The sequence below is a fragment of the Roseovarius aestuarii genome (genome assembly GCF_019966515.1).
GTDB classification, from domain to species: domain Bacteria; phylum Pseudomonadota; class Alphaproteobacteria; order Rhodobacterales; family Rhodobacteraceae; genus Roseovarius; species Roseovarius aestuarii.
Map to the genome: position 1 here is coordinate 222,731 of NZ_JAIMIB010000002.1, position 56,698 is coordinate 279,428.

General features: G+C 59.6%; 57 protein-coding genes (2 of these 57 cut by a window edge). 33 read left to right on the top strand and 24 right to left on the bottom strand.

Going from position 1 to position 56,698, the window contains the following annotated elements:
- The 3 genes from LC334_RS04250 to LC334_RS04260 all read left to right on the top strand — a co-directional run.
- Positions 1-311, top strand: the final stretch of a protein-coding gene (locus tag LC334_RS04250; protein WP_139836293.1) for an NAD(P)/FAD-dependent oxidoreductase. Its footprint begins 1,036 nt before the window's first position; 311 of the gene's 1,347 nt are visible here — the last part of the coding sequence; the start codon falls outside the window, past its left edge; the stop codon is at positions 309-311.
- A 66-nt stretch (positions 312-377) separates the two neighbouring features.
- Entirely contained in the window at positions 378-1,538 is a 1,161-nt protein-coding gene (locus LC334_RS04255; RefSeq protein WP_085799001.1) for a M20 aminoacylase family protein, read from the top strand.
- 38 nt (positions 1,539-1,576) lie between these two features.
- On the top strand, positions 1,577-1,930 hold the full coding sequence (locus LC334_RS04260; RefSeq protein WP_085799002.1) for a GFA family protein: 354 nt from the start codon (positions 1,577-1,579) through the stop codon (positions 1,928-1,930).
- A 6-nt stretch (positions 1,931-1,936) separates the two neighbouring features.
- Here the strand turns inward: LC334_RS04260 and LC334_RS04265 are convergent, their stop codons facing one another.
- The 4 genes from LC334_RS04265 to moaA are packed head-to-tail and all read right to left on the bottom strand — an operon-like array spanning position 1,937 to position 5,753.
- Positions 1,937-2,395, bottom strand: a complete 459-nt coding sequence (locus tag LC334_RS04265; protein ID WP_085799003.1) for a GNAT family N-acetyltransferase — start codon at positions 2,393-2,395, stop codon at positions 1,937-1,939.
- Positions 2,396-2,398: 3 nt separating this feature from the next.
- A complete protein-coding gene (locus LC334_RS04270; RefSeq protein ID WP_085799004.1) occupies positions 2,399-3,442 on the bottom strand; it encodes a glycosyltransferase family 4 protein in 1,044 nt (347 codons plus the stop codon).
- Complete coding sequence (locus tag LC334_RS04275) at positions 3,442-4,746, bottom strand: 3-deoxy-D-manno-octulosonic acid transferase (protein ID WP_085799005.1); 1,305 nt, start codon at positions 4,744-4,746, stop codon at positions 3,442-3,444. Before LC334_RS04275 ends, LC334_RS04270 begins: the two co-directional genes overlap by 1 nt.
- Positions 4,746-5,753: a GTP 3',8-cyclase MoaA gene (gene moaA, locus LC334_RS04280; protein WP_085799006.1), complete on the bottom strand. Its 1,008-nt coding sequence runs from the start codon at positions 5,751-5,753 to the stop codon at positions 4,746-4,748. The genes LC334_RS04275 and moaA overlap by 1 nt, the downstream gene beginning before the upstream one ends.
- Before the next feature lie 112 nt (positions 5,754-5,865).
- Between moaA and LC334_RS04285 the strand changes: the two genes are divergently transcribed.
- The 8 genes from LC334_RS04285 to LC334_RS04320 all read left to right on the top strand — a co-directional run bounded on the left by LC334_RS04285 (position 5,866) and on the right by LC334_RS04320 (position 13,039).
- Positions 5,866-6,348: a hypothetical protein gene (locus tag LC334_RS04285; protein WP_223412877.1), complete on the top strand. Its 483-nt coding sequence runs from the start codon at positions 5,866-5,868 to the stop codon at positions 6,346-6,348.
- A gap of 180 nt (positions 6,349-6,528) precedes the next feature.
- On the top strand, positions 6,529-7,299 hold the full coding sequence (locus LC334_RS04290) for a trypsin-like serine peptidase (protein ID WP_085799008.1): 771 nt from the start codon (positions 6,529-6,531) through the stop codon (positions 7,297-7,299).
- Positions 7,296-8,117 (top strand): trypsin-like serine peptidase, encoded by an 822-nt coding sequence (locus LC334_RS04295; RefSeq protein WP_085799009.1) that lies wholly within the window; start codon positions 7,296-7,298, stop codon positions 8,115-8,117. Before LC334_RS04290 ends, LC334_RS04295 begins: the two co-directional genes overlap by 4 nt.
- A 155-nt stretch (positions 8,118-8,272) precedes the next feature.
- Positions 8,273-8,746 (top strand): Hsp20 family protein, encoded by a 474-nt coding sequence (locus LC334_RS04300; RefSeq protein WP_085799010.1) that lies wholly within the window; start codon positions 8,273-8,275, stop codon positions 8,744-8,746.
- 269 nt (positions 8,747-9,015) lie between these two features.
- The gene (locus LC334_RS04305) at positions 9,016-9,981 is read left to right on the top strand and encodes a DUF3179 domain-containing protein (protein ID WP_085799011.1); all 966 of its coding nucleotides are present in this window, start codon (positions 9,016-9,018) and stop codon (positions 9,979-9,981) included.
- A 51-nt stretch (positions 9,982-10,032) separates the two neighbouring features.
- A complete protein-coding gene (locus LC334_RS04310; protein ID WP_085799012.1) occupies positions 10,033-10,803 on the top strand; it encodes a DUF1194 domain-containing protein in 771 nt (256 codons plus the stop codon).
- The gene (locus LC334_RS04315) at positions 10,800-11,933 is read left to right on the top strand and encodes an aromatic ring-hydroxylating oxygenase subunit alpha (protein ID WP_139836294.1); all 1,134 of its coding nucleotides are present in this window, start codon (positions 10,800-10,802) and stop codon (positions 11,931-11,933) included. Before LC334_RS04310 ends, LC334_RS04315 begins: the two co-directional genes overlap by 4 nt.
- A 65-nt stretch (positions 11,934-11,998) precedes the next feature.
- On the top strand, positions 11,999-13,039 hold the full coding sequence (locus LC334_RS04320; RefSeq protein ID WP_085799013.1) for a PLP-dependent cysteine synthase family protein: 1,041 nt from the start codon (positions 11,999-12,001) through the stop codon (positions 13,037-13,039).
- Positions 13,040-13,213: 174 nt separating this feature from the next.
- Here LC334_RS04320 and LC334_RS04325 read toward each other — a convergent pair whose 3' ends face one another.
- The gene (locus LC334_RS04325) at positions 13,214-14,752 is read right to left on the bottom strand and encodes a trimethylamine methyltransferase family protein (protein ID WP_085799014.1); all 1,539 of its coding nucleotides are present in this window, start codon (positions 14,750-14,752) and stop codon (positions 13,214-13,216) included.
- Positions 14,753-15,130: 378 nt separating this feature from the next.
- A complete protein-coding gene (soxR, locus tag LC334_RS04330; RefSeq protein WP_085799015.1) occupies positions 15,131-15,601 on the bottom strand; it encodes a redox-sensitive transcriptional activator SoxR in 471 nt (156 codons plus the stop codon).
- 81 nt (positions 15,602-15,682) lie between these two features.
- Here soxR and LC334_RS04335 point away from each other — a divergent pair, with 81 nt between their 5' ends.
- From LC334_RS04335 to LC334_RS04355, 5 genes are all read left to right on the top strand, one after another.
- Positions 15,683-16,057 carry a VOC family protein gene (locus tag LC334_RS04335; protein ID WP_085799171.1) on the top strand — a complete coding sequence of 125 codons (375 nt, stop codon included), beginning with the start codon at positions 15,683-15,685 and terminating at the stop codon, positions 16,055-16,057.
- On the top strand, positions 16,050-17,042 hold the full coding sequence (locus LC334_RS04340; RefSeq protein WP_085799016.1) for a DMT family transporter: 993 nt from the start codon (positions 16,050-16,052) through the stop codon (positions 17,040-17,042). The genes LC334_RS04335 and LC334_RS04340 overlap by 8 nt, the downstream gene beginning before the upstream one ends.
- Before the next feature lie 173 nt (positions 17,043-17,215).
- Positions 17,216-18,625 (top strand): cysteine--tRNA ligase, encoded by a 1,410-nt coding sequence (cysS, locus tag LC334_RS04345; RefSeq protein WP_085799017.1) that lies wholly within the window; start codon positions 17,216-17,218, stop codon positions 18,623-18,625.
- 169 nt (positions 18,626-18,794) lie between these two features.
- On the top strand, positions 18,795-20,408 hold the full coding sequence (cimA, locus tag LC334_RS04350; protein ID WP_085799018.1) for a citramalate synthase: 1,614 nt from the start codon (positions 18,795-18,797) through the stop codon (positions 20,406-20,408).
- Complete coding sequence (locus LC334_RS04355; protein ID WP_085799019.1) at positions 20,395-21,168, top strand: squalene/phytoene synthase family protein; 774 nt, start codon at positions 20,395-20,397, stop codon at positions 21,166-21,168. Before cimA ends, LC334_RS04355 begins: the two co-directional genes overlap by 14 nt.
- 92 nt (positions 21,169-21,260) lie before the next feature.
- Here the strand turns inward: LC334_RS04355 and LC334_RS04360 are convergent, their stop codons facing one another.
- Complete coding sequence (locus LC334_RS04360; protein WP_085799020.1) at positions 21,261-22,472, bottom strand: MFS transporter; 1,212 nt, start codon at positions 22,470-22,472, stop codon at positions 21,261-21,263.
- Between the two features lie 168 nt (positions 22,473-22,640).
- Here LC334_RS04360 and LC334_RS04365 point away from each other — a divergent pair, with 168 nt between their 5' ends.
- Genes LC334_RS04365 through LC334_RS04375 form a run of 3 tightly spaced genes read left to right on the top strand, consistent with a single transcriptional unit; the run spans position 22,641 to position 24,660 of the window.
- A complete protein-coding gene (locus tag LC334_RS04365; RefSeq protein WP_085799021.1) occupies positions 22,641-23,369 on the top strand; it encodes a cobalt-precorrin-6A reductase in 729 nt (242 codons plus the stop codon).
- The gene (locus LC334_RS04370; RefSeq protein WP_085799022.1) at positions 23,366-23,998 is read left to right on the top strand and encodes a DNA-3-methyladenine glycosylase family protein; all 633 of its coding nucleotides are present in this window, start codon (positions 23,366-23,368) and stop codon (positions 23,996-23,998) included. The genes LC334_RS04365 and LC334_RS04370 overlap by 4 nt, the downstream gene beginning before the upstream one ends.
- The gene (locus LC334_RS04375) at positions 23,995-24,660 is read left to right on the top strand and encodes an alpha/beta hydrolase (RefSeq protein ID WP_085799023.1); all 666 of its coding nucleotides are present in this window, start codon (positions 23,995-23,997) and stop codon (positions 24,658-24,660) included. The genes LC334_RS04370 and LC334_RS04375 overlap by 4 nt, the downstream gene beginning before the upstream one ends.
- Before the next feature lie 140 nt (positions 24,661-24,800).
- Here the strand turns inward: LC334_RS04375 and LC334_RS04380 are convergent, their stop codons facing one another.
- Complete coding sequence (locus LC334_RS04380; protein WP_085799024.1) at positions 24,801-25,232, bottom strand: VOC family protein; 432 nt, start codon at positions 25,230-25,232, stop codon at positions 24,801-24,803.
- 167 nt (positions 25,233-25,399) lie between these two features.
- Here LC334_RS04380 and LC334_RS04385 point away from each other — a divergent pair, with 167 nt between their 5' ends.
- Positions 25,400-25,984, top strand: coding sequence for an HNH endonuclease (locus tag LC334_RS04385; RefSeq protein WP_085799025.1), 585 nt, complete (start codon positions 25,400-25,402; stop codon positions 25,982-25,984).
- Between the two features lie 12 nt (positions 25,985-25,996).
- Here the strand turns inward: LC334_RS04385 and LC334_RS04390 are convergent, their stop codons facing one another.
- From LC334_RS04390 to LC334_RS04415, 6 genes are all read right to left on the bottom strand, one after another.
- A complete protein-coding gene (locus LC334_RS04390) occupies positions 25,997-27,061 on the bottom strand; it encodes an alginate O-acetyltransferase AlgX-related protein (RefSeq protein WP_085799026.1) in 1,065 nt (354 codons plus the stop codon).
- 6 nt (positions 27,062-27,067) lie between these two features.
- Positions 27,068-28,474, bottom strand: a complete 1,407-nt coding sequence (locus LC334_RS04395) for an MBOAT family O-acyltransferase (RefSeq protein ID WP_085799027.1) — start codon at positions 28,472-28,474, stop codon at positions 27,068-27,070.
- Positions 28,475-28,651: 177 nt separating this feature from the next.
- Positions 28,652-29,170: a bactofilin family protein gene (locus LC334_RS04400; RefSeq protein WP_085799028.1), complete on the bottom strand. Its 519-nt coding sequence runs from the start codon at positions 29,168-29,170 to the stop codon at positions 28,652-28,654.
- Positions 29,160-30,482 carry a M23 family metallopeptidase gene (locus LC334_RS04405; RefSeq protein WP_176237617.1) on the bottom strand — a complete coding sequence of 441 codons (1,323 nt, stop codon included), beginning with the start codon at positions 30,480-30,482 and terminating at the stop codon, positions 29,160-29,162. Before LC334_RS04405 ends, LC334_RS04400 begins: the two co-directional genes overlap by 11 nt.
- 277 nt (positions 30,483-30,759) lie before the next feature.
- Positions 30,760-31,563, bottom strand: a complete 804-nt coding sequence (locus LC334_RS04410; RefSeq protein ID WP_085799173.1) for a ferritin-like domain-containing protein — start codon at positions 31,561-31,563, stop codon at positions 30,760-30,762.
- Positions 31,564-31,583: 20 nt separating this feature from the next.
- Entirely contained in the window at positions 31,584-32,045 is a 462-nt protein-coding gene (locus LC334_RS04415) for a peroxiredoxin (protein ID WP_085799029.1), read from the bottom strand.
- Between the two features lie 108 nt (positions 32,046-32,153).
- Here LC334_RS04415 and LC334_RS04420 point away from each other — a divergent pair, with 108 nt between their 5' ends.
- From LC334_RS04420 to uvrA, 7 genes are all read left to right on the top strand, one after another.
- Entirely contained in the window at positions 32,154-35,537 is a 3,384-nt protein-coding gene (locus LC334_RS04420) for a YhdP family protein (protein ID WP_085799030.1), read from the top strand.
- A gap of 9 nt (positions 35,538-35,546) precedes the next feature.
- Positions 35,547-36,596, top strand: a complete 1,050-nt coding sequence (gene queA / locus LC334_RS04425; RefSeq protein WP_085799031.1) for a tRNA preQ1(34) S-adenosylmethionine ribosyltransferase-isomerase QueA — start codon at positions 35,547-35,549, stop codon at positions 36,594-36,596.
- Positions 36,597-36,698: 102 nt separating this feature from the next.
- Positions 36,699-37,961: an MFS transporter gene (locus LC334_RS04430; protein WP_085799032.1), complete on the top strand. Its 1,263-nt coding sequence runs from the start codon at positions 36,699-36,701 to the stop codon at positions 37,959-37,961.
- 103 nt (positions 37,962-38,064) lie between these two features.
- Entirely contained in the window at positions 38,065-38,649 is a 585-nt protein-coding gene (locus LC334_RS04435) for a DUF924 family protein (RefSeq protein WP_085799033.1), read from the top strand.
- Between the two features lie 126 nt (positions 38,650-38,775).
- Positions 38,776-40,170, top strand: coding sequence for a dihydrolipoyl dehydrogenase (gene lpdA / locus LC334_RS04440; protein WP_085799034.1), 1,395 nt, complete (start codon positions 38,776-38,778; stop codon positions 40,168-40,170).
- 351 nt (positions 40,171-40,521) lie between these two features.
- Positions 40,522-41,121, top strand: a complete 600-nt coding sequence (locus tag LC334_RS04445) for an outer membrane protein (RefSeq protein WP_085799035.1) — start codon at positions 40,522-40,524, stop codon at positions 41,119-41,121.
- A 165-nt stretch (positions 41,122-41,286) separates the two neighbouring features.
- Positions 41,287-44,145 (top strand): excinuclease ABC subunit UvrA, encoded by a 2,859-nt coding sequence (uvrA, locus tag LC334_RS04450; protein WP_085799036.1) that lies wholly within the window; start codon positions 41,287-41,289, stop codon positions 44,143-44,145.
- A 57-nt stretch (positions 44,146-44,202) separates the two neighbouring features.
- Here uvrA and infC read toward each other — a convergent pair whose 3' ends face one another.
- Positions 44,203-44,757 (bottom strand): translation initiation factor IF-3, encoded by a 555-nt coding sequence (gene infC, locus LC334_RS04455; protein ID WP_317850390.1) that lies wholly within the window; start codon positions 44,755-44,757, stop codon positions 44,203-44,205.
- A 193-nt stretch (positions 44,758-44,950) separates the two neighbouring features.
- On the opposite strand from infC, the gene LC334_RS04460 reads away from it, so the two are divergent.
- Positions 44,951-45,694 carry a hypothetical protein gene (locus LC334_RS04460; protein ID WP_085799038.1) on the top strand — a complete coding sequence of 248 codons (744 nt, stop codon included), beginning with the start codon at positions 44,951-44,953 and terminating at the stop codon, positions 45,692-45,694.
- A 74-nt stretch (positions 45,695-45,768) separates the two neighbouring features.
- Here the strand turns inward: LC334_RS04460 and LC334_RS04465 are convergent, their stop codons facing one another.
- The 6 genes from LC334_RS04465 to cobA all read right to left on the bottom strand — a co-directional run bounded on the left by LC334_RS04465 (position 45,769) and on the right by cobA (position 50,584).
- A complete protein-coding gene (locus LC334_RS04465) occupies positions 45,769-46,617 on the bottom strand; it encodes a ferredoxin--NADP reductase (RefSeq protein WP_085799039.1) in 849 nt (282 codons plus the stop codon).
- A gap of 68 nt (positions 46,618-46,685) precedes the next feature.
- Positions 46,686-47,090, bottom strand: coding sequence for a DUF934 domain-containing protein (locus LC334_RS04470; protein ID WP_085799040.1), 405 nt, complete (start codon positions 47,088-47,090; stop codon positions 46,686-46,688).
- Positions 47,087-47,821, bottom strand: coding sequence for a phosphoadenylyl-sulfate reductase (locus tag LC334_RS04475; RefSeq protein ID WP_085799041.1), 735 nt, complete (start codon positions 47,819-47,821; stop codon positions 47,087-47,089). Before LC334_RS04475 ends, LC334_RS04470 begins: the two co-directional genes overlap by 4 nt.
- Positions 47,808-49,475, bottom strand: coding sequence for a nitrite/sulfite reductase (locus LC334_RS04480; protein ID WP_085799042.1), 1,668 nt, complete (start codon positions 49,473-49,475; stop codon positions 47,808-47,810). Before LC334_RS04480 ends, LC334_RS04475 begins: the two co-directional genes overlap by 14 nt.
- Positions 49,468-49,776, bottom strand: a complete 309-nt coding sequence (locus LC334_RS04485) for a DUF2849 domain-containing protein (protein ID WP_085799043.1) — start codon at positions 49,774-49,776, stop codon at positions 49,468-49,470. Before LC334_RS04485 ends, LC334_RS04480 begins: the two co-directional genes overlap by 8 nt.
- A 1-nt stretch (position 49,777) precedes the next feature.
- Positions 49,778-50,584, bottom strand: coding sequence for a uroporphyrinogen-III C-methyltransferase (cobA, locus tag LC334_RS04490; RefSeq protein ID WP_085799044.1), 807 nt, complete (start codon positions 50,582-50,584; stop codon positions 49,778-49,780).
- Positions 50,585-50,726: 142 nt separating this feature from the next.
- On the opposite strand from cobA, the gene LC334_RS04495 reads away from it, so the two are divergent.
- A complete protein-coding gene (locus LC334_RS04495; protein WP_085799045.1) occupies positions 50,727-51,188 on the top strand; it encodes an Lrp/AsnC family transcriptional regulator in 462 nt (153 codons plus the stop codon).
- 187 nt (positions 51,189-51,375) lie between these two features.
- Complete coding sequence (locus tag LC334_RS04500; RefSeq protein ID WP_223412879.1) at positions 51,376-52,674, top strand: acyltransferase family protein; 1,299 nt, start codon at positions 51,376-51,378, stop codon at positions 52,672-52,674.
- A 55-nt stretch (positions 52,675-52,729) separates the two neighbouring features.
- Here LC334_RS04500 and tpiA read toward each other — a convergent pair whose 3' ends face one another.
- Positions 52,730-53,482, bottom strand: coding sequence for a triose-phosphate isomerase (tpiA, locus tag LC334_RS04505; RefSeq protein ID WP_085799047.1), 753 nt, complete (start codon positions 53,480-53,482; stop codon positions 52,730-52,732).
- A 124-nt stretch (positions 53,483-53,606) separates the two neighbouring features.
- Here tpiA and LC334_RS04510 point away from each other — a divergent pair, with 124 nt between their 5' ends.
- Positions 53,607-54,527, top strand: a complete 921-nt coding sequence (locus LC334_RS04510; RefSeq protein WP_085799048.1) for an isopenicillin N synthase family dioxygenase — start codon at positions 53,607-53,609, stop codon at positions 54,525-54,527.
- A 12-nt stretch (positions 54,528-54,539) separates the two neighbouring features.
- Here LC334_RS04510 and LC334_RS04515 read toward each other — a convergent pair whose 3' ends face one another.
- Together LC334_RS04515 and LC334_RS04520 are read right to left on the bottom strand one after the other, a co-directional pair.
- A complete protein-coding gene (locus LC334_RS04515) occupies positions 54,540-54,890 on the bottom strand; it encodes a HesB/IscA family protein (protein WP_085799049.1) in 351 nt (116 codons plus the stop codon).
- A 28-nt stretch (positions 54,891-54,918) separates the two neighbouring features.
- Positions 54,919-55,281: an SUF system Fe-S cluster assembly protein gene (locus tag LC334_RS04520; protein ID WP_085799050.1), complete on the bottom strand. Its 363-nt coding sequence runs from the start codon at positions 55,279-55,281 to the stop codon at positions 54,919-54,921.
- Positions 55,282-55,453: 172 nt separating this feature from the next.
- On the opposite strand from LC334_RS04520, the gene LC334_RS04525 reads away from it, so the two are divergent.
- Together LC334_RS04525 and LC334_RS04530 are read left to right on the top strand one after the other, a co-directional pair.
- Entirely contained in the window at positions 55,454-55,735 is a 282-nt protein-coding gene (locus tag LC334_RS04525; protein WP_244900030.1) for an ArsR/SmtB family transcription factor, read from the top strand.
- Positions 55,736-55,844: 109 nt separating this feature from the next.
- Positions 55,845-56,698, top strand: partial view of an oxidoreductase gene (locus LC334_RS04530; RefSeq protein ID WP_223412887.1) — the 5' portion only. Its footprint extends 322 nt past the window's final position; the window shows 854 of its 1,176 coding nt (coding positions 1-854); the start codon lies at positions 55,845-55,847; its stop codon lies beyond the right edge, outside the window.

The following is a 56,698-nucleotide window of genomic DNA, read 5'->3' on the forward strand; positions in this document are numbered from 1 at the left end:
GGCGGATCAAACGGCTTCTCTCAGATTTTCAGACACTTTTCCCGCAGCTTGGGCCGGTCGGCTTGCAGGCGAGCTGGGCGGGGATGATCGACGTGATGCCCGATGTCGTACCGATTGTTGACCGAGTGCCTGACTTGCCGGGGCTTTGGCTCGGGACAGGGATGAGCGGCCACGGCTTTGGGATCGGTCCGGGTTTTGGTCGTATCCTGGCAGACATGATGACCGGGGCGGAGGCCGGGCATGACATGTCCCGCTTCCGCTTTGGCCGGTTTACTGATGGTTCCAGACTTGTGATGGGTCCGGGCATGTAACGGTCTTGCCGGAAACGGTGCTTTGCGTCAGGGTGCGTGCAGTCTTTCCAGTCCGAGGATTCATCCATGCCCGTCAAGAACCGGTTTGCCGAATTGCACGACCAGATCACCGAGTGGCGGCGCGATATGCATGAACATCCCGAGCTGATGTTCGATACCCACCGGACCTCGGCACTGGTCGAGGAGAAACTGAAGGCGTTTGGCTGCGACGAGGTTGTGACCGGCATTGGTCGCACTGGCGTGGTCGGCGTGATCAAGGGGCGTGAGACCGGGTCGGGCCGGGTGATCGGGTTGCGTGCGGATATGGATGCGCTGCCCATTCACGAGGAAACCGGGGTGGATTATGCCAGCAAAACCGATGGCGCGATGCATGCCTGTGGTCATGACGGGCACACCGCGATGCTGCTGGGGGCGGCGCAATACCTGGCCGAGACCCGCAATTTCGACGGCACCTGCGTGGTGATCTTCCAGCCCGCCGAAGAGGGCGGCGGAGGGGGCCGGGAAATGTGCGAAGACGGGTTGATGGAGAGGTTCGGCGTGCAGGAGGTTTACGGTATGCATAACTGGCCCGGCATCCCGGAAGGCAAGTTCGCGATCCGGCCGGGGCCGTTTTTTGCCGCCACGGATGTGTTCAACATCGAGATTGAAGGCCGGGGCGGACATGCCGCCAAGCCTAACGAAACCATTGATCCGGTCGTGATGTCCGGCCAGTTGGTGAACGCCCTGCAGACCATCACGTCGCGCAATGCCGATCCGACCGAGCAGCTTGTGGTGTCGGTGACCTCGATCCAGAGTTCATCGAATGCTTTCAACGTGATACCGCAATCTGTTCATCTTCTGGGAACGGTGCGAACCATGAGTGCCGCGATGCGCGATCTGGCTGAAACCCGGATGCAGGCACTGTGTGATGGGATCGGTGCGGGCTTTGGCGGTACGATCACACTGGATTACAAGCGTAGCTATCCGGTGATGGTGAACCACGATGAGCAGACGGATTTTGCCGCCGATGTTGCGCGATCGGTCAGCGGGCAGTGCGACGAGGCACCGTTGATCATGGGGGGCGAAGATTTCGCCTATATGCTTGAAGAGCGTCCGGGTGCCTATATCCTGATGGGCAACGGAGATACCGCAAAGGTGCACAGCCCGGATTACAATTTCAACGACGACGCGATTCCCGCCGGTTGTAGCTGGTGGGCAGAGATCGTCGAACAACGGATGCCAGCCTGAAACTGGCACCACCGGGGGGAAACTGGGGGACATTTTACATGCTTGAACATCAGGGATCATGCCATTGCGGTGCAGTGGTATTCAGGTTCAACGCGCCGCTGATAACCGAGGCCATGCTGTGCGATTGTTCGATTTGCCGTCGCCGTGGCGGCCCTTTGACGACCTTCACTCTGTCACCTGATGCGCTGAAGATCGAGGCGCGTGAGGGGGCCTTGCGCAGCTACAAGTTCGGCACGGAGATCGCGACTCATCATTTTTGTGACACCTGCGGGATCTTCACTTTCGTCGAGACCCGCCTGACACCGGGGGAATATCGGGTCAATCTGGGGTGTCTGGATGATCTGGATCAGCAGGCACTGGATATTCGGAGCTATGATGCCAGCGCGCTGTAACTGCCCTTAGCCTGCGACGATGGGTTTGCGATAATAAATACGGTGAAAGCCGTTTTCGGTACGGCGAAAATTCTCGAGATAGCCAAGGCGTGGATAGAGCGTCTGATTGGCGGTCATTTTCTCGTTGGTGTAAAGCTCGACCGCGACAAGGCCCAGGCGGTGCGCCTCTGCTTCGCAAAACTCGATCAGTGACCTGCCAAGGCCCTGGCCCGTGGCACGGGTGAAGATCGCGACGTTTTCCAGAAACATGTGATCGCCGTTGGGGAAGAAGATGATGAAGCCATCAACCTCAACCCCGTTGGCCGAGATCACATAGGCTTGTCCGGCGGCGATATCGGCGGCAAAATCTGCCACCATAGGCTGCGGTTTGCGCCCGATCGCCTCGACATATTGCGCATAGGCGTCTTCGGCGCAGGCGCGGATGGCGGGCTCATCATCGGGCGTGGCTTGCCGAATGACGGGCATGAGTCAGCCCTCGTTCCAAAGCTGCTGGTAGACCGCATCAATACCATCCGCCTCGGACCTGATGCTGAAATGGCTTTCAGCCGCGCCGTGGGCGGCTTTGCTCATCCGGGCGTGATGTTTAGGATCGCCTAGGAGGACGCTGAGAGCGTTGGTGGTTGCTTCGATGTCATCGTCCGCCACGATCTGCCCGGCACTGCCCTGACCCGAGAAGCTGCGGTAATAGCCCTGATCGGTGGCCACGAATGGCACGCCCGAGGCCATGCCTTCCAGCGGGGCCATGCCGTAGCCTTCGTAGCGCGGCAGTTGTACCACGGCGGAGAGGCTGCGCATCAGCGCGGGCAGGGCATCGGGGGCGACCTCGCCGGGAAAGAGGATGCGATCCGTTAGGCCCGCGGCGGCGATCCTGGCCTTGAGATCCGCAAGGAAGGTCTGATGCGAGCGACCGGCACGGCCAATGAGCAGCGCGGTGGTGCCGGGATGGTCGGGCAGCAGGCGCAGCATGGTCTCGACAAAGCGGTCGCTGCCCTTCTCGGGCCGGATGCGCCCGATGGTGGCGATACCGCGCCCGCCCGGAAAGCCGCTGGCCGCCCAAGCACTTTCGCGGTTTTCAGCAGGAAAAAACCTTTCTGTATCAACGCCATGCGGCACAACAGCCCGTACATGCGGTACGAATGTTGCGGCGGCGTCGGTGGTGGCGATGACCGCATCCATGCGTGAAATCAACCAGCGCGGAAAGGCCGAGTGCCGCCGGATCGCGGCGGAGGTAAAGACGATCCTGACCGGCAGCCGCAGGATGTCCCGTGCCCAGAGCGCGGCGCGCATCTCGGTGTTGCGGCGCACATGCCAGATGGTGAAGGGGCGTCCCGGCGGCGGTTTGCGTGACAGGCGCGTGGCCTGCGATCTGGTGATTGGATCCGGGCAGCCGGGTAGGGCGACGCCCGCCAGCGCCATGTCATAGCGGTGCATCTGCTGACACACCACGCCTGCGGCGGTGGCCGAGACGCCGGTGAAATTAGGGTTGAAATTGGTCACGATCAGCTCGGGCATCAGGCCGCTCCGGATGTGTCGGACGCAGTGGCGGGCAGGTTCAGCGCATCGGTCAATCTCGTTGCTATCGCCTCAAGCATATCCTCCTGCGCTGCCGCGAAGGCGCGAGACTTGACCCGCATTGCTTCAAGCTCCGCGGGATCGGTCAGAAGCTGATCCACGACTTTCGCAAGCTCCGCTGCATCCGCAACTTGTTGCGCACCGCCCGCGGCATCAAAATCCGCATAGGTCTTGGCAAAATTCGCATAGAGGGCGCCGTGCAACACCACCGATCCGGCATAGGCGGGTTCATAGGGATTGTGGCCGCCTACCGGCACGAAGGATCCGCACAGGCAGGTGATCGGGCTGAGCGCATACCAAAGCCCGGTTTCACCCAGCGTATCGGCCTGATAAACCTGTGTATTCTTGTCGATCTCTTCGCCTTTTGAGCGCTGGGAGGTGATCAGCTTGGTGTTTTTGATCAACCCGGCAATGGCCGTCGCGCGGTCGGGATGGCGCGGCACGAGGATCAAAAGCAGATCAGGATGGGTGCGGAGCAGGATTTTCTGCGCCTCAAGCATCACCTCGTCCTCACCGCCGTGCGTGGAACTGGCGACCCAGATCGGGCGGTCGCCGATCCGGGTTTTCAACCGCTCAAACTCGGCCACGTCAAAGGGCAGGGGGCCCGACACGGATTTGAGGTTCTGGCCGGTAAAGGCATGGCTTTGGCCCAGATCGTGCAGGTGATCGGTGGTGCGGGCATCCTGCGTGTGGATGATGTTGAACTGGCCCATCAGATAGCGCGAGGTTTGCGGGAAACGCTTCCAGTTCCGGGCGGAGCGATCCGAGATACGGGCGTTGAGCAACGCCAGCGGGATGCCAGCGGCCCGGGTCATCTGCAGCATTTGCGGCCACAATTCGCTTTCGACGAAGATTGCGGCGGCAGGCCGCCAATGGTCCAGAAAACGGCGCATGGCGCGGCGCGCATCAAGCGGCGCGAATTGATGGGTGCAGCGCGGCGGCAGGCGTTTGCCAACGATTTCGGCCGAGGTGGCGGTGCCCGAGGTCAGCAGGAAATGCCAATTCGCATGGGTCTCGCCCATATGTTCGATCAGCCGCAGAACCGACAGGCTTTCCCCGACCGAGGCCGCGTGGAACCAGATCAGCGGGCCGTCGGGACGCGAGGCCGAAGCGTGACCCATACGTTCGGAGAAACGCGCCGGATCGGTGCCGTGAGCGCTGAGCTTGGCCGCGACCCGACGATAGGCAAGCGGCGCGATCAGATTGGCCGCGACCGCGTAGAGACGTACCGGAAGAGGGGGCATCAGCCGCCAGTATGGCTCATGTGGCGGGACATTTTGCCGTCCACGACCTGGCGGGAATAGTCGAAATCATGCCCCTTGGGTTTGAGCGCGATGGCCGCGCGAATGGCGTCTTCCAGCGGGGCGTCGTCGCTGGGGTTGTTCCGCAGCGCGCCGCGCAGATCGGCCATGTCCTCTTGTCCGAGGCACATGTACAATTCTCCGGTGCAGGTCAGGCGCACGCGGTTGCAGCTTTCGCAGAAATTATGCGTGAGCGGCGTGATGAAGCCGACCTTCTGGCCGGTTTCTTCCAGCGCGACATAGCGCGCGGGACCGCCAGTGCGTTCCGCGAGATCGCGCAGAGTGTATTCCTTGGCCAGCCGGGCGCGCAGGTCCGAAAGTTTCCAGTACTGATCCAGCCGGTCCTCGTTGCCGATATCGCCCATCGGCATTACTTCGATAAAGGTGATGTCCATGTCGCGGCCGTTGCACCAGTTGATCAGCTCGAACAGCTCATCCTCGTTGAAACCCTTGAGGGCAACGGTATTGATCTTGACCCTGAGACCCGCCTTTTGCGCCGCGTCGATGCCGCGCAATACCTGCGGCAGACGGCCCCAGCGGGTGATATCGGCGAATTTTGTCTCGTCCATCGTGTCGAGTGAGACATTCACCCGGCGCACGCCCGCCGCGTAAAGATCATCGGCGAAACGCTCGAGCTGGCTGCCATTAGTGGTCAGGGTCAGTTCTTTGAGCGCGCCGCTATCCAGATGCCGGGTCATGGATTGGAAAAACGTCATGATGCCCTTGCGCACCAGCGGCTCACCGCCGGTAATCCGCAGCTTTTCAACGCCCAGTCGGATAAAGGTCGAACACATGCGATCCAGCTCTTCCAGGGTCAGCAATTCCTTTTTCGGCAGGAAGGTCATGTTCTCGGACATGCAATAGACGCAGCGGAAGTCGCAGCGGTCGGTGACCGACACACGCAGGTAGGAAATCGCGCGCTGGAAGGGATCTATCAACGGGGCTGTCATGCACCAGAACCTAGGCTGACCTGCGATTGGGGGCAAGGCTGAACTTGCCGTTGAAGCGGCTGACGGGCGTGGTTACATTGTCGCTATGAAGCTGGTTTTTCCGATAATTATCGTGGTTTTGCTCGTCAGCGGCTGTGCGCAGATGAAATGGCCGGGGAAATCCCGCACTGCTACAGCGCCCGAAACCACCAAGACCGGACCGGAAACCGAGGCGCCCGAGACCGAAATCGCACCGGTACCGCCCGCCGCGCGGACCGTCACACAGTTTGATACCACCACCGAGGAACAGAAAGCCGCTGCCGTGGCGGGCGGCGCCTCGGCGGCGGGGGTCGATCTGGGGGTCACGATTGCCTCGCTCGGCGCTCCGTCCGAGCCGGGGTTCTGGCTGAAGACGCCGCTTGTCGATGCGCCGGCCAGAGGCCGGGTAAGTTATGCGCCGACAGGGAAATCAGTGCAGGTAGACCTGATCCCGATAGATGGCCCGAAAACGGCTGGAAGCCGGATGTCGCTCTCGGCCATGCGATTGATCGGCGCGCCCTTTACCGAACTGCCCGAGGTCAGGGTATTCCGGGTGGGCGGTGGATCAAGCAAATAAACCTCAAGGATTTCCTGTTGATGGCCGTGCAGGGCAACCCGACGGTTGGGCTGACACGATCATGAAGAGCGGGAATGAAACGCCCTATTTTCGCCTCAAAACCTCATTAGCCTCGACGCAACTAATTCAGGACCGGGAGACCTCCATTTGCGTGTAATTTCGTTAACGATTGCCTTGGTCATGTCAATTTCCACCGCATTTGCCGAAGATAGCAGGTTGGAGCGGCTGGATACCGGTGATGACGGGCGTCAATGGGAGGCTGTCGGGCGGCTGGATATCGGCGGGCGCGGATTTTGCACCGGCGCGCTGATCGCGCCCGACCTTGTGCTGACAGCCGCCCATTGCCTTTTTGACAAATACAGCAAGACCCGGATTGATCACACGAAAATCGAGTTTCTGGCCGGGTGGCGGAACGGCCGTGCCTCGGCCTATCGCTGGGTGAAGCGGGCCGTGACCCATCCCGAGTTCGAATATACGTCCGACGCGGGCGAAGTGCGCGTGCGTAATGACGTGGCTTTGCTGGAGTTGCAGCGCCCGATCAACAATACCCGGATCGTACCGTTTCAGACCGATCGAAGGCCGCGCAAGGGCCAGGAAATCGGCGTTGTCAGCTATGCCCGCGACCGGTCCGAAGCCCCATCGCTGCAAGAGGTCTGCAACGTAAAGGCGCGGCAATTCGGGGTCTTGGTCATGTCCTGTGACGTTAATTACGGCGCGTCAGGGGCCCCTGTCTTCAGCTTTGAGAACGACGAACCGCGGATCGTCTCGGTCGTGTCGGCGATGGCCGAGGTTGACGGGCAGAAAGTGTCGCTGGGAACTCTGTTGCAGCAACCTCTTGAAGACCTGCGGGCAGCACTGGATGCCGGGCAGGGCGTGTTTCAGGACGAGGCACCAAAAATGTTCAGCAACAGCATCCGCCGCGATACTGGCGCAAAATTCGCCAAGCCATGATCCGTACCTGCCTGCATATCGCGGTCGTTGGGCTAATCGGCTTGACCGGTCTGGCGACGCAGGCCTCGGCAGGCAGCGGGTTGATCCGGCTGACCGATCGTGACGATCTGTTCGGTTGGGAGGCTGTGGGCAGGATCGAGATTGGCGACGAGGGCTATTGCACCGGCGTGCTGATCGCGCCGCATCTGGTGTTGACGGCGGCGCATTGTGTCTACGACCATCGCCAAAACGCGGTCGACGCGGCTGATCTGACTTTTCGTGCCGGGCTGCGTGATGGCACGGCGATTGCCGACCGGTCGGTCGTGCGTGTGGTGGCCCATGATGGGTATGATCCGCATCGCAACTACGGCGCCGAGAACATCCGGCACGATGCGGCGCTATTGGAACTTTCCGAACCGATCCCGACAGCCCTGGCCAGCCCCTTCGTACTGCACAAGCGCACCAGCAATGGCCAGCGCGTCAGCGTTGTGTCTTACGGGCGCGGACGCGACGACGCCTTGTCGTGGCAGCGTGATTGCGGGCAGCTTTGGCAAGGCCGGGGCTTGATCGCCTTTGACTGCAATATCACTTACGGCTCTTCCGGCGCGCCGGTCTTTGTCCGCGAAGGCAGCCGTGCGCGTATTCTGACCCTGGTCAGCGGCGGGAATATGGATGACGGCACGCCAGTGGCCTATGGCATGGATCTGGCACCGCTGGTGGGCGAGCTCAAGCGTGATCTGCGGGCGATGCCGTCGGCACCGACCGCCAGCGCGGGCATTCGCCGGGTGAAAGTCGGGCAGGGCGACGGCGCGTCAGGGGCAAAATTCGCAAAGCCCTGAAAACTCGCGGAAATTCATCAGCCCAAAGGGGCTTGAAACCGAAAAATCCATTCCCACATTATGCATGGTCGGCGCCACTAACTGGGCCGGACGCTCAACCGCCTGTCCCCTTGGGAAGGCATGAAAACAGTTGTCGCTCAAATGGAGGATGACCCATGCGTAACTTTGACCTTGCCCCGCTTTACCGGGCCACCGTTGGCTTTGATCAGATCGCAGACATGATGGACCGTGTTCTGTCCAGCGAGATCAACCATAACACCTATCCCCCTTACAACATTGAAAAAACCGCCGATGATGCTTATCGCATCTCGATTGCCGTTGCTGGTTTCTCGGATGCCGACCTGTCGGTCGACGTGAAGGAAGGCGCGCTTGTCGTGTCGGCCCGTAAATCCGACGAGGACGAAAGCAAGAGCTATCTGCACCGTGGCATCGCCACCCGTGCGTTCGAGCGCAAGTTCCAGCTTGCCGATCATGTCCGTGTGACCGGCGCGGCCCATGCAGATGGCATGCTGCATGTCGATCTGGTGCGCGAAGTGCCCGAAGCGCTGAAACCCCGGCGCATCGAAATCGCAAGCCGCAACGCGATCGAGAAAGAAAAAGACGTGGTTGACGCAAAGGCCGTCAACTAACCCGCGCGACGCGCTTCGTAACACGATCAAGGCCCCGGTGGATGCCGGGGCCTTTTGCGTGCGGCGGCTGGTTGCGAACCGATAGTGGTCGTCACAACGTGCCCGCAATCAATCGCGCCGCGCTAAGTATTGATTGTGTCGGTCGCAGGGTTTTGCCCGTCAACTCCTGGCACGCACATACTCTCACAATCGCGTGCGCAGGGCTAGGAAGACTGTGTGCTTCGGCGCATGATCTGCGTTGTCCTGAACGCACCGGAGGGGAGAAACCGATGCGCCTGACCACGCTCTTTGCTGCCCTGTCGCTGTTGGCCACGCTTGCTCATGCCAATCCGGAGTTCTGGAGGCACGAATGGGACAGGACGAATTTCGATAGGCATATCATTGATAACTGGAAAGAAATTCGCGACGGAGGTCCGCCGAAAGATGGCATCCCCGCGATCCGGAACCCGGCGTTCCGCAAGGCCAGCAGCGAGACCCGGATCAAAGATACCGAACCGGTAATGACGGTTGAGATCGGCAACGCCACACCGCGCGCCTATCCGCTCCGCTATCTGGTATGGCACGAAATCGTCAATGACACCGTCGCCGGCGTGCCCATCGCGGTTACCTACTGCCCGTTGTGCAATTCGGGCATCACCTTTGATCGCCGCACCAAACATGGCGTGCTGAGTTTCGGTGTCTCGGGCAAGCTCAGACACTCTGATATGATCATGTTCGACCGTGAAACCGAAAGCTGGTGGCAACAGGCCATTGGCGAGGCGATCGTCGGTGACCTGACCGGTACCAAGCTCAGAATGTTGCCCGGTTGGATGGAAAGCTGGGCGCAGTTCAAGGCGCGTCATCCGAATGGGTTGGTGATGGATCAGCCTGACTTTTCAAGACATTACGGTCGAAATCCCTATGCGGGGTATGACAGTGGTTCGCGGCCATTCATGTATAACGGCGAAATGCCACCGCATGGTATTTCGCCGCTTGCGCGCGTGGTGAGGGTTGGCAACCGTGCCTGGCCGCTGACGCGCATCCGTAAGCTGGGCGGCGTGAATGAGGCCGGTGTGAATATTACCTGGGAGTCGGGCCAGGCCTCTGCCCTCGATGCCAGCGTGATTGCCAGGGGCCGCGATGTGGGCACGGTACGGGTGCGCGACAAACAGGGGCGAGACATGGTGCATGACGTTATGTTCGCCTTTGCCTTCCACGCCTTCTGGCCCAAGGGTAAATGGATGACCGGCGGATAGGTCAGACGGAATTTCTTGACCGTTGCGGCGATCCGTGGCCCAGATGAACATATGGTTCAATTCGTGCGGTTATTCCTGATCCTGTTCGCCGCTGCTGCCGGTCTGTCCGGTCCGGCACGATCCGGCCAGCCTGTCGCCATTGAGCTGGTGCTGGCGGTCGATACCTCGATCAGTGTCAGCGCGGCAGAATACCAGTTGCAGATGCAGGGCATTGCCCAGGCGCTGCGCCATCCGGATATCCTTGCCGCGATCAGCGACCAGCCCGGCGGCGTGGCAATTACCCTGGTGCATTGGAGCCTGGGGAGCCGGAACCGGCAGGCGGTCGGTTGGCATTGGTTGAAAAGTGATGCTGAGGTATTTGATTTTGCAAGTGAAATTGAACGCGCGCCCCGCATCGGCGCCGGTCGCGGAACCTCGATCAGTGATGCGATTGTCTTTTCAACGCGGTTGCTGGCCGAGAATGAATTTGCCGGGCGGGCGCTCAAGATCGACATATCGGGCGACTCGCGTCACAACTCCGGGCCATCGCCCCATGCCGCACGCGATCTGGCGGTGCTGGCAGGTGTCACCATCAACGGTCTGGTGATCGAAGACGGTGACCGCAACCTTGGTGAATATTATCGACAGCTTGTCATTGGCGGTGAAGGTGCCTTTGTGATGTCCGTCGACCGAAATCGCGACTTCGCCCTGGCGATGCAACGCAAACTGGCGCGCGAGCTGGCCCCGATCGCGGCCTTGCCGACATCTGTATTTTCTCTTGCCGGATGCAAAACCTGCGGGCAACCTGCCGACAAAATTTCCACAGATGGTGCAAGCCCATGAACAAAATTGACGAATTCGATCTTTCAGCCAGCATGGCCCGGGCCGAGACGGCGCTGTCGATCCCGCCAGCCTGCTACCGCGAGCCGGAGGTTTGTGACGCTGAAATCGAACGTATTTTTCGCCGCTCCTGGCTGGGTGTCGGGCGCGCCGATATGCTTGCCGGGCCGGGGAGCTATCGCAGCCTCGACATTGCCGGGCAAAACGTCATTTTGCTGCGCGACAAGGACGGCGCGCCGCGCGCCTACGCCAATACCTGTCGGCACCGCGCCGCGCGGCTGGTGGACGGGGAAGGTACTTGCAAGGGCCTGCGCTGCCCATTTCATTCGTGGTTTTACGGGCTGGACGGGCGGCTGGTGCAGGCGCCACGGATGGACGATGTGCCCGGCTTCGACAAGGCGGATAACGGGCTGATTGCCTACCGCGCCGAAGAACGGCACGGCTTTCTGTTCGTCTGCCTTGACGCCACGGCGCCAGCGCTTGACGATCATCTGGCAGGTTTCGCCGATATCCATGCGCCTTGGCCGCTCGACAGTCTTGTCAGTGTCAGGCGGCAGGAGATCGAGGTCAGCTGCAACTGGAAGGCCTTTATCGAGGTGTTCAACGAATATTACCATCTGCCTATCGTGCATCCCGACACCGTTGACAGCCTTTACTGCCCGCCGGACGCCCCTGATGAGGTCGCGGGTAATTTCGCCACGCAATTCGGTGCGACTGAGGGCACGGGTGGGCTGCTGGAAGACAAACAGGACAGTGCCCTGCCGCCGATCCCCGGCCTGACCGGGCGGGCGGCCAGCGGTGCGCGCTACACCTGGGTTTTCCCGAACATAACCTTCGCCGCCAATACTGACGCGCTTTGGTGTTACGAGGCCTATCCGCTGGGGCCGGAGCGCTGCAAGGTGATCCAGACCGCCTGCTTCCCGCCGGAATCCGTGGCGTTGCCGGGCTTTGACACCAAGGTCGCGGATTATCTTGACCGACTTGATGCCGCACTTGCCGAGGATATCCCCGCACTGGTCAATCAGCAGCGGGGATTGAACTGCCCCGAGGCGCGCCCAGGACGTTTTCAGCCCTTGCTGGAGCCGAATGTCGCCGGTTTTGCGCGATGGTACGCGGCACAGATGACCGGCTGAGAATTCCGCTGGTCAGCACTGGTCGAAGATGTATCCTGTCGTAAGGCTTTCAGCGGGAACGACATATGAATGACTGGGTGACAACGGCCATCAACGCGATTGAGGCGGATAATCAACGGTCTGCAGACACACATCTTTTCAAGCTTGAACTGCCCAAACTGACAGGTATCGACATCTATCTGAAAGATGAAAGCACCCACCCGACGGGCAGTCTCAAGCACCGGCTGGCACGGTCGCTCTTTCTCTATGCGCTATGTAACGGCAAGCTGAGGGAGGGGATGACCGTGATCGAGGCGTCCTCGGGCAGTACCGCCGTGTCCGAGGCCTATTTCGCCCGTATGATCGGCCTGCCGTTCGTGGCGGTGATGCCGCGTAAGACGGCGAAGACCAAGATTGCCCAGATCGAACGCTATGGCGGGCGCTGTCATTTCGTCGATAGCGCGCCCGAGATGCATGACGAGGCGCTGCGGCTGGCCGGGAACGTCGGCGGGTATTTCATGGACCAGTTCATGTATGCCGAGCGTGCCACAGACTGGCGCGGCAACAACAACATTGCTGAAAGCATCTTTCGTCAGATGCAATACGAGCCGCACCCGGTGCCCGCCACCATCGTGATGAGCGCAGGCACCGGCGGCACCTCGGCCACGCTGGGGCGCTATATCCTCTACAAGGGATACGAAACCCGGCTGGTGGTGGTCGACCCCGAGAATTCGGTTTTCTACGAAAGCTTCATGACCGGAGACCGCAGCCTGACACGCAGTTGCTCAAGCTGCATCGAAGGCATCGGGCGTCCGAAGGTCGAGCGTTCGTTTCAGCCCGATGTGATCGACGCAATGATCAAGGTGCCTGACCCTTCAAGCGTTGCCACGATTCATTGGATGGAACGACTGACGGGCCGCAGGGCAGGGCCCTCAACCGGCACCAATCTCTGGGGCGCGCTGCAGATCGCCGAAGAAATGCGGGAGGCTGGGCAGGAAGGTGCCATCGTCACATTGATGTGCGACGGTGGCGAGCGCTATCTGGACACCTATTACAACCCCGACTGGGTGACCGAGAATATCGGTGATGTGCGGCCCGCGCTGGAGCATTTGTCCCGTTGGGCGTGAGAAGCGTGTCGGGGCGACCTGGCATTGAAACGGTTGGTCGGGCCAATCTCAGGTGCGCTGCGGGGCAGGCGGGGCTTTTACTTGTTGGCGCACGGTCACCCAAACGGTCGAAAGCGGCGGAAGCGGTCTGGCGCTGGCTGTTACCGCTGCGCCATACCGAAGGATAATCCGCGTTTACGCTGGCAGGTGGATGTTGAATTTACGGCGGATTTCCGCGTCCAGCAGCGGATCGAACCGCGCGGCGGAACGCTCGGACAGGATACGTTCTTTGCGCGCGATCGTGTTTTCGATCAGATCGGGCTTGTCGTTTTCGCTCCACTCCTTGGGGCTCATCCGGTTGCCGAGCGACGGATAGACATAGTCAGATTGCATCCTCAGCAGGGTCTGGTCGGTTCCCAGATAATGGCCGGGCCCACCCATGCAGACCTCGGCAATCTGATCCAGCGCCAGCGTCACGTCGTTCACCTCAATGCCCCGTACGCAGCGCATGGCGTGACCGATCAGATCGTCGCCCAGAATAAGGGATTCGTGGCAGAATCCCAGCAGCGAGGCGTGCATGCCTGCGGATTCGTAGACCATGTTCAGCCCCGCAAGACCGGCCATCACGTTCGAGCACATCGCCTCCCACCCGGCCTGCATATCGGGCAGTTTGGCGTCGGTGATCCCACCCACGGCACCGCCGGGCAATCCGTAATGTTTGTGCATCTGGGCGCAGCCCGCGCTCAGCAGCGCCTGTTCGCCCGATCCGCCGGTCATCGCACCACTGCGCAGATCAAGACCAAAGGGCCAGGTGCCAAAGATCGCCGGATGGCCGGGCTTGACGGCGTTGACATAGACCAGCCCGGCGAGGCATTCGGCGGTGGCCTGCACGATGGCGCCGGCAATGGTCGACGGGGTCGTGGCCCCGGCCATGCCCGCCGACAAAAGCAGCACCGGCATCCCGCCCTCGATGCAGTTTTCCATCACCTGACAGGCCTCGGTCGCGAATTTCATCGGCGGCACGACAAAGCAGTTGGAGTTCGACACGAAAGGCCGGGCACGCCACGCCTCTTCACCGCCCGCGATCATGTGCAGCATTTCAAGCGCCGGGGGGACGTAGTCAGGTTCGGTAAACGAAGTGCCGATATGTTTTGTGGTGCCCGAGCAGCAGGCGTAGATAGTGTTCAGGTCCATTTCACGGTTGTCGGCGATATCGCGGCACACCATGGGGCGCTGCACGAAGTGGATGTTGTCCAGCTGATCGCAGATGCGCGCGGCATCATGCAGGTCCTGCACCGTGCTGTCGCGGTATTCGCGGCCATTGACGTCGACCATATGCACCGCTGCACCGGCAGTGCCGTAATGCACCCGGCTCCCCCACAGTTCGAGGTCATTCTTGGGGTCACGACCGTGCAGGGTGATTTTCTTGCAGGCTTTGGCAAGCGCGTCTTCGACCACCGAACGAGGGAAGCGGATGCGCCCGTCGTCGCCTTGGGCGGCACCTGCGCCGGTCAGATAGGCAACCCCGCTGTCCGGCGCATCGGCCAGGCCGATGGTTTCCAGCGCCTTGAGGGCGGCTTCGTGGATCTGCTCGACCTGTTCCTGGCTGAGGGGCTTGTAACGGCCCCCTTCCATTCCCGGACGGATCGGGCGAACGTCATCGGTCAGAGGCGCTTCGCGGATGGCTTTACGGGCGGCACGTCCGCCGGAGCGGCGGGAAACTGGAGCTGTCATTGTTTTGGAATCCTTGTGGAAAGCAGTTGTTGGGGATGATGGATCAACCCCAAACCGGCCTTCCACGCGCCGCGCGACCCCGGCTTGCGCCGATGGTGCGGATGATCACTGCAATCTTGCAGTTTGGTTCCATTGTCAGATCCCTCCCTAGTCCTGACGCGAGCAATCCGCATGATTCTTATAGGTAAATCTATTCTATTAACGACCGATGTCGCAAACTGACCTCAAAAACCGACCGGAGGTCATAACAGGTGACGTTACCTGTAGCCGCTGGTTCGAGCTTGCCATGTCGCGCGGAATCGAGGCCGCAGCCTGTGCGTCGATGCCCGTGCAATACCAAGACCCGACTGCGCAGAGTCAGTCTGCCGCCGCCTCGCCCTAATCCGTCTCGACCGGATCGCCCATCAGATATCGGGGTCCAGCACCCCGGCGCGAGATGCGATCGCGTTTGTTGTAAAGTGCGCAGGTCTTGAGCGACAGGCAGCCGCAACCGATACATCCGTCCAGTTTTTCGCGCAGGGCCTGCATCTGGGTGATCCGGTCGTCCAGCACCGCTCCGAATTTGCGCGAGATGCGTGCCCAATCGCCCTTGTTCGGCGTGCGGTGCTCTGGCAGGGTGCGCAATGCTTCGCGGATCTCGGCGATGGAAAAGCCAAGCCCTTGCGAGATCATCACGAAACTCAGCCGCCTTATGTCCGCGCGCGCGTAGCGCCGGTGCCCGCTTTCATTCCGGTCAGGCGTTACCAGACCCTCGTCCTCGTAATAGCGAATTGCCGATTGGGGCAGGCCGGTACGCTCGGAAACATAGCCGATTGTCAGGCCGCGTTTTACCAAGTGTCTGTCATGCATGGATATTTTCCCTATTGAATTCAAGTTAACTTGAAGAATTACGTTTGTTATCGAAAAGAATCAATGATGAAAGGAAAAGCCATGAAGCTTGAACATGTGAACATTACTGTGCCCGACCCCAAGGCAAGTTCGGCCATTCTATGCGAGCTTTTTGACTGGCATATCCGTTGGGAAGGCGCGGCGATCGACAATGGCTACACGGTACATGTGGGCGACGATGACAGCTATCTCGCACTATATGCGCCGGCGAAAGAACTGACACCGCTGGGAAATACCTATTCGCGCGTTGGCGGGCTTAATCACGTGGGCGTGGTCGTGGATGACATCGACGCCATTGAAGAGCGGGTCAGGGCGGCAGGATACGAGCCGCATAATCACGGTGACTACGAGCCGGGCCGGCGGTTCTATTTCGATGGACCTGACGGGATCGAGTTTGAGGTCGTGCATTATGACTGAGGCAGGATCAAACAGGCAGGCGATCTTGTTGCTGCTCTATACCGGCGGGTTGTTCGGGCTGAACTTTCCGCTGGGAAAACTGGCGGCGGGGGCGGGGGTCTCGCCGCTGATCTGGGCCTTGGTTGTGTCACTGGGTGCGGCGGGGTTGCTGTTGCCGGGTCTCGTGTTGCAGGGGCGGTTGCGGTTGCCACGGGGACAGATGCTCCGATACACGGTGATTTCCGGGCTCTTGTCTTTCGCGCTGGTCAATGCGCTGGTGTTCTTCCTGATCCCGCGGGTCGGCGCGGGTTATGCCGGGTTGGTTTTCGCGTTGTCGCCCGTTGCGACACTGGCACTGACAATGCTTGCGGGGTTGAAGATCCCGGGGCGGCTTGGCCTCTATGGCATCGCTTTCGGCATGGTGGGTGCCGCGCTGGTCGCGCTTGGACGTGGCGGTGTCGAAGGTACGGTGATCTGGAGCGTGCTGGCTTTCGCGGTTCCCGTGACGCTGGCGATCGGCAATGTATACCGGACCCTCGACTGGCCCGAGGGGGCACATCCGGCGGCGCTGGCCTTCTGGAGCCATCTCTGGGCGATCCTCGCCTACGTCGCCTTGCAACTGGGGCTCTCGGGTGAATTGCCGCTGGCGCAATTGCGCGAGGTGCCGCTGGCCACCATCACGCAGGCGGTTGCCGCGGGGCTGATGTTCCCGGCCTATTTCCGGCTGCAAAAGGCCGGCGGTCCTGTCCTGCTCAGTCAGATCGGCTATGTGGCGGCAGCCGTCGGGCTTGGCACCGGGACGCTGCTGCTGGGCGAGGTCTACGGGCCTGCCACCTGGGCCGGGGCCGCGATCATCGCCCTTGGCATTGTCCTGACCGTGCGGGCGCAGCTGATGCCGAGCGTCTGCCCGGCCTGTTCAGGGACCGCCGCCCTCATGCGCCCCACCCACCCTCCCTGGCGCATTCGGGCGGCGATTCGAGCAACAGGTGGCCGTTGTGGCGCGTAATTCCGTGCTTGTCAGCTGGTCGGGTGATCGGCTATGCAGCTACGCATGACACGGACCATCTGCATCATTTGCTGCATTACCTGCTGAGATATCTCAGGCGGGCCGTTCTTTCTCATTCAAATCAGTGATCGAAGTTGGTAAGCCCGCCGCAACCGCCTGCGCGTGAGGGAAATATGACGACGATCAGACTGCACAACACCAGGACCCGCAAGAAAGAGGCGTTCACACCCCTCAATCCCGACAATGTGCGAATGTATGTCTGCGGGCCGACGGTCTATGATCGGGCGCATCTGGGCAACGCGCGCCCGGTGGTGGTGTTTGATGTGCTCTACCGGTTGCTGCGCCATGTCTATGGCGCGGATCACGTGACCTACGCGCGCAACTTCACCGACGTGGACGACAAGATCAACGCGCGCGCCGCCGAGAGCGGGCGGGAGATTGGCGATATCACCGCCGAGACGACGCAATGGTTTCTCGACGACATGGGCGCGCTTGGCGCGTTGGAACCCGACGCGATGCCGCGGGCGACGCAATTCATCCCGCAGATGGTCACCATGATCGAAAAGCTGATCGCCGATGGCCATGCCTATGCGGCCGAGGGGCATGTGCTGTTCCGGGTGCGGTCTTACAAGGATTATGGGCGGCTGTCGGGGCGGTCGGTCGACGACATGATCGCCGGAGCGCGGGTCGAGGTCGCGCCCTATAAGGAAGACCCGATGGATTTCGTGTTGTGGAAGCCCTCCACCGACGATCTGCCGGGATGGGACAGCCCCTGGGGCCGGGGCCGTCCGGGCTGGCATATCGAATGCTCGGCCATGGCCTATGAATTGCTGGGGGAAAGCTTCGACATCCACGGCGGCGGCAACGATCTGATGTTCCCGCACCACGAAAACGAGATCGCCCAGAGCCGCTGCGCCCATCCCAAAGGCGATTTCGCGCAGGTCTGGATGCATAACGAGATGCTGCAGGTCGAAGGCAAGAAGATGTCCAAGAGCCTCGGCAATTTCTTCACCGTGCGTGATCTGCTGGAACAGGGAATTCCGGGCGAGGTGATCCGGTTTGTGTTCCTGAGCACGCATTACCGCAAGCCGATGGACTGGACGGCGGAGAAGGCGCGCGAGGCGGAGAAAACGCTGCGTAAATGGCGCGAACTAACCAATGAAGTTACAGCAGGCGAAGTTTCCCCTCTGATTACAAGTGTCTTGGCCGATGATCTGAATACGCCTGGCGCTATCGTAGAGTTACATAAGTTGGCATCACGACCATTTGGTTCGGATTTCAATGCAGGGTTCGACAAATCTGCGCAAGATTTGGCTACTCTGAAAGCTTCAGCGCGAATGTTGGGATTACTCAGTGACGAAATGGGCGAATGGGCAGACGTTTCTCAGGTTGATTTATCCGAATTAGCATCGGCGATGAGTAGTGCTCGCATTGAAGCATTGGCGAGCAAGGATTTCTCGGAAGTCGACCGGCTAAAGGCTGCATTGGTGCAAGCTGGGATCGAGGTCAGGATGAGCAAGGAAGGGGTTGAGCTTATACCCGGTCCGCAATTTGACTCCTCCAAGCTGGAGGCTCTGAAATGAACTTCTGTACAACAGAGGGCAGCGCCCGAGCCTGGGGGCGCGCATGTAACACGGGAGTTTCGCGAGACATTGCAAAGATCGTAACTTTTGTTCCTGTCGAAACGTCGCAAAAGCGCCCTCCCGTGGGGAGGGTCGGGCGCTGCCCGGGCAAGTCGGGCGGGGTGGATGTATGACCAGGGAACGCCTCTATATCTATGACACAACGCTGCGCGACGGGCAGCAGACGCAAGGTGTGCAGTTCTCGACTCCGGAAAAGCACCAGATCGCCCAGACGCTCGACAAGCTGGGCGTGGATTACATCGAAGGCGGTTGGCCGGGGGCGAACCCGACTGACAGCGAATTCTTCGATGAGGTGCCCCAGACGCGGGCGCGCCTGACCGCCTTTGGCATGACCAAACGCGCCGGACGCAGTGCCGAGAACGATGACGTTCTGGCGGCGGTGATGAATGCGGGCACGCGCTCGGTCTGCCTGGTGGGCAAGACCCATGATTTCCATGTCGAGACCGCGCTTGGCATCACTTTGACCGAGAATACCGATAATGTTGCACGGTCGGTCGAGCATATCGTGGGTCAGGATCGCGAGGCGCTGTTTGACGCCGAACATTTCTTTGACGGCTACAAGAGCAATCCGGATTATGCGCTGGAGGTGGTGAAAGCGGCGCACCGCGCGGGCGCGCGGTGGGTTGTGCTTTGCGATACAAATGGCGGTACGCTGCCGCATGATATTCATGAGATTACCAAAGCGGTGATCGAGGCGGGTATTCCCGGTGACCACCTTGGTATTCACACCCACAATGACACCGAAAACGCGGTGGCTGGCAGTCTGGCCGCGATCGACGCGGGCGCGCGGCAGGTTCAGGGGACGCTGAACGGGTTGGGAGAGCGCTGCGGCAACGCCAATCTGACGGCGCTGATCCCGACGCTGCTCTTGAAAGAACCATATGCCAGCCAGTTCGAGACCGGCATTACCCTTGAGGCGCTGCAGGGGCTGACCCAGGCCAGCCGCCAGCTTGATGATATCCTCAACCGTGTGCCGCTGCGGCAGGCGGCCTATGTGGGGGCGTCGGCCTTTGCCCATAAGGCGGGGCTGCATGCCAGTGCCATCCTCAAGGATCCGACGACCTATGAACATATCGATCCCGAATGCGTTGGGAATGCGCGGATCATTCCGATGTCTAATCAGGCCGGTCAGTCGAACCTGCGCCGCCGTCTGGCTGAGGCCGGGCTGGAGGTGGATCGCGACAACCCGGCCTTGCCGCGCATTCTGGAGGCGATCAAGCAGCGCGAGGCCAAGGGTTATACCTATGACAGCGCGCAGGCGTCGTTCGAGCTGTTGGCGCGGGGTGAGCTGGGGGTGTTGCCGGAGTTCTTTGAGGTCAAACGCTACAAGGTCACGGTGGAGCGACGAAAGAACAAGTATAACAAGATGATCTCGCTGTCCGAGGCGGTTGTTGTGGTCAAGGTCGATGGCGAGAAGAAGCTGTCAGTTTCCGAGTCGATGGACGAGGCGGGCAGTGATCGTGGTCCGGTGAACGCGCTGGCCAAGGCGCTTGCCAAGGATCTGGGCCGGTATCAGGATCAAATCGCCGATATGCGGCTGGTGGATTTCAAGGTGCGTATCACACAGGGCGGCACCGAAGCTGTGACCCGCGTTATCATCGACAGTGAGGACGGGCAGGGGCGGCGCTGGTCGACCGTCGGTGTCAGCCCCAACATCGTCGATGCCTCGTTCGAGGCGCTGCTGGATGCGATAAACTGGAAGCTCTTGCGTGGAGACGGCTGACCTCAACGCTTGTGCCGATCTGGTGCGCCGCGCCGATCCCGAGAGGTTCATGGCGACGATGGCCGCGCCGGTGGCGGCACGTCGCGTGCTGTTTCCGATCTATGCCTTTAATGTCGAGGTTGCGCGCGGCCCCTGGGTGACGCAGGAAAGCATGATCGCCGAGATGCGTCTGCAATGGTGGCGCGATGCGCTGGGCGAGATCCGCGAGGGAGGTACTGTGCGTCGCCATGAGGTGGTGACGCCTCTGGCCGGGATACTTGATCATGACAGCGTGGAGTTGCTGGATCAGCTGGTGGCCGCGCGGCGCTGGGATATTTACCGAGACCCGTTCGAAAATGAGGCGCATTTCCGCGACTACCTGGACCGGACCTCGGCCAATCTGATGCTGGCCGCCGCGCGGTCGCTGGGGCCGGTGGACGAGGCCGTGATCCGCGATGCGGGTTTTGCCCTTGGCGTGGCAAACTGGCTGCGCGCCATTCCGGCGTTGGAGCAGGCGGGCCGCGTGCCGCTGCCTGATGGGAGACCTGAGGCCGTCAGGACGCTCGCGTCGGAGGCGCTGGCGCATCTGCGGCGCGCCCGTGCCTCTCGTTGTAGGGTGTCACGCGCGGCGCGCCCGGCCTTGTTGCCGCTTTGGCAGGCGGGGGTGGTCTTGTCCCGCGCGGTGGCAGTTCCGGCCCGTGTTGCCGGGGGTGCACTGGAGCCCGCGCCGATCCGATCCCGCTTGGCGCTTATGTGTCGCGCGGGCAGCGGATTTTGGTGACGCCGTCAAAATGAGTGCGCTGGCGCGCACGCCGGGTATCTCGTCGTCTGCCTTCGGCATCCTCCTCGGACTGGCGCGCGGTGCAGTTGTTGTCATGCCTCTTTCGGCCGCAGGAGCAGCCAGATCAGGGCGCCACCTGCCAGAACGAGAAACGGCGTCATCGCCAGATTGACCGACATCCACCCGGTCTGGGCATCACCGCCAGAGCAATTCATCAGCCCGCCTGAGGAAAGCGAGGCGAGCGTGACACAGCCAAAGACCAGCAGATCGTTCAACCCCTGCATTCGGCCACGTTCATGCGGCGCGTGGGCGGCGGCCAGCATGGTCGTGGCACCGATGAAGCCGAAGTTCCAACCCAGCCCCAAGAGAATAAGTGCGATAAAGAAATTCGACAGATCGACGCCTTGCAGCGCTACCAGCCCGGCAGCGCTGAGGATCACCAGCCCGGCGCCGACGATCTTTTCCACGCCGAAGCGGGCTATCAGGTGGCCGGTGAAGAACGAAGGCGCGAACATCGCCAGCACATGTCCGGTGACAATATCCGCCGCGTTGCCTTCGGTGAAACCGCAGCCGACCACTGCCAGCGGCGTCGAGGTCATCACCAGGTTCATCAAGGCATAGGAGACTGCGGCACAGATCACCGCGACCGCGATACGCGGGGTTTTGAGCAGTTCCAGACGGGTGCGGCCTCGTGGGCTGTCCGGCGCCGGGGCTTTTGGTTTGGGGATATCGAGAAAGAGGAACAGGAGCGATCCGACAATGTTGAGCGCCACGATCGCCAGATAGGTGCCCATGAACGGGATCACCATCGCCTGAGAGGTGACTTTGACAAGTTGCGGGCCGATCACCGCGCTGGCCAGCCCACCTGCCATCACATAAGAGATCGCTTTGGGCCGGAAGTCATCGCTGGCGGTATCGGCAGCGGCAAAGCGGTAGAAGGCCTGCGCCGACATGTAGATGCCACTGATCAAGCTGCCCAGAAGGAAGATGGGAAACGAGGCCAGGTAGAGCCCGTAGGCACCGATTGCGCCGCCCAGGGCGCCAGCTCCGGCGCCGATGAAGAACCCCGCTTTGCGGCCCCATTTCTGCATGATCGAAGAGAGCGGTGTGGCAGCCAGCATCGACCCCAGCACGATCAGCGAGATCGGCAGGGTGGCGAAGCAGATATTGCTGGCGAGGGTTTGCCCGGCCAGCCCGCCGACCACGAACATCATCGCCATTTGCGCGCCCAGAATGGCCTGCGCCGCCACCAGTACAATGACGTTGCGCCGGGCGCGCTGGTCGTCTGCCCTTTCGGCGCGCATGCGACCCGCGAGAGGCGACGGAGATTCGATAGGTGTCGGGGAGGTGCCGGGATTTGTCATGCGCCAAGTGCTAGACCCCGGTTGGCCGGGCTGCAAGCGCTATCGCGGCGCAGCGGGGACCAGATGTGATGGCTTGCAACTCGGCGTCCGAGAGGACAAGAACAGCGCATGAAACTACTCTTGCTTGCAGGCACCGGAGAGGCACGGCAGATTGCCCGCGCGCTGGCAGATCAGCGGGTAAATGCCGTGGTATCGCTTGCCGGTGGATCGCGGGCGCAGATCGGCACGGATTTGCCGGTGCGGATCGGCGGATTTGGCGGCAATGACGGCTTTCGCAGCTATCTATCAGCGCATGGCATCACGGCGGTTCTGGACGCGACCCATCCGTTTGCGGCGGGTATTTCGACCCGGACGGCGGCGATTTGCGCTGAACTGGGCCTCTCTCATTGCCAGGTATTGCGACCTGAATGGCGGCAGCAGGCAGGTGACAGATGGAGCTTTATTGACAGTGAAGAAGAGGCCGTTCGGCATATTCCGTCCGGCGCGACAGTTTTTTTGGCGACGGGCCGCCAGACGCTGGATCGTTTTGCCAATCTGGCGGCGTGTACGTTGATCTGTCGCCAGATTGACCCGCCGGACCGCGAGTTTCCGTTTCCGAACGGGCGGTTTCTGGTCGGTCAGCCGCCATTTTCGGTGCAACAGGAAATGGCATTGTTCACAGATTTAGGCGTCGACTGGCTGGTGGTCAAAAATGCCGGTGGAGCAGCCTCGGCCACGAAGCTGACAGCAGCACGGGAGTTGGGGGTCAATGTCGCCATGATCAATCGTCCGGCACAGCCGCGGGTACGGCGGGTGGAAGTTGTGGAGGAAGCGCTGGCATGGGTGGCGGAGCTATGAATGTTGGCCGGATTATTGTGACCGATCTGTGTGTGACCGAAGGCGCAGAGCATCTGTGTGATCTCTGCCCGCGTCTGGCCCATGCTTACGGGCTGACCGGCAAACTGCCCTTGCGACGGCGACCGGACGGGTTTGCCGAACTGCTGAGCGCGATTGTAAGCCAGCAGGTCAGTGTAGCCTCGGCCAGCGCGATCTGGGGCCGGATGAAGGCCGCGCGGCTGACTGGGCCCCGACTGATTGCCCGGGCCAGCGATGACGATTTGCGGGCGGTGGGGTTGAGCCGTCAGAAGATCCGCTATGCGCGCGAACTGTCCAAAGCCGGGATCAATTTCAAGGCGCTGCGCGAGGTGCCCGACGAGCAAGTTATCGCCACGCTGACCCGTGTGCCGGGGATTGGTGTCTGGACGGCCGAGATCTATGCAATGTTTTCGCTGGGGCGGGCGGATGTCTTTGCGCCCGGTGATCTGGCACTGCAGGAGGCGGCGCGCATCCTTTATGATTTGCACGAAAGGCCAGGCGAGAAAGAGCTACGCCAGATGGCGGAGGCGTGGTCGCCGTGGAGATCGGTTGCCGCCCGGATACTTTGGGCCTACTACCGGGTGGCGAAAAACAGGGAAGGGATCAGATGACGCGCGTATTGAAGTCCGAACGCCGCGAGCCGGTGTCGGGAACGACCCGGTCGGTTGTGGTGTTTCTGCATGGCTATGGCGCCAATGGCGCCGATCTGCTGGGGCTGGCTGACCCGCTGGGTGAACATCTGCCCGATACGCTTTTTGTGGCCCCGGATGCGCCCGAAACTATCCCCGGCATGCCGTCCGGGTTTCAGTGGTTTCCGATCCCCTGGATTGATGGGTCGAGCGAGGAAGAGGCGGAGCGCGGGTTGATGGCGGCGTCTGACGATCTCAATGCCTATCTTGATGCGCTTATGGTGGATGAGGATATGCTGCCCGAGCAGGTGGTGCTGTTTGGCTTCAGCCAGGGCACGATGATGGCGCTGCATGTGGCGCCGCGGCGTGAGGATGCGGTTGCGGGGATCGTTGCCTTTTCCGGACGGTTATTGTCGCCGGATTTGCTGAAGGATGAGGTGGTCAGCCGCCCACCGGTGTTGTTGATCCACGGTGACGCGGATGACGTGGTGCCACCGCAATCGCTGCCTCAGGCCGCAGAGGCCCTGCAGGAGGCAGGCTGGCAGGATGTCTATGCGCATGTGATGAAAGGCACCGCCCACGGGATCGCGCCCGACGGGTTGCAGGTGGCGCTGGCCTTCATGAGCGATAAGCTGGGGCTGTAGATTATTTCTTGGGCGGGGGTTTTCAGAATGAGTGCGCTGGCGCGCACGCAGGATATCTCGTCATCCGCCTTCGGCGTCCTCCTCGGGGCGCTTGTGGCGGGCGTGACATGTCCAACCGGCGTTGGAGTTCGTTGTGATGCTCAATCCCAGAGCCGTGGTTCGGCCATTTCGAGCGAATTACCTGCCGGATCACGGAAATAGATCGAACGCGCGCCACCTGGCCAGTGAAAATCCGCTTCGATGGGGATATCCAAGGCGTTGAGCCTGTCGTGCCAGGCCGATATTTCCGCCGCTTCGCAGGCAAAGCAGAAATGACCATGACCATAGGCTCCATGTCCCGGAACGGGCAGGTCGGGGTTGTCCGATCCGGTTACCGTGGCATGCGGATCGAAGATCAGCAAAACGGTGCCGCCGACGCGATAGAAGATGTGCCGCCCCTCGACATGCACGATCTCTTCCAGGCCCAGGAGCGTGCCGTAGAAATGCCGGGCAGCATCGAGATCATCCACGTAAAGCGCCGCCTCCAGAACGGCAGACGGGGCGGCGGCCGCCGGTAGATTATCTTTGGTCATGGGGCCAGTTTACCCCGTTGGTGCCGGTCAGGTCACCCCTTGCGGATAACTGTCACTCAATCCTCACAATTCCATCTTAGCATGATCTCGATATTTGAGGCTTATCTTGGGCTTGCCAGACTCAAAACACGAGATATAGTGGTCTCAATCTCGGGATGGAGCCTTCAATGGACGGTGATTTCAGAACCGAATTTGTCAGGGAACCGGCGGCGTTGAAACATCATCCGGCGCTGGTACTGAATGCCGACTACCGGCCACTGTCGTATTACCCGCTTTCGCTCTGGACCTGGCAGGATGCGGTCAAGGCCGCCTATCTTGATCGGGTGGATATTGTGGCGGAATATGACCACTATGTGCACAGCCCCAGCACAGTGATCCGAATACCGTCGGTGATCGTCCTGAAAGATTATGTGAAACCTCAAAAGCGCGTGGCCTTCACGCGCTTTAATTTATTTCTGCGCGATGAATTCCAGTGCCAGTATTGTGGTGCAAGGGGCGATCTGACCTTTGACCATGTGGTGCCGCGTGCCGATGGCGGCGTGACCAGCTGGGAAAACGTTGTCGCGGCGTGTAGCCCGTGCAACCTGCGCAAGGGGGCAAAAAGCCTGCGCCGTGCCGGGATGAGCCTGCGTAAACCGCCCCGGGCCCCAGGTGCCGAGCAACTGCGCAATCTGGGCCGCAAGTTCCCACCCAACCTCTTGCATGAAAGCTGGATGGATTTCCTTTATTGGGATGCGGAACTGCAGGCGTGACGCGTGCGCCGTTTAGTTGTGCGCGGCGACGGGCGTGAATGGCCTGCTGAGATAGCGTTCGACCACCTGATAGACCACGACATCATATTTGCCGGGCTCGATCGCAGCGAGATCGGGTTCGCCCGCGCGGTTGTCGATGAAAGTGACCGTGTCAAAGGTGGCTTCGAGATATTTCAGGAAGCGCCCGGCAAAACTATCTCCGATGAAAAGGATCGAGCCAGCTTTTGGACCGATCTTTTCGTCGTCCACGGTCAGGGTCAGGACGGTTTCGGGCGCCCCGTTTTCTTCGCCTAGCAGGCGGTAGAGATCACCCTGGAACGTACTGTCTTTCGTAGGAACGAGCGCGGTGCGGGGGATATCGGGTATGGCCAGCCCGCGTGCGGCGAGGGCGGATCGCAACCGGGTGAACCCCAGGTAGGCGCCCATGTCGGTCCAGTGGCTGTCGGTTTTGAAATACACCTGTTCCGACGACCTGGCGTCGCTTAAGACTTGCGTCAGGTCAATCAGGGGCACCCCGCGTTCCTCGGCTAGTCGCTGGACTTCGCCCAGACGGGTTTCTCCCGCTGCTTGTCGCGGGTAGGCGGTTAGATAGTCGGCATAAATGCTGTGCTTATTGGGGGTGATCATCGCCACGAACTCTGCGCCGGAGGCTTCGGCTGCGTTCTGCACCTGTGTCAGCCCGTCAAGCCAAGTATCAGCCTCGCCGGCGGCGAAGGGAAGCAGGCCCTGATGCAGCGCCAAGGCGCCGTTGAGCGTGTTGAAAAGCCAACCGTCATCCCCCCGCACCGCTTTGAAGGATGCCGAGGAGCGCAGGAAGGTATCAAGGTGGAAGCCAAGCTTGAGATAGGCGCGGCGCAAACCGAAATGGTCGCGCATCCAAGCGTTGGCTAATTCCGGGGCGCCCGTCCAGTTGCTGGCGATGTCCGACAGCATCGGGGCGGGTGACAGGCGCCGGTTCTCGACCGCGCTGTCCGTCGGGCCGCCCTTGGCGAGGTGAAGCACCATTGGCGTGGCTATCAGCACGATGAAGCAAAGTGCCGTGATCAGGTTGCGGAAGGCGTCTATGCGGTAGCCCATGTCCGGTCAGAACCTGAAATAGATGAAAGGGTTATACGAACCGGTCGCCAGATCCGCCGCGCAGAGGATCAGAAGCGCGGCAACCCAGATCGGCTCGAACGCGGTGCGCGGCACTGGATGGCTAAGAGCTGTCGAGCGGGCCGACACCCAGCGGGCTGCCCGGCTTTCGGTGATGAGAGGCCAGATCGCGACCACAAGACCGAGGGGAAACAAAATGGCAAGATCGGCGGAATAGACATCCGCAAAACCGATACCCCCGGATCCCTGACCGGCAAGCGCTGACCAGTAGGTGAGTGCATCGCCCAGATCCTCGGTTCTGAAGGGAACCCAGGCCAGCATGACGACCAACAGCAGGTAGCAATGGCGCAACGGATTGGGCAATCCGGTGATCCATGCGCCCAGGGGGCTACGCTCCAGCACCAGAAAAGCCCCGTGCCAGGCGCCCCAGAAGATAAAGGCCCATTCGGCCCCGTGCCAGAAACCGCAGAGCAGGAACACGATTGTCAGGTTCAGGTAGGTGCGGGTTGGGCCCAGACGATTGCCGCCGAGCGGGATGTAGAGATATTCGCGAAACCAGCGCGAGAGCGACATATGCCAGCGCCGCCAGAATTCGGTCACCGACCGCGCGACATAGGGAAAATTGAAGTTCTCGGGGAAATCAAAGCCCATCATCCGGCCGAGCCCAAGTGCCATGTTCGAATAGCCCGCAAAATCGAAATAGATTTGCAGCGTATAGCACGCCAGCCCCAACCATGCCGCACCAGCACCCAGCTGGGCCAGTTCGGCCCCAAAGGCCGCGTCCGCAGCCGCGCCAAAGGCATTGGCAAGCAGGATTTTCTGCGCCAGCCCACGGGTGAACTGGCGCGCGCCGGAGGCGAAGCGATCCAGGCTGTGGGTACGGCCCCGGATCTGTTCGGCAACGGTGTGGAACCGGACGATCGGTCCCGCAATCAGTTGCGGGAACATCGAGATGAAAAGTGCGGTGTCGAGCCAGCGTTCGGGCGCTTGCGCATCGCGGCGATAAATGTCGACCAGGAAACTGATGGCCTGAAAGGTATAGAAGGAGATGCCAAGCGGTAGGTGCAGATCGAGTGGCGCAACGTCTTCGGTGCCTGTTATGCCCAGTAGGATCTCGGATAGGAAGCCTGCATATTTGAACACGGCCAAAGCCGCCAGATTGACAGCAACCCCGAGGGCGATAAGTCGAATGCCGCCATGCTGGGCCAACGCTCGCGCCAGCACATGGTTCACGGTGATCGACGCCAGAAGCAGCAGGATGAATATCGGTTCACCCCAGGCGTAGAAGATCAGACTGCCCAGCAGAAACACGAGATTTCGAAACGGCAGCATGAAATACAGCGCCAGAAAGCAGGGCAGGAAATAAAACAGAAAAGGAATGGAAGCGAAGGTCACGTGATTAGGCGCCGCATGGAAGCTCTGGGTCGGGAGGTCGCAAGCGCAGTCTTATCCGTGCATATCAAGCCTGACAATCGTCAACTGCGGACGGGCGGGCTGGTTGTCGGGCGACGGGGTATCAAAAAAGCACCGCTGCCGGGGCAGGGTGCTTTTCTGGATTTCAGGCTATCGGGGTCAGGCTTTTTGTGCCGCGCCCGGTGCTTGCTGCTGCGGCTTGGCGCCAGCCTTGGCATTTAGCGGATCGTCCTGACGTTGGACCGATCCTTCGAAATGGGCGCCGGATTCGATAGCGATGGTCTTGTGGATGATGTCGCCTTCGACACGCGCGGTTGACGTCAGGCGGACCTTGAGGCCACGCACGCGACCCACGATGCGACCGTTTATCACCACGTCATCGGCAATGATCTCGCCTCTGACGGTAGCACCTTCACCAACGGTCAGCAGATGCGCACGAATGTCGCCCTCGACCGTGCAGTCGACCTGTACGTCACCGGTGGTCTTGATGTTGCCGGTCATATGCAGATCAGATGACAGCACCGATGCCGGTGGTTTGGCTTTCGGCGTGCTTGGCTTGAAATCGCCGCTTGGGGCGGCGTCGGATTTGTAGGCGTCGGGCTTGCGTTCCGGCGCGGCAGGTTTGCCCGCTTCATCAGGTTTAGCGCCGGGTTCGTTGATTTTGCTCTTAGAAAACATCTCTTGCAGCCTTGATATAGATCATTGGATTGACGGCTTTGCCGCCGACACGGATTTCATAGTGTAGATGCGTGCCGGTGGAACGTCCAGTGTTCCCCATAGCAGCTATCTTCTGCCCGCGCGAGACCCTCTGGCCTTTTTTCACAAACACTTTCGAGTTATGCGCGTAACGTGTCTCGATGCCGAACTCGTGCTGGATTTTGACCATGATGCCGTAACCCGACTGCCAGTCCGCATGAGTCACGACACCATCAGCGGTTGCATAGATCGGAGTGCCGTGCGAGGCGGCGAAATCCGTTCCTTTATGCATCCGTCCCCACCGCATCCCAAATCCCGAGGTGAAGCGGAATGCATTTTTGACCGGAAGGGCGAAAGGCGCCTTTTGAGCCGCGATACGATAGAGGTTCAGATCGTCCATCCGATCAAGCAGTCGGTTGGCGCGCAAGGTATCCTGCGACGGCTCTTCGCCACGGGTTGAAAAAGTCAGCGGGGTCAACGGCCCGCCGCGGCCCGAATAGCCGCGCCGCACCTGCGCCAGCAGCTGGTCGGTGTCCATCCCGGCGGAACGGAACATCTTGTCGAGCGGTTCGACCGAAATTGTCATCGCCTCTTCCAGTTGGCGGAAGATCTGATCGTTCTTGTCCCGCATCAGCTTGATTTCTTCGGCCATCAGATCAGCCTGCACCAGCGCATCCTGTGCATCGGCAATTACCTGATCACGCTCCTGCGCGGTTTCTTCCAAAGCGGTGGTCAGGAACGACAAGGCGCTGTCGTCGGCGCCATCTTCCACCTTGACAGCGGTGGTTTCAGACTGCGCGCTGTCCAGTGTTCCAACAACTTCAGCCAGTTCCTGACGCGCCTCTTCGCGTTCTTTCATCGTGCGGCGCAGGGTGGACTGGATGACATCAATCCCGGTTTCCATTTCCCGGCGGCGGATTTCCGAAGCCAGAAGCTCGGACTGCATCACCGAAATCTGCGCCAGGGCTGAATTGAAACGTTCTTGCGCCGCAAGCGCCTCTTCGGCGCGCTTGTCGCGCTCGGATGACAAGGCATTCAGCCGGGCCTCATATGTTCGCTGATCGCGCTTCGCCTGCTCGCGGAAATTTCCGGATCCGATACTGTCCATCAGCAAAACCGCGGTCGCAATAATTGCCCAGGCAACGATCGCGGACGCACCAAGGAAGGCTATGAGCTGGGATTCTGATCGAAGCCGGATGAACCGTGTATCGGTATCTGACCGCAGGAAAACGCGTCGCTCCGGAAAATGCCGCTCGAGCAGCGCGTGAAATTTAATCGCGATCCTTGTCCGCAAAAACCCGTCCCTTAGATAGTGTCCCAAACCCTTCGACCGCGCACATTATTGGTTGTTTTATTGGCGCGTTGGAAAGTGATTAACCACCGGTTTCCCGTTGGGCAAGATTTTTGACCAGGAGCCTGGGAGAAATGGGCAGATTGTTGCTTTGACGGCAAAAAATCGCCGATTTGCGCGAGGTTGCCCGGGTCGGTTTGCGCAAATTCACCACACCGTTGTCTTGGAATTGCCGAGTTCATCTACGTGTTGCGCCGATTCAGCCCACAGCCTAGCTGGATCAGTTCTTGACGGGGGATGACACGGTCAGCGGCCAGTAGAAATCTGGTGGCAATCCTGCCTCGGCGCGTTTTTCTTCGTTGAAGGGCGGCTTGAGCGGGCCGTGAAAGTAGCGCCTTACCAGATCGTGGAACGCGTCTTTCGGATCGGCATCATGCCGTCCGCAAAGAAAGTGGAACCATTTCGAGCCGTAGGCGACGTGCCCCACTTCTTCGGCGTAGATCACTTTCATCGCGGCTACGGATTTTTCATCTCCGGCGCGCTCAAAGATCTCGATCATGCCCGGTGTCACATCAAGCCCGCGCGCCTCGAGCACCATCGGCACCACGGCAAGCCGGCCCATGAAGTCCTCGGCGGTGTCCTCGGCGGCGCGCCACATTCCCGCATGAGCTGGCAGATCACCGTAGAAGCTGCCATTCGCTTCAAGACAGTCGCATATCAAGTTGAAATGATTGGATTCTTCATCGGCCGCCTTTACCCAGTCATCAAAATAGCCAACCGGCATCGGCACGTTGGCGAAGCGTGCGATGATGTCCCAATGCAGATCGACAGCGTTCAGTTCGATATGCGCCACCGCATGCAAGATCGCGATGCGGCCCTTTTCGCTGCCGGGTCTGCGACGCGGAACATTTCGCGGGTCCAGCAATTCCGGCCTGTCGGGCCGTGCCGGACGATCAGGCGGGATGGCGCGACCGATGGAAATTTCATCACCCGCGGCCCGGGCCGCGAACCAAGCCTTGGCATGGGCGCGCGACAGGGCGGTTTTTGCACGGCCATCAGCGGTGTTCAGCACCTCGACAGCCATCTCGCTGAGACTTTGGGCCGTCATACTGCCTGCGCGGCGTCCAGCACGGCTTCGGCATGGCCGGGTACTTTCACCTTGCGCCAGACTCGTGCGATCTGACCTTCGCCGTCAATCAGGAAGGTCGAGCGTTCAATGCCCATGAATTTCTTGCCGTACATGTTCTTTTCCTTCCAGACGCCGTAGCGTTCGCAGACGTCGCCATCTGCATCCGACAAAAGCGTCACGGTCAAATCATGCTTGTCGCGAAACTTATCATGGCTGGCGATACTGTCCTTGGAGATACCCAGCACCGTCACCCCCGCTTTGGCAAACGTATCCATCATGCCGCTGAAGGCGATCGCCTCTTTGGTGCAGCCCGAGGTGTCATCGCGGGGATAGAAAAACAAAACCACCTTTCCGGGGCGCAGAGAGGACAGTAAGACCTCACCACCGCGATCGCGAGGAAGTGTGAAATCGGGGGCAAGATCTGTGGTATCCGGCATGCTATCTCCTGTAGTGTTGAAAAAGTGAGTTTCATATTAGATCGCGAGCGGCAAGAATAAAGCGATGAGGCAATTAAGACCGGCAATCCGCCGGTCATTCCGGAAAAGATGAGCGCGAAACAAGATCAAGAATCACGCGAAGAGCGCCGAAGGCGTTTCTGGCCCCGGCTGTTGCTGGGGTTGGCGGTGTTGCTGGTTGTAGCGGGCATTGCAGCAATGTCGCTTGTCGGTACGCAGATCACGGCGCCTGTATGGGTAAAACAGAAGATTACCGAGCGGATCAATGACGGTCTTGGCGATCACCAGATCTCGTTCGGGGAAGTTGCTGTGGTGATGCAGGAAGGCTGGAAGCCCCGCCTTTTCCTGCGTGATGTGCGGGTATCCGACGCGCAGGGGGCACCGCTGGTAAATCTTGCCGATGTCGCTGGCACCGTAGCGCTGAAACCGCTGATGCAAGGACAGTTGCAACCCGCGTCGATCCAGTTGAACGGTGCACGGCTGATTCTGCGCCGCGCGGCTGACGGGACTGTCGATCTGGCACTGGGCGACACAGGATCGACACTGGATCAGGCCACAGGATTTGCCGGTCTGGCCGAGGATCTGGAGCTTTTCCTGGCGCGGCCCCAATTTGCGTCGCTTACGCGGATCAGTGCTGAAAACCTGTCGGTGCAGTTTGATGATCAGCGCGCCAAACGGGTATGGGCGGTCGATGGCGGACGGCTCAACCTGTCGCGCAGTGGCGATAGCCTGACCATGCAGGGCGATTTTGCGCTGTTGGGCGGTCGCGATTACGCTACTACCCTGGCACTGAGCTATAGCGGCCACATCGGCAGCCCCGCCGCTGAACTGGGCATCAATTTTCGGGATATGGCGACCGACGATATTGCCGGTCAATCCCCCGCGCTGGCCTGGCTTGGGGCGCTAAAGGCGCCGATTTCGGGCGCGTTACGGGCCTCGGTTGATCCTCAGGGCGCGCTTGGCCCGCTGAATGCGACCCTGAACATAGGCGCGGGTGTGGTGCAGCCAACCGCGGCGACCGACCCGATCGCCTTCACCTCGGCACGCAGTTATTTCACCTACGATCCCGCCAGCCAGACCATGCAGTTCGATGAATTGTCCGTGGTCAGCGATTGGGTCACAGCCCGCGCCGAAGGCCGCGCAACGCTGGTGGGCATCGAAGCTGGCCTGCCGCGCGAAATACTCGGGCAGATGCGGGTCACACAGATCGACGCCAACCCACTGGACCTTTACCCCGAAACGGTTTCGCTGGAAGGGGCAAGTATGGATGTGCGTCTGCAGATCACACCGTTTCTGTTGTCACTGGGCCAGCTCAGCCTGAGCGATCAGGGCAGCACCTTCGTGATTGGCGGGGAGTTCAGGGCCGAACCGGGCGGATGGGGGCTGGCGCTTGATGGTCAGATGGATGCGCTGACGCCCAAGCGCCTGCTTGAGCTTTGGCCGCGATCCCTGGCGGAGGGGACGCGCAGTTGGATTGAGCAGAATGTGACAGAGGCCGATCTGAAGAAAATCCAGGTGGCCCTGCGGGTGCAGCCCGAGCAGAAACCGGAGGTGTTTCTGGGCTTCGATTTCGATGGTCTTGCAACGCGGTTCATGAAAAAAGTGCCCCCGATCAAGGATGCCAGCGGCCATGCGTCGCTCAGGGATAACCGGTTTTCCATCACCACCAACAGCGGCCAGGTAACCGCAGCCGAGGGCGGCAGGATCGACATTTCGGGCACCAGCTTCATAGTGCCGGATGTGCGCGTCAAAAACGGCCCGGCGCGTGTCCGGCTGCATACCTCAAGCACGATTTCCGCAGCACTTTCGCTGTTGGATGAAGAACCGTTTCGCGTGATGCAAAAAGCGAACCAGCCGGTAACGATCGCGGATGGGCGAGCGCGGATTTCCGGCCAGCTTGATTTTCTGCTGAAGAAAAAGCTGAAAACATCGGAAGTAGCGTTTGATGCTACCGCTGTCCTGAACGGCGTACGCAGCGAAACCCTTGTTCCGGGTCGGGTGATCTCGGCGGCGGAACTGATGGTCTCGGCCAATAACGAGGATCTGAAAATTGGTGGCTCGGGGCAGATCAGCGGCGTTCCGTTCACCGGTCAATGGCAATCAGATATCGGTCCAAGTGCGGATGGCACCAGCAGGTTCAGGGGCCAGATCGAATTGTCCGAACGCTTTGTTGATGCGTTTCGGATCGGCCTGCCTCCCGGCGCGATCTCGGGTGGAGGACTTGCGGATATCACAATCGAGCTGGCGCGGGGCGCGCCGGGGCGTTTTTCGCTTTCGTCTGATCTTGCCGGGGTCGGGCTCAGGCTTCAGCAGTTGGGCTGGTCTTTGCCTCAGGCGTCTAGTGGCAATCTGATCGTTGCGGGCGAGCTTGGTGAGCCCCCGTCAATCGAGACGGTCAGCTTAAAGGCCGGGGGCCTTGATGCTCTGGGCACGGTTCGCCTGCATCCAGGCGGAACGCTTGATCGGGCGTCATTTTCGCGGGTCAAGCTGGGCACCTGGCTGAATGCACCGGTCGATCTGGTCGGTCGCGGGGCAGGGGCCGCGCCGGCGGTGCAGGTTCGCGGTGGAAAAATCGACCTTCGCCAGACCACGATCGGTGGAGGCGACGGCGGCACGGCGCAGCGTAATGGCGGCGGCCCGGTGTCTCTGGTTCTGGACAGGCTGCAGATTTCGGACGGGATCGCCCTGACGGATTTCCGCGCTCAACTGAACATGTCACGCGGCATGGACGGCACGTTTACCGGACGGATCAACACTGGGGCGCTTGTTAGTGGCCGTGTGGTTCCGCAAAGTGGACGCCATGCGTTTCGCATTCAGTCGGACAATGCCGGTGCGGTGATGGTCTCGGCCGGGCTCTTGCAGAATGCGCGCGACGGCAAGATGGACCTGGTCCTGACGCCCGCGAAGGAAAAGGGCAGCTATAACGGCCGTCTGGGCATCGACGATTTCCGCATTCGCGACATCCCATCTATGGCGGCGCTGCTCAACGCGGTCAGCGTCATCGGTATACTTGAGCAATTGCAGAGCGACGGTTTGCACTTTAGTCGCGTCGATGCGGAATTTCACCTCTCGCCGGATCGCGTAACGCTGATCGAGGGCAGCGCAGTGGGCGCGTCACTGGGGATATCAATGGACGGCTACTATTATATGGCAAGCAAACAGATGGACATGCAGGGCGTGTTTTCGCCAGTCTATCTGGTGAATGCGATTGGCGAGTTTTTCACTCGCAAGGGCGAAGGCCTGTTCGGATTTACCTACACGATCAAGGGGTCGGCCGAGTCGCCTGCGGTGTCGGTCAATCCGCTGTCGGCGCTGACACCGGGCCTGTTCAGGGAGCTTTTTCGCCGTAATCCCCCCAAAGTGCGTCGCGATCCTGGCGCAGGGCAATTGACCCTGCCCGCATCGGAGGAGGGCCAGAAACCTGCCACGACCGAGCCCCCCCGCCAACAGAACAATACCGCCAGGGACCGCTAGGACCGCACCATGAAGCTTAGTGATTTCGATTTCGATCTGCCCGACGGGTTGATCGCGACGCGTCCGGTAAAACCGCGCAGCGCGGCGCGCATGCTGGTTGCCGAGGGCGGTCACATCGCAGACGCGCATGTGCATGATCTCGGGCGGTGGTTGCGGCCGGGTGACCGGCTGGTGCTGAACGACACCAAGGTGATTCCGGCCAGATTGACGGGCACGCGCAGGCGCAGTGGGCCGCAGGGTGATAGTACCGCGCGGATTGAGGCCACCCTGTTAGATCCTGGAGCAGACGGCAGCTGGACAGCACTCATCAAACCTTTGAAAAAGGTGCGTGAAGGGGAAGAAATCCGGTTCAGCGCTGACCTGTCTGCCATTCTCGTAGCTAAAGCGGATGGGCGGGCGTTGCTCCATTTTAACTTAACGAGTGACGATTTCGATGCGGCGCTGGCGCAGGCTGGTGCTATGCCGCTGCCGCCTTATATTGCCGCCAAACGCCCGGCGGATGCGCAGGACAAGACCGATTACCAGACGGTATTTGCCCGCAATCCGGGCGCGGTCGCTGCGCCGACCGCCTCATTGCATTTCGACGAAGCCCTTCTGCAGGCGTTGACCAGGCAGGGCATCTCTTTCACCCATGTCACGCTGCATGTGGGGGCGGGGACCTTCCTGCCGGTGAAGGTCGAGGATGTGACCACCCACAAGATGCATGCCGAATGGGGTGAGGTAAGCGCGCAGGCCGCCGCAGAAATTGCCGCCACCAAAGCCGCCGGAGGCCGGGTCATCCCGGTCGGCACCACCGCTCTGCGCCTGATCGAAAGCGCCGCACGCGATGGTCAGATTACGCCGTGGCAGGGGGAAACCGATATCTTCATCTACCCCGGTTTTGACTTTAACGTCGCCGACGCCTTGATGACCAATTTCCACCTGCCGCGTTCCACCCTGATGATGCTGGTTTCGGCTTTGATGGGGCAAGACAGGATCCGGCAGATTTACGCCCATGCAGTGGCGCAGGAATATCGGTTTTTCTCCTACGGTGACGCTTCCTTGTTGATCCCCGGATAAAACACTGTCACGGGAGCGAAAAGCGACCTCAGATGAGTCGCTCCGACATATGACAACGCGGTTTCGCAGCGTAGGCTGACGGGAACACACAGGAGTTCCGCGATGATCAAGGTGCTATCGGGTGCTTGGCCCCTGCTTCTGGGCATGATGCTTTTGCAGGTCGGTAACGGGCTTCAGGGCACGCTGCTTGGTGTGCGTGGTGAAATCGAAGGGTTTTCAACTTTCTCGATGTCGCTGGTCATGTCAGGGTATTTTCTAGGCTTCCTGTTCGGATCGAAAATGGCGCCCGAACTCATCCACCGGGTGGGGCATGTCCGGGTCTTCGCGGCACTTGGATCGCTGATTTCCGCAATACTGATCCTCTATCCGGCGCTGACCTCGCCCTGGGCGTGGGTACTTGGCCGGGTTCTGATCGGTTTCTGCTATTCCGGCGTCTACGTGACAGCGGAAAGCTGGCTCAACAACTCCTCGTCGAATGAAACAAGAGGCCAGGCGCTTTCGCTTTACATGATCATGCAGATGGTTGGGATCGTGTCGGCGCAGGGCATCATGGTGCTGGCCGATGCGTCAGGTTACGTGCTTTTTGTCATCGCGTCCGTTTGCGTATCGGTGGCCTTCGCACCGATTCTTTTATCGGTCGCACCAACGCCCGCCTATGACACAACCAAACCCATGAGTCTGCGGGAGATCCTGCGCATTTCACCTCTGGGCTGTGTTGGCATGCTGCTGCTGGGCGGTGTGTTCTCGGCCCAGTTTGGCATGGCGGCGGTTTACGGCGCCGAGGCCGGCTTGAGTGTCGGGCAGATTTCGATCTTTGTGGCCACTTTCTATGTGGCCGCATTGTTCATCCAATATCCGCTCGGGTATCTTTCTGACCGGATGGATCGCCGCGTGCTGATCATGGCGGCAGCTGTGGTCGCCGGGGTCGGGGCGTTTGTCGCGATGATCCTGGGCGCCTATTTCCCGCTCTTGCTGGTGGGCGCCTTCCTGATCGGTGGTACTACGAACCCGCTCTATTCGTTGCTGATCGCCTACACGAACGACTTCCTTGAACCCGACGACATGGCTGCTGCGGCAGGCGGTATGGTCTTTATCAACGGGTTGGGTGCTGTTGCCGGGCCCGTGGTCACCGCATGGGTCATGGGCGCGATTGGCGCACACGGCTTTTTCCTCTTTATCGGGTTGCTGATGTTCACCATGGCCGCTTATGCCGCCTACCGGATGACCCAGCGTGCGGCGCCTTCGGTCGAGGATACGGACAGCTATACCTGGGTTGCACCTTCGGCCTCGCCCATGGCGGTGGCTTTTGCGCAGGAATACGATCTTGAAACCGCCGAAACCGAAGCGGAAGAGGCGAATGAGTAACACTCAACTCAATATGTCGTCCCGTAGCATTTCTTTACTACCGGGTTTTGTAACAATTGAGTTAACGTGAAATTGTAAATCATAGGAAATCAAGGAGAAACCTATGGTCGCGCCCGACGATGTATTGAGTTTTTGGTTAGATGATGTTGGACCGGCGGGCTGGTACGAAAGCGTACCAGAGCTGGACCAGAAGATTCGGGACCGTTTTGAAGAAGCCTGGCATGATGCTCGCGAGGGCAGATTTGGCCTCTGGCTGACATACCCCTCAGGTACGCTTGCCTATCTGATCCTGATGGATCAATTCCCCCGCAACATGTTCCGTGGCAAGGCCGAGGCTTTTGCAACTGACCGACATGCGCTGGCCGCAGCCAAGGCAGCCATTCACCGCAAATGGGACATGCGGATAGACGAGCCAGCGCGGCAGTTCTTTTATCTGCCGCTGATGCATTCCGAGAACCTCTGTGATCAGGATCGCTGTATCCGGTTGATCTGCGAACGGATGCCGAAATATGGACCCAGCAACCTGCTGCATGCCCGCGCCCATCGCGAGGTGATCCGCATGTTCGGCCGATTCCCTTATCGTAACAAGGCACTTGGTCGCGAATGTATCGCCGTTGAAAAGGAATATGTCGCCTCTGGTGGCTATGCCGAAACCCTGCGCGCGCTGCAGGCGGCCGACGCCGCCTGAGCAAGGCTCTGACATTATTAATGCTTTGGATGCGCCGTGGCGAAATGCTGCGCGCGCAAATTGCTGCGTTGCTGCGTCTGCAAAGATAGTTTAATATCAAACTAAATTTAAATTTCGGAGAATCTCATGGCGTCCAAATCCTTTGATATGATCGTGATCGGGGCGGGCCCCGGTGGGTATGTGGCGGCCATTCGCGGCGCCCAGAACGGGCTGAACGTCGCGATTGTCGAACGCGAACACATGGGCGGTATCTGCCTCAACTGGGGTTGTATCCCGACCAAGGCGCTGCTGCGCTCGTCCGAGGTTTTTCACCTGATGCACCGGGCCAAGGAATTCGGCCTCAAGGCGGATGGCGTAAGCTATGATCTTGACGCCGTGGTCAAGCGCTCGCGCGGCGTGGCCAAGCAGCTTAATGGCGGGGTGGGTCATCTGCTGAAAAAGAACAAGGTCACCGCTTTCATGGGCGAGGCCACGCTGCCTGCGAAGGGCATGGTAAGCGTCAAGACGGACAAGGGCACTGAAGAACTGACGGCCAAGAACATCGTGCTGGCCACCGGTGCCCGTGCGCGCGAATTGCCCGGGCTCGAGGCCGACAGCGATCTGGTTTGGACCTATAAGCACGCGCTCTTGCCTCCGAGGATGCCGAAAAAGCTGCTGGTCATCGGATCTGGCGCCATTGGCATCGAGTTTGCCAGTTTCTACAACACGCTCGGTGCCGACACGACGGTGGTCGAGGTGATGGATCGAGTGCTGCCGGTCGAAGATGCCGAGATTTCCGGTCTGGCCAAGAAAGCCTTTACGAAGCAGGGCATGAAGATCATGGAAAAAGCCATGGTCAAGCAGCTCGATCGTGCCAAGGGCAAGGTCACCGCACATATCGAGGTTGGCGGCAAAGTCGAGAAACAGGAATTCGATACGGTGATTTCCGCTGTGGGTATCGTCGGCAATGTCGAGGGGCTGGGGCTTGAAGGGCTGGGCGTCAAGGTTGACCGCACCCATGTTGTCACGGACGAGTTTTGCCGCACCGGTGTTGACGGGCTCTATGCGATTGGCGACATCGCCGGCGCGCCCTGGCTGGCGCACAAGGCCAGCCACGAAGGCGTGATGGTGGCCGATCTGGTCGCCGGAAAACACGCCCATCCGGTCAAACCTGAAAGCATCGCTGGCTGCACCTATTGCCACCCGCAGGTCGCAAGTGTTGGACTGAGCGAGGCCAAGGCAAAAGAAGCGGGCTATGACGTCAAGGTTGGCCGCTTTCCTTTCATCGGCAATGGCAAGGCAATTGCTTTGGGCGAACCCGAGGGGCTGGTAAAAACCGTTTTCGACAAGAAAACCGGTGAGCTTCTGGGCGCGCATATGATTGGGGCCGAGGTGACCGAGCTGATCCAAGGGTACGTTGTGGGTCGACAGTTGGAAACTACCGAAGAAGATCTCATGAACACCGTCTTCCCGCATCCCACGCTGTCTGAAATGATGCATGAAAGCGTGCTTGATGCTTATGGCAAGGTTATCCACATCTAAGCCGGGATCGAAGAATCCGACTTACCGACATCTGATACCCTCCCTGCGTTGCGGGGGGCGGTCTTGTCGAGATTAAATCAGTTCGGAGTTGGCTTGACGCCGCCGTTCGAGTTCATCGTCAGCGCTGAGCCAAGGCCGTATTCCGCCGCGCGCGGCTTTGTATCAATGTCTGCTCATGGCCAGACATTAGTTTGATAACGTACATCTGACATTGGACCATTCAAAAACCCGAACACTGTTTGAGCAGGCTGGTGCGATAAACAGTATGTTAACCAAAACGAAACGCATCCTTTACCAGAATCGGATAGTCTGGATGCGGTTGGTGGGGCCGATTCCTTCTGGAGGCGCCCGATGTATGTTACCAAGCATAGTTGTTCTCTGGTTTTCGTGATCATGATGTCTGCGATGCCGCTTCGTGCTCAGGTGTGGGACGGGGTCTATGTTGGCGTTCACCTGGGCGCTGTCACCGCAGATTTTTCCAATCAACTGGCGGCCACGCCAGGTCCTTCAGGGTCTGACACCAGTGGCGTCGGCGGCTTTCAGTTTGGATATAACTGGCAAAGCGGCAATTCTGTCGTCGGGGCCGAAGCGGATGTGTCGTTGACCGACATCAGCGACCGCTTCACAACCGGTGTATTTGAAGAGGATGTGATGACATCCTTGCGCCTTCGTGTTGGTCGAACCCACGGGGAAACATTGATTTTCGGATCTTTGGGCGTCGCCTGGGTGGAACAGCACAGCACGGTCGCAGGTAGTGGCAGCAGCACCGATTTTGAGCCGGGTCTGATGCTGGGTGCAGGGGCGGAACGGTTCTTGTGGGAAAATATCAGCGGGCGGGTCGAAGCCTACTATGTCGATGCCCCGACCGAGCTGCGTAACATTGGCCCCACACCTACGGCGGACGGCTCCGAGAATGTGATTTTCCGTGCCGGACTCAGCCTGCACTTCTGACTGCGAAGCTATTTCCTGACATTTCCCGTCAGCAGGCGTCCGCTACCGGCAATGATGCGCTCCGATGTCCCGTGGATTGTCTGTGTGTTCATATATTGTTCGCATTTTTGACTTGGAAGAATCCCCCGCCTCAACTATCTGTAGTCCACTGATACGGGGGAGCAGATGGCCGATCTCAAGAAAATCGAGGTACGCGGCGCGCGCGAGCACAATCTTGCATCGATCGACGTGGATATTCCGCGTGACGAACTGGTCGTGATCACCGGACTGTCGGGCTCGGGCAAGTCCAGTCTCGCCTTTGATACGATCTATGCCGAAGGCCAGCGCCGCTATGTGGAATCGCTCTCGGCCTATGCCCGCCAGTTCCTTAACATGATGGAAAAACCCGACGTCGATCATATTAGCGGTCTGAGCCCGGCGATTTCCATCGAGCAGAAAACCACGTCGAAGAACCCGCGCTCGACCGTTGGTACCGTGACCGAGATCTACGACTACATGCGGCTCTTGTTCGCCCGCGTCGGCACGCCCTATTCCCCGGCCACCGGCAAACCGATCGAAGCACAGCAGGTGCAGGATATGGTCGACCGGGTGATGGCGATGGAGGAGGGGCTGCGCGCCTATCTTCTCGCCCCCATCGTGCGCGACCGCAAAGGCGAATACCGCAAGGAATTTCTCGAACTGCGCAAGCAGGGCTTTCAGCGCGTCAAGGTCGATGGCGAATTCCACGATCTGGATGAGCCGCCCACGCTCGACAAGAAATTCCGCCACGATATCGACGTGGTGGTGGACCGGCTGGTGGTGAAATCCGGGCTGGAAACCCGTCTCGCCGACAGTTTCCGCACCGCGCTTGATCTGGCCGACGGCATCGCGGTGATGGAAACCGCCCCGAAAGAGGGCGACCCCGACCGCATCACCTTCAGCGAAAATTTCGCCTGCCCGGTCAGCGGCTTCACCATCCCCGAGATCGAACCGCGCTTGTTTTCCTTCAACGCGCCCTTCGGGGCCTGCCCGGAATGTGACGGCCTCGGCGCGGAGCTTTTCTTCGACGAACGCCTCGTCGTTCCCGACCAGAACCTGAAAATCTACGACGGCGCGCTGGCCCCCTGGCGCAAGGGCAAATCGCCCTATTTCCTGCAAACCATCGAGGCCATCGCCAAACATTACGAATTCGACAAGAACACCAAATGGAAAGACCTCGCGCCGCACATCCAGCAGGTTTTCCTCTATGGTTCCGGCGAGGAGGAAATCCAGTTTCGCTACGATGAAGGTGGCCGCGTTTATCAGGTCTCGCGCGTGTTCGAAGGCGTCATTCCCAACATGGAACGCCGCTACCGCGAAACCGACAGCAACTGGATTCGGGAGGAATTCGAGCGCTATCAGAACAACCGCCCCTGCGGCGCGTGCGGCGGTTTCCGCCTGCGCGAAGAGGCACTTGCCGTCAAGATTGCCGGCCTGCATGTGGGTGAAGTGGTGCAGATGTCGATCCGCGAGGCGTTCGACTGGTGTCAGACCGTCCCCGAACACCTGACCAAGCAAAAGAACGAGATCGCCCACGCCATCCTCAAGGAAATCCGCGAACGCCTTGGGTTCCTGAACAATGTCGGCCTCGAATATCTGACGCTTTCCCGCAATGCCGGAACGCTTTCGGGCGGCGAAAGCCAGCGCATCCGGCTCGCCAGCCAGATCGGTTCCGGCCTCACCGGCGTGCTTTACGTGCTCGATGAACCCTCCATCGGATTGCACCAGCGCGACAATGGCCGCCTGTTGGAAACGCTAAAAAATCTGCGTGATCAGGGCAATACCGTCATTGTGGTCGAACATGATGAAGAGGCGATCAGAACCGCCGATTACGTGTTTGACATTGGCCCCGGCGCCGGCGTGCATGGTGGCCGCGTGGTCAGCCACGGCACACCCGATCACATCGCCGCCGATCCGGCCTCGATTACCGGGCAATACCTGTCCGGCCAGCGCGAGATCGAGTTTTCCAGCGACCGGCGCAAGGGCAACGGTAAAAAACTCAAGGTTGTCAAGGCGACAGGCAACAATCTCAAGGAGGTCACTGCGGAATTTCCGCTGGGAAAATTCGTCTGCGTCACCGGGGTGTCCGGCGGCGGCAAATCGACCCTGACCATCGAAACCCTGTTCAAAACCGCCTCGATGCGCCTCAACGGCGCCCGTCAGACACCCGCGCCCTGCGAGACCATCAAGGGGCTGGAGCATCTCGACAAGGTGATCGACATCGACCAGCGCCCCATCGGCCGCACTCCGCGATCAAACCCGGCCACCTATACCGGTGCTTTCACGCCGATCCGCGACTGGTTCGCCGGTCTGCCCGAATCCAAGGCGCGCGGCTACAAGCCCGGGCGTTTCAGCTTCAACGTCAAGGGCGGGCGCTGCGAGGCCTGTCAGGGCGACGGGCTGATCAAGATCGAGATGCATTTCCTGCCCGACGTCTATGTCACCTGCGAGACCTGCCAGGGCAAGCGCTATAACCGCGAAACGCTTGAGATCACCTTCAAGGGAAAATCCATCGCCGATGTGCTGGACATGACGGTCGAGGACGCGCAGGAGTTTTTCAAGGCGGTGCCCTCGATCCGCGAGAAGATGGATGCGCTCAGCCGCGTCGGGCTGGGCTATATCAAGGTCGGCCAGCAGGCGACCACCCTCTCGGGCGGTGAGGCGCAGCGGGTGAAGCTGTCCAAGGAATTGGCGAAACGCTCCACCGGGCGCACGCTCTATATCCTCGACGAACCCACGACGGGCCTGCATTTCGAGGACGTGAAGAAACTCCTGCAGGTTCTGCATGAGCTTGTTGAAACCGGCAATACGGTGATCGTGATCGAGCATAATCTCGATGTGGTCAAAACCGCGGACTGGATCATCGATATCGGTCCCGAAGGCGGCGATGGCGGTGGGCAAATCGTTGCAACCGGCACACCGGAGGCTGTGTCAGAAGTGCCCGCCAGCCATACGGGCCGTTACCTCAAGGACATGCTGGCGGCGCGCAAGGTCGCGGCCGAATAGAAAAGACGGACGCATCGGCCCGCCTTTCAAGTAACCTGTAAATCACTTTAGTTGCGCTTACCGCGCGACCGGGCCGATCACCATGATCATCTGACGCCCTTCCATCTTGGGCATATGCTCGACCTTACCGATCTCTTTGGTATCTTCGGCCACACGTTCCAGCAACTCGCGCCCCAGTTCCTGATGCGCCATTTCGCGGCCACGGAAACGCAGGGTAATCTTTACCTTGTCGCCGTTTTCCAGGAATTTGGTGACGTTGCGCATTTTGACGTCATAGTCATGCGTGTCGGTGTTGGGCCGGAATTTGATTTCCTTGACCTCAATGACCTTCTGCTTTTTGCGGGCCTCGGATTCACGCTTTTGCTGTTCGTATTTGTACTTGCCGTAATCCATGATCTTGCAGACCGGTGGATTGGCATTTGGGGAAATCTCAACCAGATCAAGCCCGGCTTCTTCAGCCATACCAAGGGCTTGCTCGGGTGACACCACACCGACATTGTCGCCATCTGCGCCGATCAGGCGGATTTCCGTGCTGCGGATATTTTCGTTGACGCGGGGTCCGGTGTCGCGCGTAGGTGGCGCGTTGTGGGGTCTACGAGCTATGGTTTTGATCCTTCAATAGCATTCTGTCTGAGGCTGCAAACTATCCGCGCCCGCCGGGTGATTCAAGCGCCAAAATCGGCTGATCTGAGCCGAAATCGTTCACATTCCCCCTTGTGCCTTTCCATTTCCGACTGCATCTGATGAATCGCAGTTAATGAGGTCCGCAATTTTGCGAAGGGCCTGAAAATAAAGAGGAACCTTGATGAGAAATCTAATTTGGATAGTTATTGCCGCGGCCGTATTGGTCGGTGGCTACATGCTGTTTACCGGTAAATCGGTAGATGAGATCACCGATTCCATGAGTGGCGACACAACCGTGTCGGATGCGGTCGAGAGCACCACCGAAGCAGCCGAAGAAGCGGCGGATGCCGTAGGTGAGGCGGCAGATACTGCTGCAGATACGGCGCAGGAAGCTGTCGATTCGACCGTCGATGCGGTATCCGATGTTGTCGATGGTGCCGCTGATGCGGCCAGCGATGCGGTGGATGGCGCAGCCAATCTGGCCGAAGGCGCGGCAGATACCGCGACTGAAGCTGCCGACGAGGCGATGGACACCGCCGCCGAGGCCGCCGAAACCGCCGCAGACGCGGCGTCTGATGCCGTGGACAGCGTGACCGGAACCGCCGAAGAGGCTGCGGATACTGCAACCGAAGCCGCTGACGCTGCGAGCGACGCCGCTGCCGAGACTGCTGAAGAGGCAACCGATGCCGCCGCTGATACGGCGAACGAAGCAGCCGACGCAACGGCAGATGCCGCAAGTGACGCGACTGATGCCCTGACAGTCGAAAACTTCGATCTCGATAAGGTCAACGAGATGATCCAGAACTCTGATCTTGCCGATCTCACCAAAAGCATGTTGCAGGAGACTGTCGCGGCCGCCAAGGATAGTCCAGACGCACTGGAAACAGCGCTTGCGACCATCCGACAGGCGCTCGGCATGGAATAGCCCCATACGGCTTTAAAAAAAGAAACCCGCGTCGGTTATCCGGCGCGGGTTTTTTAATGGGTCGGGTGTGACCTTCAGTCCAGGAACGCTTTTTCGACCACGTATTCTTTGGGCGCAGAATTGGCGCCTTCGCGCAATCCGTAGCCTTCCAGCATCTCTTTCAATTCCAGATTGAAAGCCAGATTGCCGCAGACCATGGCCCGGTCGTTTTCGGGGCTGAGCGGTGCCACGCCGAGATCGGTAAACGCCTCGCCCGAGCGCATCAGGTCGGTGATCCGGCCCATCTTGGGGCTGGTCTCACGCGTGGTGGTTGGGTAATAGCGCAGTTTTTTCAGGTTTTCTTCGCCGATCAGTTCCTGCAGCAGCTCGTCCTTGCGGATGCTTTCAATCAGCTCGGCGCCATAGGTCAGCTCACCCACTTCACGGCAGGTATGGGTGATGATGACCTCATCGTAATCCTCATAGGTCTGCGGGTCGCGCAGCAGCGAGGCGAAAGGCGCAAAGCCGGTACCTGTGGCAAAGAACCAGATGCGTTTTCCCGGCAGCAGCGCGTCATGCACCAGCGTGCCCACGGGTTTTGGGCGCAGGATGATCTCGTCACCGGGCTGGATGTGCTGCAAACGGCTGGTCAACGGGCCGTCCTGAACCTTGATCGAATAGAACTCCAGCTCTTCATCCCACGAGGGCGAGGCGATGGAATAGGCCCGCAGCAGCGGTTTTTGCTTGCCGGTCTTGGGATCGGGATCGCCCATCAGGCCGATCATCACAAACTCGCCCGAGCGGAAGCGCAGGCTGGCAGGCCGGGTCACCCGGAAGGAAAACAGCCGGTCCGTCCAGTGTTTCACCTGCGTCACGGTCTGCGCGTCGGGCAGGGTGGGGACTTTAACAGCCTTGGCTTCGGTCACGTTGATAATCTCGTTCATTACGCATCGCCGGCTCTTTAACCGGCACCTTTCATTAGTCGTGTAAACAAATCAGGGGAAGGCGGCAATCAGCCGCGCAGGCGGGCCTGATAATTGTGCGCTTGCCAGTCGGCACGCGACAGCCACTGATCTTCGGGCTGCCGGGCGGCCAGCTCGTCGCTGATTTCGACCTCGTCAAACCCGGCGCGCCGGGCCATGGCGTATTGGTCGGCGATCACATGGCCCCGCGCCCGCAGGCGACCCTTATAACCCATCAGCCGCAACTGGCGTGCGATGGTAAAGCCGCGGCCGTCGGCAAAGCTGGGGAAATCCACCCGGATCATCTCGATCTCGGGCAGGCGGCCCAGCAATTCGTTGGGATCGGCACTGGAGGGCAGGTCAACGCCGTGGCCATCGCGCAGATAGTCAAACGCGGTGATGGGGGTGGTCCAGGTATCGGGGCCAAAGCCCTCGTCGTTTACGATAACGGTCATGCGTGTTCTCCTTTTCGGATCATTTTGCCGTTTACAAAGTGGATGCCACATTCGGTTTTGTCAGTGTCGCGCCAGCGACCGGCACGGGGATTTTCGCCGGGCATGACGGGTGAGGTGCAAGGCATGCAGCCGATGGAGGGGTACCCCTTGGCCACCAGCGGGTGACGCGGCAAGTTATTTTCCTCGATATAGGTGCGGACATCCTCGGGCGCCCAATGGGCCAGCGGGTTGACCTTGATCCGGTGCGTGCCCTCCTCAACCTCGAATAGTTCGAGCGCCGTGCGGGTGTTGCCCTGATAACGTTTGCGGCCGGTGATCCAGCCATCAAAACTGTGCAATGCCGCCTGCAGGGGCAGGGTTTTGCGCAGATTGCAGCAGGCGTCAGGATCGCTTTTGTGCAGATCGTTCTTTGGATCCTGCATCCACAGGCTGTTCTGCGACGCGTGCAGAATGCGCAGATCGGTCAGGCCCAGACGCTCGGCCACATCCTGCTGGTAGACCAGCGTTTCGGTGAACAGAAGCTCGGTGTCGATGAAAATCACCGGCGTATCCCGCTTGAGGACCGACACCATGTGCAACAGCACAACAGATTCCGCCCCGAAGCTGGAAACCAGCGCCAGCTTACCAGCATATGGGTCTTTGAGCGCCTGGTGCATCACGGAAGTCGCCGAATGATGGCGATACCGTTCGTTCAGCGCCCTGACCCGTTCGGTCAGGTCATTCTGCGGCATAGGCCTTGTCCTGTTCATAAAGGGCCACCTTGAACGGGTCGAGGCCGACACGGGCATAGGTCTGGGCGAAGGTTTCGTCCGCATCGGCGCGCAGGTCGAGATAGGCGTAAACGATCCGCTCGATTGCGGGCAGGATGTCATCCGCCGAGAACCCGGGGCCGGTGCGATCGCCGACGCGGGCGTTTTCGGTCGCGTCACCGCCGAGGGTAATCTGGTAGTTTTCCACCCCTGCGCGGTCCAGCCCCAGGATGCCGATATGGCCAACATGGTGATGCCCGCAGGCGTTGATGCAGCCCGAGATCTTGATTTTCAGATCGCCGATCTCATGCTCCAGTTTTAACTCGTCGAACCGCGTGGCAATTTCCTGCGCAATCGGGATCGACCGGGCGGTCGCCAACGCACAGTAATCCATGCCGGGACAGGCGATGATATCGCTAATCAGACCGATATTGGCGGTTGCCAGCCCGTGCTTTTTCAGCACCGCGTGGATCACCGGCAGGTCGGATTTATGCACATGCGGCAGGATCACGTTCTGCTCATGACTGATGCGTAGCTGATCGTGCCCATATTTCTGAGCCAGATCAGCCATCACGCGCATCTGTTCGGAACTCGCGTCACCGGGTGTCGCGCCATGCGCCTTGAGGCTGATCTGCACGATCGCATAACCTTCTGCACGATGCTCGGCCAGGTTGGTATCGGCCCAGGACCGGAAGATCGGGTCGTGCTTATAGGCGGTCTCGAACTCGGCTACTGGCGCGTCGCGGAACTCGGGCGCTGCAAAGGCTGCCTTGATCTCTGCAAACAGTTGCTGATCGATACCCGAGAAGCTGGGGCGGATCATCTTGAAAATTCGCTCAACCCGCTCTCGGATCTCATCGATACCGTGCTCGTGCACGGTGATCTTGATGCGCGCCTTGTACTTGTTGTCACGACGGCCCAGCAGGTTCCAGACGCTGACCGTGGCTTCAAGATAAGGCAGCAGGTCTTCTTCGGGCAGGAAGTCGCGCAGCACCTTGCCGATCATCGGGGTACGGCCAAGGCCACCACCGACGATGATGCGATAGCCGATCTCGCCGTCCTGTTCGACGATCTGGATGCCGATATCATGTGCCTTGATCACCGCACGGTCGTTCGGGCTGCCGGTAACCGCGATTTTGAATTTGCGCGGCAGGAACTGGAACTCCGGATGGTCGGTGGACCATTGCCGGATCAGTTCGGCCACGGGGCGCGGATCGGCAATCTCATCGGCAGCGGCGCCAGCGAAATGGTCGGCGGTCACGTTGCGGATGGTATTGCCGCTGGTCTGGATTGCATGCATCTCGACCTCGGCCAGCGCGTCCAGCATATCTGGCACATCGCTCAGCTTGGGCCAATTATACTGGATGTTCTGACGGGTGGTGAAATGGCCATAACCCTTGTCCCACTTGTCAGCGATATCCGCCAGTTTGTGCATCTTGGCGCTGTCGAGCGTGCCATAAGGGATGGCGACACGCAGCATATAAGCATGCAGTTGCAGGTAGAGACCATTCATCAGGCGCAGGGGCTTGAACTCATCCTCGGTCAGCGCACCAGAGATACGGCGTTCCACCTGGGCGCGGAACTGCCTGTTGCGCTCTGCCACGAAGGCCGTATCGAATTCGTTGTAGTTATACATTGTTCAGCTCCGCTTTTTTGCCGTGGTTGTAGTTCGAGGGGCCGGTGCGGCGAAAATCCTCGCGGAAATGGGTGGGTTCGGGGCCGTTTTCGCTTAGTGCGACATCGGCCAGATATGCACCAACGACCAGTTCGGGCTGACCTTCGGCCTGCAGCAGGCGCAGCCCGGCATGGTCTTCCTCGGTCATTACCTCGGCCTCGCTCAGCCGGCGGGTCCAGGTGTCATCAGTGGTCAGGTAAACCACATCGCCTTCGATCAGGGCGTTGGCGGTCACGACTTTGGGGGTGAATTCACGGGGCATGTCAGGCAAGCTCCTGTTGCGAAAAATCAATGAGGGTGGTCCGGACTGCGCGCGGAGCGAGCCCGTAAAACATGAGTGCGGGGCCGTCAAAACCGGCGGCTCCCAGGTCGACGGGCAGGGCATCCAGCGTTGTCGCCAGAATGCGCTGATCTGGGCGGCTGGCATTTTCAACCACCGTCACCGGCGTCGCGCGGTCAGCGCCGTGCATGATCAGGCGGCCCTGAATGAAACGGGCGGATTTCTTGCCCATATAGATCGCCGCAACCTCACCGGGACGCGCCAGCGCGACCCAGTCATGATCAGCGAAGCCTTTCATGTCGTGACCGGTCAGCAGCCGGACTGAGGCGTTGCGTCCGCGTTTTGTCAGGCTCTGGCCGATGGCCGCGACACTGGCTGATGCGGCGGTGATGCCGGGAATAACGCTCCAGCTGATATCAGCGGCTTTGACGGCCTCGATCTCTTCATCAAGGCGGCCAAAGACAGTTGGATCGCCACCTTTGAGACGAACGACGCGCGCGCCCGCAATCGCATGTTCGACGATCAGCGCATTGATATCGTCCTGATGTGCCGACGGACCGAAGCCTTTCTTGCCAACATTGATCAACACGGCTTGGGCACCGGTCAGTTCAAGAACTTCGTCGCTGACCAGACGGTCATGGATCACGATATCCGATGCCGCCAGCGCGTTTGCGGCTTTGAGCGTCAGCAGTTCCGGGTCGCCGGGACCCGCGCCAACAAACGTAACAGAACCCACGCCGTAGGACGGAGGTGGCGTATCTGCGTTCGTTTTGTTTCCGGGCCGTTTCATCAGGATATTTCCAGAAGCGATTGACTAGTCCTTATATAGGAAATATTCCCGGTATTGCGCCAGATGGAGCGCTGAATAAGGACGTATGTTCTTTGAGCTTCGCCTGTGTTAAGCTTTGTTCCGAAAATGAGGAAAATGCAGAATGTCGATCCGTATAGATGATCTAGACCGAAAAATCCTTGTGCAGTTGCAGCAGGATGCCGGTCGGTCGTTGGATGATATTGCCAAGCTGGTGGGGAGTTCAAAGACACCTGTCTGGAATCGGATTCGCAAAATGCGCGAGGCCGGCGTGATCAAGCAGCAGACTTTGTTGCTGGACGCAGACGCCCTTGGGTTCGAGGCCTGTTTTTTCGTGCTGATCCGCACATCGGAACATGATGCGGGCTGGCAGAAAACCTTTTTAAAGGCGCTGCGTGATCGACCGGAAGTGCAGGAAGCGCACCGGTTGGCGGGGGATATCGACTATATCCTCAAGGTGCGCGTGGCCAATGCACGCGCCTACGATGCTTTCTATCAGGCGCTGATTTCCGAGGTTAAGGTGCACAACGTGACGGCGCTTTTGTCGATGGAAGAAATCAAATCGACGACAATGCTACCGCTCTGAAGGGTCGCAGCGATCGACGCGACCTTTGGGAGACGCCTGCGAACCGACACCCGTACCTTAGAGTAAAATTCTCGACCTGGATTAATCGCGCTGCTAGCGTGGCGCGAACAAAAATCGCTTGTCCGGTCAATGGCACAAGCATCCTGGATTGAGTAAGAGCATGAATAATTCCGCAACATCCGAAACCATGCCGAAAGGTTTGATGGCCGCCGCACGATGGGCTGCCGAACGGACACCTGAGAACCGCAACCGTGCTGTCGATTTCTATCGCGCCGTTGCGATCATGTTCGTCGTGCTGGGCCACTGGTTGCTGGTGGCCGCAGTGATGCGCAATGGCAAAGTTGACTTGGCAATCCTTCTGGCCGAACAGCGCTGGACGCAATATGCCACCTGGCTCTTTCAGGTGATGCCGGTGTTCTTCTTCGTCGGTGGGTTTTCCAACAGTCTCTCGTGGGCGTCCGCGCAACGCGATGCGGAAAAAACACGGGTCTGGGCCGCGACGCGCCTGACGCGCCTGTTGAAGCCGACGGTGCCACTGGTGCTGGTTTGGGCAGTTCTTGCATTCATTGCGCACAAAATTGGCGTTTCGCCCGATCTGATCGCGGCGGCGTCGCAGGCGGCGCTGGTGCCGATCTGGTTCCTTGCGGTCTACATCATGATAACGATGGTTGTACCAGTAACCGCTGCTCTTTGGGATCGTATTGGCATTGTGTCAGTGGTCTTGCTGGCCTTGGGTGCGATCGCGGTCGACACGATTGCCTTCCGTTATGATCAGCAATGGCTGCGCTGGTCAAATTACGGGTTTGTCTGGCTTGCGGTACATCAGTTCGGATATTGGTGGCGCGTAACGGCGCGGCCAAAGACCTGGGCACTGGCGCTGATCGCACTGGGTGTTGTGTGGCTTTACGTGTTGATCGCGCAGCTGGGCTTTCCGGTCGGGATGGTCAGCGTTCCGGGCGAAGAGATATCAAATACGCGGCCGCCAACCACCGCGATGCTGGCGATTGGCTCAACGCAGATCGGTTTGATTATTCTGCTGACAGAGCCGGTGTCGAAATGGCTGAAAAACACGCGGCCTTGGGCGTGGGTTATCATGCTGAATCAAATGATTATGTCGGTCTATTTGTGGCACATCACTGCAATGATCGGCGTGATCGGTGTTGCCGTCTGGGCTGGTGGCGTTGGTCTTGAACTGGCGCCGGGAAGTGGGCTCTGGTGGGCTTTGCGGCCGATCTGGGTGGGGTTATATGTGTTGCTGCTAATCCCGCTGGTTTTGATTTTCCTGCGGTTCGAGGCGGGAAGCCGCGCGGTAAGCGAGAAATTGCCCGGACCCTTGCAAGCCCTTTTGGGTGCGCTGGTCACCTGTGCCGGTCTGGTGATGATGGCGCTGAGCGGTATTGGCGCGGACAATCCGCTGGGTGTGAACTGGATTGCGGTCGGGCTAGTTGTCGCGGGCGTCGGTCTAGCGACGCGGAGGATCTGGTAACACCGTCGTGGCGCAGGTTCGACGCGCGCTGCCGCGGTGTCTTTGCAAAAAAACGTTAGGCGCTTTCTTCCAGCGCATTGATGATCGGTGAGAAATCGCTCTGCTTTAGGCTCGCACCGCCCACAAGTGCGCCGTCGACATTGTCCGTGGCAAAGATCTCGGCAGCGTTTCCGGGTTTGACCGAACCGCCATAGAGCAGGGGGATGCCATCGCCGATCTCGGGGCCGAAACGGGCGATCAGGCTTTGCCGGATGAAGTCATGCACCTCATCGATCTGCTCGACCGTGGGTGTCAGGCCGGTGCCGATGGCCCAGATCGGTTCATAAGCGATCACCGTGTTCCCGGCGTTGGTAGCATCGGGGATCGAACTGGCCAGTTGGCCGGCGATGATATCAAGCGTGTTGGCGGCCTCGCGTTCTGCCAGGCTTTCACCCATGCAGATCACCGCGATCAGATTTGCCGCATGGGCAGCGCGCGCTTTTGCGCGGACGAGATCACTGGACTCTTCATGGTTTTCACGCCGTTCCGAATGACCAAGGATCACATGGCTGGCCCCGGCATCGGCCAGCATCGCAGCCGAGATGTCGCCGGTATGGGCACCTGAAACTTCCGCATGGCAATCTTGCCCGCCAATGCTGATCGCCGAGCCTTCCGCCAGTATCGCCGCTTCGCGCAGCAGGGTGGCAGGCGGACATATGAGGATATTGACGGATGGATCGGCATGTGCCGAAATCACCGCCTGTAGTTCCAAGAGCGCGGCGCGCGTGCCGTTCATCTTCCAGTTTCCGGCGGCGAGCTTGCGTCTCATCTATATGAACCTTCGGTAAGAACTATTGAGCGTTTTTTCGCGAAGCGATGCCTTAAGTCAAGTCAGAGTTGCAATCACTGCCCTGTGGGATAGAAGGCCAATTATTGGAAAATGGAGGTTTGTCATGATCCCCGAAATTGACCTGGTCCTGCTTCAGGAGAAACAAGAGAGTGAAATTGATAAATTGCGGCAAGGTATTGAAGATGTTGGATTTATAACCTTAAGGAATACATCCATTTCGCGGCGGGAGGTTGAAGATGTGCTTGCAGCATATCGCTGCTTTTTTCGCTTGCCGGACGCGTTGAAAGAGCATGTCGACATGGCCCTTTCAGGGTCAAATCGCGGGTGGGGGGCGTCCGGGTCCGAACAGGTCGATCCTGCCGCAAATCCGGATTACAAGCAGGTGTTTGACTGTGGTTTCGAGTTGCCCGACGATGATCCGCTTAGGCGGTCGGGGCTGGGCGTCTACGCGCCCAATCTGTGGCCCGAAAACATGCCCGGATTTCGGGAAGAGATTGTCAAATACTATGGCAAGGCGATGGATGTCTCAAAGCAGATCCTGCGCGAAATCGCAGCCCAGATCGGGCAGAACAGCAGTTACTTTGATGATAAATTCGATCGCCCGATGGCTTTGTTGCGCGGGAATTATTATCCGCAGCGCCCTGAATGGGCCGGGGACAAGGATTTCGGCATCGCCACACATACGGATTATGGATGTCTGACCTTGCTCGCGACGGACGGCACGCCGGGGCTGGAGGTGCGCAGGCGTGGCGGCGGTTGGATTCCCGTCTCGGCAGAACCGGGCGTGTTCATCGTGAACTTTGGCGAGATGCTGCAGATGTGGACCGGCGGCAAGGTGCGGGCAACGCCGCATCGGGTGAAAGGCACGGATCAGGAGCGCGTGTCGATCCCGATGTTCTTTAATCCCAATTACGACACCAACGTGGCGGCTGAAGGGTCAGGTGAAAACGTGCTGGCCGGAGAGCATTTAAGCAAGCGTTACGATGAAACCTATATCCACCTGAAAACGCTGGAACCTCAATAGGCTGCCATCAGGCTACATACCCTCGAACTTGATGGATTCGCCGCAGCCGCAAGCCTCGGTGACGTTTGGGTTGTTGAACTTGAAGCCAGATTCGAGCAGCGAAACCTCGTAATCGATCTGGGTGCCAAAGAGAAACATCTGAGCCATCGGCGCGATCATGATCCGGGCACCGTCCTGTTCGACCACCTCATCATGGGGGTCAACCTGGGCCACATACTCCATGGTGTATTCCATCCCCGCGCAACCGCCCTTTTTCACGCCGATACGCAGCCCCTGATGGTGGTCTTTTGCCATCAGTTTCGCGATTTGCGCGGCGGCGGCGTCGGTCATTGTGACGGCCTGTTTTCCGGGGGTGCCAAACATTAGCTTCGCCTTACATTCCTTTGAATAACTACATGAAACCCAGCTCAAGCCGGGCCTCATCGCTCATCATGTCCATGCCCCAGGGCGGCTCCCATGTCAGCTCCACATCGACCTGTTTCACACCGGCCAAGGGCTCGACTGCTTCGGCGACCCAGCCCGGCATCTCACCCGCGACCGGACAGCCAGGCGCAGTCAGGGTCATGATGATTCTGACGACATTTTCACCATCAATTTCAATGGTATAGATCAGGCCAAGATCGTAGATGTTAACCGGTATCTCGGGGTCGTAGACCGAGCGACATGCCTCGACAACCTGATCATAAAGTGGGTGATCAGTGCTTGAGGGCGCAATCAGGGGCGCGCCTTCGAGAGGTTCTGGGCTGTGGGTCATCCGAAAATCCTGTGGTTATCCTGAGCAAACATATAGGGATTATCCTGCACCGCGTCCAGAGGTTGCGACCCGCGACAAAATGTGCGCGCCCAAGAACGTGGCTTTGCGCTTGACATATAATCTGGATATCGAGATATACCGATATATGAACCTGGAGCAATCTATATCGTCCTTGAACAACCCTGTGCGGCGCAGGATTCTGGAATGGCTCAAAGACCGCTCCAACTTTCCGCCCGCACTGCCCGAGCATGCTGATCTGGACGGGGTCTGCGTCGGTTATATTCAGGAGAAGGCGAAACTATCTCAATCCACGATCTCAACCTATATGGGGCTTCTCAGGGAGGCGGGGTTCGTGGTGGCTGAACGGCACGGGCAATGGACATTCTATCGCCGTGATGAGGAAAACATCCGCGCGTTTCTGGATGCGGTCGAAAGCGAGCTGTTGAAACCATAGGTCAAGGCAAATACAGGCCGGGCAGCGTTGGCTTGCCTCGATATACCGAAATATCGAAATATTACGATGGAGGCTATCTGTGACAAATCAAACGCAAGGTTCAAATGATGTGCTCGCCCGCCCGTTGGAACTGCCCTGTGGCGTGAGCCTCAAGAACAGATTGATTAAATCGCCCATGTCGGATTCGCTCGGTGATGGTCAGGGAAACCCCACCGAGTCGCAGATCAGGCTCTATGAAAGATGGGCAGAAGGCGGCGTGGCGCTATCGCTGATTGGAGAGGTGCAGGGCGATCATCGCTATCCCGAGAAACCCGGCAATTTGGTGCTCGGGCCGGGTGCGAATTGGCCAGCGATGCAGGCATTGGCACGCCGGGGATCAGCAAATGGCACACATGTATGGCCGCAGCTTGGTCATGCCGGCGCTTTATCTCATGCGCCGATCAGTGACCCCAGAGGGCCGTCGGCACTGGATGTCGAAGGGCTGAAATGCGACGGCATGTCAGTTGATGAAATTCTCGAGCTGCCCGGCATCTACGCGAGAACCGCGAAGCTTGCCAAGGATGCAGGGTTCGGGGGTGTTCAGATCCATGCAGGCCACGGGTTTTTGTTCAGTCAGTTTCTTTCACCACTCTTTAATCGTCGAACCGATGCCTACGGCGCTACAATCGACGGGCGGTTCCGCATCATTCGCGAGGTTATCGACGCCGTAAGGCAGGCGGTTGGCCCGGCATTCCCGATCGGCATCAGGATCAACGCGACAGACAAGCTTGAAGGCGGCCTGACCGAAGAAGATGCGCTGTCGGTGATACGCCTTTTGGACCAGACATTAGTTGATCTGATTGACATAAGTGGCGGCACGTATTTTCCGGGCGCCGCCGCCAGCTCGGACGGTATAGCGACATCGGTGCCGTATTTCATTGAACTTGCAAGACGCGCCAAAGAGGTGACAGGCATCCCGGTCGT

Coding starts and splice junctions, on each gene's coding strand:
- lpdA (WP_085799034.1), top strand. CDS start 38,776: ATGGCGTCCAAATCCTTTGATATGATCGTGATCGGGGCGGGCCCCGGT.
- cobA (WP_085799044.1), bottom strand. CDS start 50,584: ATGAAACGGCCCGGAAACAAAACGAACGCAGATACGCCACCTCCGTCC.
- LC334_RS04410 (WP_085799173.1), bottom strand. CDS start 31,563: ATGGCTGTCGAGGTGCTGAACACCGCTGATGGCCGTGCAAAAACCGCC.
- LC334_RS04470 (WP_085799040.1), bottom strand. CDS start 47,090: ATGACCGTTATCGTAAACGACGAGGGCTTTGGCCCCGATACCTGGACC.
- LC334_RS04500 (WP_223412879.1), top strand. CDS start 51,376: ATGCCGAAAGGTTTGATGGCCGCCGCACGATGGGCTGCCGAACGGACA.
- cimA (WP_085799018.1), top strand. CDS start 18,795: ATGACCAGGGAACGCCTCTATATCTATGACACAACGCTGCGCGACGGG.
- LC334_RS04520 (WP_085799050.1), bottom strand. CDS start 55,281: ATGACCCACAGCCCAGAACCTCTCGAAGGCGCGCCCCTGATTGCGCCC.
- LC334_RS04400 (WP_085799028.1), bottom strand. CDS start 29,170: ATGTTTTCTAAGAGCAAAATCAACGAACCCGGCGCTAAACCTGATGAA.
- LC334_RS04300 (WP_085799010.1), top strand. CDS start 8,273: ATGCGTAACTTTGACCTTGCCCCGCTTTACCGGGCCACCGTTGGCTTT.
- LC334_RS04290 (WP_085799008.1), top strand. CDS start 6,529: ATGTCAATTTCCACCGCATTTGCCGAAGATAGCAGGTTGGAGCGGCTG.
- LC334_RS04340 (WP_085799016.1), top strand. CDS start 16,050: ATGACTGAGGCAGGATCAAACAGGCAGGCGATCTTGTTGCTGCTCTAT.
- LC334_RS04325 (WP_085799014.1), bottom strand. CDS start 14,752: ATGACAGCTCCAGTTTCCCGCCGCTCCGGCGGACGTGCCGCCCGTAAA.
- LC334_RS04460 (WP_085799038.1), top strand. CDS start 44,951: ATGAGAAATCTAATTTGGATAGTTATTGCCGCGGCCGTATTGGTCGGT.
- LC334_RS04485 (WP_085799043.1), bottom strand. CDS start 49,776: ATGCCCCGTGAATTCACCCCCAAAGTCGTGACCGCCAACGCCCTGATC.
- LC334_RS04335 (WP_085799171.1), top strand. CDS start 15,683: ATGAAGCTTGAACATGTGAACATTACTGTGCCCGACCCCAAGGCAAGT.
- LC334_RS04390 (WP_085799026.1), bottom strand. CDS start 27,061: ATGGGCTACCGCATAGACGCCTTCCGCAACCTGATCACGGCACTTTGC.
- cysS (WP_085799017.1), top strand. CDS start 17,216: ATGACGACGATCAGACTGCACAACACCAGGACCCGCAAGAAAGAGGCG.
- LC334_RS04360 (WP_085799020.1), bottom strand. CDS start 22,472: ATGCGCGCCGAAAGGGCAGACGACCAGCGCGCCCGGCGCAACGTCATT.
- moaA (WP_085799006.1), bottom strand. CDS start 5,753: ATGACAGCCCCGTTGATAGATCCCTTCCAGCGCGCGATTTCCTACCTG.
- LC334_RS04475 (WP_085799041.1), bottom strand. CDS start 47,821: ATGCCGCAGAATGACCTGACCGAACGGGTCAGGGCGCTGAACGAACGG.
- LC334_RS04495 (WP_085799045.1), top strand. CDS start 50,727: ATGTCGATCCGTATAGATGATCTAGACCGAAAAATCCTTGTGCAGTTG.
- uvrA (WP_085799036.1), top strand. CDS start 41,287: ATGGCCGATCTCAAGAAAATCGAGGTACGCGGCGCGCGCGAGCACAAT.
- LC334_RS04510 (WP_085799048.1), top strand. CDS start 53,607: ATGATCCCCGAAATTGACCTGGTCCTGCTTCAGGAGAAACAAGAGAGT.
- LC334_RS04465 (WP_085799039.1), bottom strand. CDS start 46,617: ATGAACGAGATTATCAACGTGACCGAAGCCAAGGCTGTTAAAGTCCCC.
- LC334_RS04270 (WP_085799004.1), bottom strand. CDS start 3,442: ATGCCCGAGCTGATCGTGACCAATTTCAACCCTAATTTCACCGGCGTC.
- LC334_RS04295 (WP_085799009.1), top strand. CDS start 7,296: ATGATCCGTACCTGCCTGCATATCGCGGTCGTTGGGCTAATCGGCTTG.
- LC334_RS04430 (WP_085799032.1), top strand. CDS start 36,699: ATGATCAAGGTGCTATCGGGTGCTTGGCCCCTGCTTCTGGGCATGATG.
- LC334_RS04305 (WP_085799011.1), top strand. CDS start 9,016: ATGCGCCTGACCACGCTCTTTGCTGCCCTGTCGCTGTTGGCCACGCTT.
- LC334_RS04445 (WP_085799035.1), top strand. CDS start 40,522: ATGTATGTTACCAAGCATAGTTGTTCTCTGGTTTTCGTGATCATGATG.
- LC334_RS04310 (WP_085799012.1), top strand. CDS start 10,033: ATGGTTCAATTCGTGCGGTTATTCCTGATCCTGTTCGCCGCTGCTGCC.
- LC334_RS04375 (WP_085799023.1), top strand. CDS start 23,995: ATGACGCGCGTATTGAAGTCCGAACGCCGCGAGCCGGTGTCGGGAACG.
- tpiA (WP_085799047.1), bottom strand. CDS start 53,482: ATGAGACGCAAGCTCGCCGCCGGAAACTGGAAGATGAACGGCACGCGC.
- LC334_RS04365 (WP_085799021.1), top strand. CDS start 22,641: ATGAAACTACTCTTGCTTGCAGGCACCGGAGAGGCACGGCAGATTGCC.
- LC334_RS04265 (WP_085799003.1), bottom strand. CDS start 2,395: ATGCCCGTCATTCGGCAAGCCACGCCCGATGATGAGCCCGCCATCCGC.
- LC334_RS04420 (WP_085799030.1), top strand. CDS start 32,154: ATGAGCGCGAAACAAGATCAAGAATCACGCGAAGAGCGCCGAAGGCGT.
- LC334_RS04320 (WP_085799013.1), top strand. CDS start 11,999: ATGAATGACTGGGTGACAACGGCCATCAACGCGATTGAGGCGGATAAT.
- soxR (WP_085799015.1), bottom strand. CDS start 15,601: ATGCATGACAGACACTTGGTAAAACGCGGCCTGACAATCGGCTATGTT.
- LC334_RS04255 (WP_085799001.1), top strand. CDS start 378: ATGCCCGTCAAGAACCGGTTTGCCGAATTGCACGACCAGATCACCGAG.
- LC334_RS04415 (WP_085799029.1), bottom strand. CDS start 32,045: ATGCCGGATACCACAGATCTTGCCCCCGATTTCACACTTCCTCGCGAT.
- LC334_RS04370 (WP_085799022.1), top strand. CDS start 23,366: ATGAATGTTGGCCGGATTATTGTGACCGATCTGTGTGTGACCGAAGGC.
- LC334_RS04275 (WP_085799005.1), bottom strand. CDS start 4,746: ATGCCCCCTCTTCCGGTACGTCTCTACGCGGTCGCGGCCAATCTGATC.
- queA (WP_085799031.1), top strand. CDS start 35,547: ATGAAGCTTAGTGATTTCGATTTCGATCTGCCCGACGGGTTGATCGCG.
- LC334_RS04260 (WP_085799002.1), top strand. CDS start 1,577: ATGCTTGAACATCAGGGATCATGCCATTGCGGTGCAGTGGTATTCAGG.
- LC334_RS04515 (WP_085799049.1), bottom strand. CDS start 54,890: ATGTTTGGCACCCCCGGAAAACAGGCCGTCACAATGACCGACGCCGCC.
- LC334_RS04385 (WP_085799025.1), top strand. CDS start 25,400: ATGGACGGTGATTTCAGAACCGAATTTGTCAGGGAACCGGCGGCGTTG.
- LC334_RS04315 (WP_139836294.1), top strand. CDS start 10,800: ATGAACAAAATTGACGAATTCGATCTTTCAGCCAGCATGGCCCGGGCC.
- LC334_RS04380 (WP_085799024.1), bottom strand. CDS start 25,232: ATGACCAAAGATAATCTACCGGCGGCCGCCGCCCCGTCTGCCGTTCTG.
- LC334_RS04435 (WP_085799033.1), top strand. CDS start 38,065: ATGGTCGCGCCCGACGATGTATTGAGTTTTTGGTTAGATGATGTTGGA.
- LC334_RS04480 (WP_085799042.1), bottom strand. CDS start 49,475: ATGTATAACTACAACGAATTCGATACGGCCTTCGTGGCAGAGCGCAAC.